This window comes from Paraburkholderia ferrariae NBRC 106233 (genome assembly GCF_000685035.1).
In the GTDB taxonomy this organism is placed as follows: domain Bacteria; phylum Pseudomonadota; class Gammaproteobacteria; order Burkholderiales; family Burkholderiaceae; genus Paraburkholderia; species Paraburkholderia ferrariae.
Map to the genome: position 1 here is coordinate 171,242 of NZ_BAYB01000018.1, position 57,671 is coordinate 228,912.

Here is a 57,671-nt window from a genome sequence, read left to right on the forward strand (position 1 = left end):
GCGGCTACGCGATCCATCCGAACTTCGCGGCGGTGCTCGTCATCGGCCTCGGCTGCGAAACCAACCAGATCGCGCGGCTTGTGGAAAAGCAGCATCTCGACGAGATGGTCGCGGCAGGGCGTCTGAATACGTACAACATCCAGGAGACGGGCGGCACGGTCAAATCCATCGCACGCGGCATCGAACTGGTGGAGGGACTGCTTGCGCAGGCCAACGAGGTGCAGCGTGAGCCGGTGCCGGTTTCGCATCTTGTCGTGGGCCTGCAATGCGGTGGGTCGGACGGCTATTCGGGCATTTCCGCCAATCCCGCACTGGGCGCGGCCGTGGATCTGCTGGTGGCGAACGGCGGCACGGCGATTCTTTCGGAAACGCCCGAAATCTACGGTGCCGAGCATCTTCTTACGCGCCGCGCGCAGCGTCCCGAGGTGGCCGAAAAGCTGGTCGCACGCATTCGCTGGTGGGAAGAATATTGCGCGCGCAACCATGCTTCGATGGACAACAACCCGTCGGCAGGGAACAAGGCGGGCGGTCTCACCACGGTGCTCGAAAAGTCGCTGGGCGGCATCGCGAAGGCGGGGCATACGAATCTTGTCGATGTCTACGAATACGCGCAGCCGGTGGAGGCGAAGGGTCTCGTCTTCATGGATACGCCCGGCTACGACCCGATTTCGGCAACGGGCCAGGTGGCGGGCGGCGCGAACCTCATTTGCTTCACGACGGGGCGCGGCTCCGCTTATGGCTGCGCGCCCACGCCCTCGCTCAAGATCGCAACCAACGAGGCGCTGTGGCAGCGCCAGCAGGACGACATGGACCTGAACTGCGGGCCGATACTCGCGGGCCAGAAGTCGATTGAAGAGACCGGCGCCGAGTTGTTCCAGCTCATGCTGGAGGTGGCGTCCGGCCGGCGCTCGCGTAGCGAGATCCACGGCTATGGGCAAAACGAATTCGTGCCTTGGCAGATCGGCGCGATCACCTGATTCTGGCGCTGCGACCCGGGCGGCAGGTGTGCCGCTCGAGTTTGCAAGCGGGCATGGCATTGATTCAGGAATGCGAAGCATATCGGGACATATCATCGGCGCCCACTACGAACCGAACCTATCATGACGAATCTTCTGAAAACCCCCTATAAGGGCGTGTTCCCCGTCGTACCGACCATCTTCGACGATGGCGGGCAACTCGACCTGGAAGGCCAGAGGCGCTGTGTCGATTTCATGATCGACGCAGGCTCCAACGGTCTGTGCATTCTCGCGAACTTTTCCGAGCAGTTCGCCCTTTCCGATGCCGAGCGCGAAACGCTCATGCACGCCGTGCTCGACCACGTAGCGGGCCGCGTGCCGGTGATCGTGACCACCACGCACTTCAGCTCGCTCGTATGCGCGGCGCGCAGCCGCGCCGCCCAGGACGCGGGTGCGGCGATGGTCATGATCATGCCGCCGTATCACGGCGCGACCATTCGCGTGGGCGAGCGCGGGGTGTCCGAGTTCTTCCGGGAAGTTTCGGACGCGATCGACATTCCCATCATGATCCAGGACGCGCCGGTGGCCGGCACGCCGCTTTCCGCGGCGTTCCTCGCCAGGCTGGCGCGCGAGGTCGAACACGTGTCGTACTTCAAGATCGAGACGGCGCAGGCCGCGGCCAAGCTGCGCGAGTTGATCGAACTGGGCGGCGACGCCGTGGCGGGCCCGTGGGACGGCGAAGAGGCGATCACGCTGATGGCCGACCTCGAAGCGGGCGCGACGGGGGCGATGACGGGCGGCGGCTATCCCGACGGCATCCGCAAGATCCTCGACGCGTGGACGGCAGGCGACGCCGAGCGCGCCGCCCAGCTTTACGAGGCATGGCTGCCGCTCATCAACTACGAGAACCGCCAGTGCGGCCTTGCGGCTTGCAAGGAATTGATGAAGGAGGGCGGCGTGATTCGTTCCGCGGCATTGCGCCGGCCGCTCGCGCCGATTCATCCGGCTATCCGGGAAGGGCTGCTGCGCGTGGCGCGCCGCCTCGATCCGCTCGTGCTGCGCTGGGGGCGTTAAATGCAGATCCTTACTGATTCGATCATCGGGCAGCGCACCGTGCCCGGCACGAACGGCACATTGCGCGCCGTCGATGCGGCGAGCGGAGCCCCGCTCGAGCCGGCGTTCGGCGGTGCGACGCTGGCGGACGTGGACGCGGCATGCGCGCTTGCCGCCCAGGCATTCGACCTGTACCGCGAGACATCGCTCGATGCGCGCGCACGGTTTCTCGAAGCGATTGCGCAAAACATTCTCGACCTGGGCGATGCGCTGATCGAGCGCTGCATGGCCGAGACGGGGCTGCCTCGCGCACGCATTGAAGGCGAGCGCGGCCGCACGGTTGGCCAACTGCGGATGTTTGCCCAGGTGGTGCGCGACGGCGACTGGCTTGGCGTGCGCATCGATCCGGCGCAGCCGGAGCGCAAGCCGTTGCCGCGCGTCGATCTGCGCCTGCGCAATATTGCGCTGGGGCCGGTTGTGGTGTTCGGGGCAAGCAATTTTCCGCTGGCGTTTTCGGTGGCGGGCGGCGATACGGCTTCCGCGCTCGCGGCGGGCTGTCCGGTGATCGTGAAAGCGCATCCGGCGCATCCCGGCACGAGTGCGCTGGTGGGCGCCGCGGTGAAGCGGGCCGTGGCCGAATCGGGCTTGCCTGAAGGCACGTTCTCGCTGCTCTTCGATGCAGGCATCGAGATCGGCCAGGCACTCGTGAAGGATGCGCGCGTCAAGGCGGTCGGATTCACGGGCTCGCGCCGCGGCGGCGTTGCGCTGATGAACCTCGCGGCGGCACGCCTTGAGCCGATTCCGGTCTATGCCGAGATGAGCAGCATCAATCCGGTCCTGTTGTTTCCAGCCGCCGTGAAAGCACGCGCCGAATCGATCGGCGCTGCGTTCGCGGCGTCGCTCACGCTGGGCGCCGGGCAGTTCTGCACCAATCCGGGCCTCGTCCTGGCCGTCGATGGCCCGGATCTGGAGCGCTTCATTACTGCGGCGTCGGGCGCGCTCGCGGGCATTGCGGCGGCGCCGATGCTCACGCCCGGCATTCATGCGGCGTACGAGGCGGGCGTCGAGCGCATGGCTGCGCAAGCCGACGTCGCGACGCTTGCGCGCGGGCTCGCGGTCGAAGGTGCGAACCGCGGCCGGGCTGCACTGTTTTCGACCACGGCCGAAGCGTTCCGCGCCAATCCCGGCTTGCACGACGAAGTGTTCGGCGCGTCGGCGCTTATCGTGCGCTGCCCGGACCTCGAAACGATGCGCGACATCGTCGAGCAACTCGAAGGACAACTGACGGTCTCACTGCACATCGACGAAGCCGACTACGATGCCGCGCGCACCTTTGTGCCGGCGTTCGAGCGCCGCGCCGGACGCGTGCTGGCGAACGGCTTCGGCACCGGCGTGGAGGTCGCGCACGCGATGGTGCACGGCGGTCCGTATCCGGCCACGTCCGATGGCCGCACGACGTCCGTTGGCAGCCTTGCGATTGCGCGTTTCCTGCGGCCCGTCTGCTATCAGGACCTGCCTGAAGCGCTATTGCCGGCCGCGCTGCAGGCGGCCAATCCACTGGGCCTGAACCGCCTCGTGGACGGCAAGCTTCAGTGCGCCCCCTGACGCCGCATCGCGCGACGAGACCACCCAACGAAGCCGCGGGGAAGGTACGCGCCCCGCGGCCGCGCAAGAACGACAAAGACGACAAAAGCGGGCACACCCGCCGGACCACCATGGAGACAGGCTAAATGGAAGCCACGCATGTAGAAGCCGTTCGCATGTCCAGTACGCGATGGAAGATCTTTCTGTTGCTGCTGATGCTCGTATCGCTGAACTATATCGACCGCGCGGCGCTTTCGGTCGCCATGCCCACCATCGCGCAGGAGTTTCAGCTGACGCCCGAGAAGCAGGGGCTCATCCTGAGCGCCTTCTTCTGGACGTATCTGTTCATGCAGGTGCCCTCCGGCATGCTGGCCGATCGCCTGAAGCCGCGCGTGGTGATTGCGGTCGCAACGATAGGGTGGGGCTTCTTTCAGGGCATCGCCGCGGCGAGTACCGGCTGGTTCACGCTGCTGCTCACGCGCTTCGGTTTGGGCGTGAGCGAGGCGCCCATCTATCCGGCGGGCGGCAAGCTCAACGCCATGTGGCTCACGAAGAACGAGCGCACGCGCGGCGCGGCGCTGATCGACGGCGGATCGGCGCTCGGCTCGGGCGTGGGCGCCATTGTCACGGCGCTGCTGATGGGCTGGCTGGGTTCCTGGCGCGCAGCCTTCGCCGTGGCGGGTGTCGGCACGATCCTGTGCGGCATCTGGGCGTGGTGGTATATCCGCAATACGCCGAGCGAGCATCCGCGCATCAATGCGGCCGAGGTGGCGTACATCGAAGAGGCGCTTTCGGCTGAAGACCACGCGGAGCCGAAGGCCGCGGCCGGCACGTCGCTGCTCAGTTTCTTCCGCTACCGCTCGGTGTGGGGCATGTGCATGAGCCACACCTGCACGAACCTGATCTTCTACGGCCTCATGACCTGGCTGCCCACCTACCTCTACAAGGCGCACGGGTTCGACCTCAAGTCGATGGGCAACGCGACCTTCGTGATCTTCTTCATGGGCTTTATCGGCGAGATCTGCGGCGGCTGGATTGCCGACCGCTGGAAGATGGCCGGCGCCGGCGCGAATGTCGTGTACCGTACGATGATGGTGATTGGCGCTGCCGCGGTGGCCGCTTCGATGTGCGTGGTCGCGTATGCGGGTTCGCCGGTCGTGGTCGTGCTGCTGTTGTGCGTGGCGGTGTTCTTCGTGCGCTGGTGCGGCGGCTGCAACTGGGCGACACCGGCCATGCTCGCCACGCGCGGCCGCGCCGGCTCGCTGTGCGGCATCATGAATTTCGTCGGTAATATCGCAGGCATTTTCGTGCCGATCTTTATCGGCTTTATCGTGCAGCGCACCGGCTCGTATTTTCTGGCGCTGATGTTCTTCGTTGCGGTGGCCGCGTTCCAGGTACTCTGCGCGCTGCTGATCGACTACCAGAAGAAGCTGCCGGTGTGAGATTGCAAGGAGAACGTATGAACTCGAATCCCGTTCCAGAACGTATCCGGCGTGTCGGTGTTATCGGCCTGGGGCTGATGGGCGAAGCGATGGCCCACAACATTCTCAAGCGCGGCTTTGCCTTGACGGTGCTCGCGCACCGCAGCCGCGCGAATGTGGAAGCGCTCGTCGCCCAGGGCGCCACGGAGGCCGCGACGGCCGAAGAACTCGCACGCAACGTGGATGTCGTGCTGATCAGCGTGACCGGCACGCCGCAGGTGCGCGACGTGCTGACGCGCGAGCATGGCGTGCTGGCGGGCGCGCATCCCGGCCTCATCGTGATCGACGCGACCACGGCCGACCCCGAGTTCGCCCAGGAGGCGCAGGCGGCGCTTGCCGCTCGCGGCGCGCAGTTTCTCGACGCCCCGGTGAACCGCACGCCGAAGGAGGCGCGCGAAGGGCGCCTGAACGTGCTGGTGGGAGGCGATGCGGAGTGGGTGGACGCGGTGCGGCCGCTCTTCGAAACGTATGCGGAGACGATCCATCATCTGGGCGGTCACGGCTCGGGCTACCGCGCGAAGCTGATTCACAACTTCATCGCGCAGGCGAATGCCGCAGTGCTCGCGGAGGCGTTCGGCACGGCCGCGAAGGCCGGGGTGAATCTGCGCGAATTCGCGGCGCTGTGCCGGCTGAGCGGTGGCCACAGCCGCACGTTCGACCGCATCGTGCCCTACGTGCTGGAAGGCGACGACAGCGGCCAGCAGTTCGCGCTGCGCAACGCGCTCAAGGACATGCGCGCGTATGCGCGGCTTGCGGGCGAATATGCATCGACCGCCATCGTGGCGGAAGCCGCGCGCCAGCTCTATCTGCTCGCAACCAACCTGGGTCACGGCGACGAGTATGTGCCGCATCTGTTCGATGTGGTGGGCGAACTGAACGGCGTGCGCGTGCGCGCGGAGTGAAACCGGCGGGACAGGCGCCGGGCGCAGCGGCCCGGCGCAGCCCGGCTACTGCAGCGTCGTTCCCTGTCCCTGCACCACGGCGCTGTGCCGCCCGTCGATGCCGACCGGCACTTCGCCGCGCACCGTGGCACGCCGCACCACACGGCGCGCGTCGCCGTAGTCGTTGATCGCGTAGTGCTGCGTCGCGCGGTTGTCCCAGATCGCCACGTCGCCCGCCTGCCAGCTCCAGCGCACCGTGTTTTCCAGCCGCGTGATGTGTTCGTGGAAGCTTTGCAGCAGGTGTGCCGAGTCTTGCGTCGAAAGTCCCTTGATACGTTGTACGAAATGACCGAGCACCAGGGTGCGCTCGCCCGTTTCGGGGTGCACGCGCACAACGGGATGCTCGGTTTCGTAGACGGTGGAGGTGAAGATTTCGCGGTAGCGCTTGAGTTGCGCGCTATCGGCATTCACGTGCGAGGAGGCGTAGTCGTACGCGTTCGTGTGCAATGCCCGGAGCGTATCGGCGAGCGCGCGCAGCGGCTCCGGCAGGTTCTGGTACGCGGCCGCCGTGTTGGCCCAGACCGTGTCGCCGCCATAGGGCGGCACGACAACGGCGCGCAAGATCGAGACCTTCGGATAGGCGTCGACGAAAGTCACGTCCGTATGCCACGAGTTCGCGCGTGCGCCGTGCTGCGAATCGAGTTCGAGCAGCCTGCCGCCCTCCACCGAAGGCACGGTGGGGTGGGCCACCGTTTCGCCGAAGCGTCGCGCGAACGCTTCCTGCGCGGCATCGTCGAGATGCTGCTGGCCGCGGAAGAACAGCACCTTGTGGCGCAGCAGCGCGGCGTGGATGGCGTCGAAGGTGGCTTCGTCGATGTCGCCGCTCAGGCGTACGCCGTCGATGCGCGCGCCGATGCGGCCCGCAACGGGATGCAGATCGAGCGTGGCCGGTTCTGCGCCGGTTTGAAGCGTCGCGTTGGCGAAGGTATGGGCGGCGGCGGGGTGGTTCGCGTGAACGTCGGACATCGCAGGTCTCCTCGACTGGACAGGGAACGGCCATTCCAGCAGGCTTGCGCCGCAAGCAGAACTGACGATTTATGGGAAGCTTTGCGCGCGTTCGCGCGCTATGAATAGCAGCGCACGTGCATAGGCGCTGCTGCAGAAAAAGCGCTGCCCAAACGAAAATGACGCATTCCCCGCGAAGGGACTGCGTCATTGCCGATGGTGCTGCAAGGGTACTGCGCGATTTCGTTGGTAGGCTCGATTGGACTCGAACCAACGACCCCCACCATGTCAAGGTGGTGCTCTAACCAGCTGAGCTACGAGCCTGTCGAGGCGCGAATTATAGAGACACTCGTACACCCTTGCAAGCATTTTTCGTCCCGGCCCATTTCAGGGATGCCGGGGATGCTTCAATGAGGCGGCCGGCCCACTTGCTTACTTCAGCAAGGTCATCTGCACGACCTTCACCACCACGAGCGCAACCGCAATCAGCAGATAGCCGCGCAGCACGCCCATCCATACGCGCTTGCTGAGCGTGAGGTTCGGCGGCGGCAGTTCGTCGAGCGGGGGCATGCGCCACGTGTCGCGTGCGCCTGCCTGCCAGGTTTGCGCCGCCTGCTCTTCGCCGCCGCGCTGGCGGCGCGACTTGCGGGCGGCCGCCGTCACGGCGTAGCCGAGCACGGCGAACACCGTGCCGCCCGCGAGGATCTCGATGATCGTTTCGCCCGTCATGTCCGGGTACATCACGGAAGCCGTGAGGACGATCGAGAGCATCACGAGCACCCAGATCACGGCGCCGGTGAAGAGGTTGAGCTTCTTCGAGTTGACCCACGGGCCGAGCACGGCACGGTCGTTGCACAGGAGCAGCAGGAACACGGTGGCGCTCGGCAGGAGCACGCCGGCGAGCGTTTGCACGGCTTCCGTGAGCAGGCCGAGCGGGCTGCCCGGAATCAGCACGATGGCGGCCGCGAGCGCGACGATGCCGAAGTACACCGCATAGAAACCCTTGGCGTCGCTTACGCCGCGATGCAGCGAGTGGCGGATCTTGAACACGTCGCCGACGGCATAGGCCGTGGAGAGCGAGACCGCCGCCGCGCCGATGATGGCCGCGTCGAAGAGGGCGACGGCGAACAGCACGGCCGACGTGTGGCCGGCATACTTCTCGAGGCCGGCGATCACGCCGCCCGCATCCGTGAAGTTGCCGAACTCGGGCTTGCCGGCGAAAAGCTGCGCGCAGAACGCGATCATGGCCACGGCGCCGATCAGCACGAAGGCAATGCCGATCCACAGGTCGGCCTTTTCGTACTTCATGAAGCGCGGCGTGATGCGCTTGTCGACCACGTAGCTTTGCTGGAAGAACAACTGCCACGGCGCCACGGTCGTGCCGACGATGCCGATCACGAGCAGCATCACGTCGGAGAGCTTCGAGTTCGCGGGCCAGTTGGGGATGAAGAAGTCACGCGTCATCTGGCTGACGGGCGGGTGGATCGCCACCAGCACGGGCACGAGCAGGAGGCTCAGGAGGCACAGCACCACGGCGAAACGCTCGAAGCGCCGGAAGTTGCCGGTGCTGACCGCTGCCATGGTGAGCGCCGCGGCAATGCACACCCCCGCGATTTTGGACACGCCGAAAAAGTCGAGCACGAACGTGATGCCGATAAACTCGGTCACGATGGTGAGCGCATTGAGCAAGAAGAGATCGATGACGCTGAAGGCGCCCCAGAACTTGCCGAAGCGCTCGAAGATGAGGCGTGCGTGGCCGACGCCCGTTACGGCGCCCAGACGCAGCACCATTTCCTGGTTGACGAACAGCACGGGCACGAGCAGCAGCATGGTCCACAGCAGCGTCGTGCCGTAGTTTTGCCCGGCCTGCGTGTAGGTGCCGAACGCGCCGGCGTCGTTGTCGCCGACCATGACGATGAGGCCGGGGCCGAGGATCGCGAGCAGCGTGCGAAAGCGGGCCCACCAGCCGGTACGCGGTGCGGTGTCGTGATGGGCGATCGTGCCGAGCGCGCCCTTGATGTCGCCGAGATGCGCTTCGTCTAGTACGGCGCTGCGCTCTAGCGCGACGGGACCTCGCGAGTAGTTAGTTGGCGTGGACATGTTATGAATTCCCTGTTTTCGGATGGGATTGAGGAGTGCAAAGTACACGCGCCAGGCCGCCATACGTAAGCATGTGTGCCGTGTTGCGACGGCCGCGCTTGCGTATGGCGCGAAGCGCGTGGAGGTTTCAGAAGGCGAGTGCTTTCAGCCGCTGCCAGAGTGCGCGAAGGCGAGTCGTGGCCGGGCGCGGCTCGAGCGAAAGGAGGGCGGTGTAGTGGCTGCGCGATACGTCGACTTGCGGCAGGTTTGAAAGAAGGAGTCCGAATTGCATGTGAGTGCTCCGTGCGCCAGGGGCGACGCGTAAAAACGCGGAAAGCCGGCGAAGACGGATCACCCGCGCATCAGGAGCGCGGCAGCCGCCCGCCTGCTTTCCTCAGGTGAATGTGAGGTAAGCGGCATAAGGGATGACTGTCACTGTCGGGCATGGCGGCTCCTTTTCCGGCAAAGCGCGTCGGCAACGCGCGTGTGGATTCACGCGCCCGCTTCCCGAAGGACAAGGCAGGCGCGAGCGAACGCGGCCGCGAGGGTTGCTCGCGGTGCGGTGCCATCGGAAAAGCGCGGTGTACGTGCAAGCACGCGAAACGCATGCGCGAACGGACACAGCGCCGATGGCGCTAGTTCAAAAGGTGCACGGGGATGAAACTGCGGCGCGCACCGTCTGCCTGATGGCGGACGGCGGCGTAAAGAAGGGCGCGGGCGTCTGGCCGGTCAGGCAGTGAAACAGTTCGAAGATCGACTACTGCAAGAGTCCACGGCGTGGGCCCCGGTTGTGAAGATGGGCGGATTCTAGTGACGGAGTTGGCACAAGTCAACACGTTTCCCTAAGCAGAGCCAAGGTATTTTTTTGCAATTGCTTTACACCCCGTGGCAGCGGGATGGAGTCTTTCATGAGGCCGACAATGAAACCCGCGGGTAAGCGTAGCGGGTGCGCGAAATACGAACCGGAGGCATTCGCTGCGGCCTCGGCGGCTACGGCTTGGTGCCGGCCTTTCAGGCTGCTATCGGGCCGATTGACGGGCCGACTGCGGAGCCGACTGCGGAGCCAACTACCGGACCTCGCCAGATACTTCGCACTGCGATTTCATTGATGCGTTTTTTACTTGCAGTTTTGTGGAAGTGGCGAATACAATGCGCCCGTCTCAAAGAAAGGAGTCCCTCGTGGACACATGCTCTAGTAGTGGAAGTCCGATGCCGGCCTGCGCCGGCGCCGTGAACGCGAGATAGCCGCAAAAGGCCGCCTGAGTCACGCTCAAGGGCCGCTCCTTTCGCCGCTAACTCGCTATAAGCCGGGTTAGCGCGCTCCTCCCGCGACAGGCATGAAGCCTGTCCGCCCGTAGCACGCTCCCTCTGTTTCGACTGTTTTTCGCAACGCGCTTGCGAGGGGCCGTCGTGCATTCATTCGTCGCCCGATGCGTTCGGGCTGGACGGGGGTGAGTCATGTTCTTCAAATCTTTTACCGTTGCCTGCCGCGGTGCCCCGCATGCACGTGCAATGGGCTATGTCGCACGCCTGCATGCACTGATCGCGGCACCCGCTGCCGGCGTCGCCGCGCGGGGCCGGAGCGGCCCGCTTGCACGCCGGGTTCGTACTTTCGCGCTTCGTCACGCCACGCGCGCTGCCGCGCTGGCCGTACGCGCCGCCTTGCGCACAGCGTGGACGGGCCGTCCGCTCACGCCTTGCGGCTACGCCATTCTCGGGCTCACGGTGGCCGGCGTCGTACTGGCGCTGCTGATCGCCGTGAGCCCCGCGGGCGACGATCTGGATAGTGCGTTGCCGCTCTCCTGGTGGTTCGCGTAGATCGCGATCGCCTTTACCTCGACGTCACGGTTTTGCAACTCGCTGCGTGCCATATGTAGAGGCACGCAGATTCATTCCCACGATAACTTCATTACTCGAACCGTCATGAAGAAGAATCTGAAAATTCGCGTGCTCGCGACCGGCACGCCGCTCTCGCTCGCCGTTTTGCTCGCCTTCGTCACCGCACCTGCGGCTTTCGCGCAATCGTCCGGCGAAACGCCCGCGACTCCGGCTGCAGCCGATTCATCGGCACAGCAGCCACCCGCTGCGGGTGGCGCCGATGGTTCGCAGCAGAATCCGGCAGCCGCTGCGCCCACCGGCTTTTGGGACCGCTCGAACCTGTTCGGCGACATGGGCGGTCTGCGCTCGTGGATGGGCAACTACGGCGTGACCTTCGGCCTGCAGGAAACGAGCGAGTACATGAACAACCTGTCGGGCGGCACGCATCGCGGCGGCGCTTACGACGGGGTGACGCAGTTCGGTCTCGGCATCGATACGCAAAAGGCGTTCGGGCTGCCCGGCGGCATCTTCAACGTGTCGGCGTTGCAGATTCACGGCACCAATCTGAGCGAACGGAATCTGCAGACCTTGCAGCTCGCGACCGGTGTCGAGGCCGACGCGGGCACGCGCCTGTGGGAGTTGTGGTACCAGCAGTCGCTGCTGGGCGGCAAGGTGGACGTGAAGGTCGGTCAGCAGAGTCTCGACCAGGAGTTCATGGTCAGCCAGTATGCGGGCACGTTCATGAATGCCACCTTCGGCTGGTCCGCGCTGCCCTCGGTGGATCTGCCGGGCGGCGGCCCCGCCTACCCGCTTTCGTCGCTCGGCGTGCGCATGCGCGCCACGCCCACCGACGCGATCACGGTGCTGGGCGGCGTGTTCGACGGCAACCCGGCGCCGGGCACGGGCGATCCGCAAAAGCTCAATGCGAGCGGCACGACCTTCAACCTGCACAACGGTGCGCTGGTGATCGGCGAAGTGCAGTACGCGATCAATCAGCCGTCTTCGAATCCGAACGATCCGAAACCTTCAGGACTCCCGGGTACTTATAAGCTGGGCTTCTGGTACAACAGCAACCGCTTTGCCGATATGGGCTACGACAACACCGGGCTCTCGCTCGCCAGTCCGGCCAGCACGGGGGTGCCGGCTACGCATGGCGGCGACTACAGCATCTACGCCGTGGCGGACCAGATGGTGTGGCGCCCGAGCGCGGACAGCCCGCAGTCGGTGGGCGTGTTCGCACGCGTCATGGGCGCACCGGGCGACCGCAATCTCGTCGATCTGGGCGTGAATGCCGGCGTGACGCTCAAGGCGCCGTTCAAGGGGCGCGACAACGACGTGGTCGGGCTGGCGGTGGGGTATGCGCATATCGGCTCGCATGCGCAGGATCTCGCGAGCGCCCAGGCGAACTACACGCCGGGCTATCTGTCGCGCAGCGCGGAAACGATACTCGAAGCGACCTACCAGTATCAGGTCGCGCCGTGGTGGCAGATTCAGGCGGACTTCCAGTACGCGTTCCGTCCGGCGGGCGGCATTCCGAATCCGGAGAATCCGTCGCAGCGTGTTGGCGACGAGGCTATCGTGGGGCTGAGGACAACGGTGGCGTTTTGAATTCGAAGGCGGTGGCGAGCCGCGGGCGCAGGAAGTGGCGCGGGCGGCTCGCTGCGTTGGCGGCTTGCGTTTGACTTCGTGGCGGTGCGGGATCGACCGCCACGAATACCGCCCACCCCTTTAAACAATCCCGGTCGTGTAATAAACCGCGATCACGAAGAACACCGCGAGCGTCTTGATGATCGTGACCGCGAAGATGTCACGATACGACTCGCGGTGCGTGAGGCCGGTCACTGCAAGCAGCGTAATCACGGCGCCGTTGTGCGGCAGCGTGTCCATGCCGCCGCTCGCCATCGCCACCACGCGGTGCAGCACTTCAAGCGGAATATGCGCGGCTTGCGCGCTCTTGATGAAGATGTCCGACATGGCCGCGAGCGCGATGCTCATGCCGCCCGAAGCCGATCCCGTGATACCCGCAAGCGAGCTGACCGAAACGGCGGCATTGACGAGCGGGTTCGGGATGCTCTTGAGCGCATCGCCCACCACGATGAAGCCGGGCAGCGCGGCGATCACGCCGCCGAAACCGTACTCGGAGGCGGTGTTCATCGAAGCGAGCAGCGCGCCCGCCACGGCCGCCTTCGTGCCGGTTGCGAAGCGTTCCTTCACGCGGCCGAAAGCCGTCAGGATCACGAGCACGATACCGAGCAGCAGCGCGCCTTCCACGGACCAGATCGCCACGACCTGCTTGACGGTGGTGGTAACGGGCGCGTGGATGCCGGGCAGCACGTCGGGCGCGACGGTGAAGCTGTCGCCGTACCACTGCGGGATGAATTTCGTGAGGAAGAAGTTCGCCACGCCCACCAGCACGAGCGGTGCGATCGCGAGCAGCGGATGCGGCAGGTTCGCCGTTTCCACGCGCTCCGGCTCGTTCACGAGCGAGGTGCCGTAGCCTTCGCCCTTTGCCATGGCGCTGCGGCGGCGCCATTCGAGGTACGAAAGGCCCACCACGATGATGAAGAGCGAGCCGATCGTGCCGAGTGCGGGCGCGGCCCACGCCGTGGTCTTGAAGAAGGTGGTGGGGATGATGTTCTGGATCTGCGGGGTGCCGGGCAGCGAGTCCATCGTGAACGAGAACGCGCCGAGCGCGATTGCACCGGGCATCAAGCGCTTCGGAATGTTGCTCTGGCGATAGAGCTCGGCGGCGAACGGATAGACCGCGAACACCACGACGAAGAGCGACACGCCGCCGTAGGTGAGGAGGGCGCACACGGCGACGATCACCGCGTTGGCGCGCGAGCGGCCAATGTAGCGGATGGCGGCGGCCACGATCGCTTCGGAGAAGCCGGAGAGTTCGATCACCTTGCCGAACACGGCGCCTAGCAGAAAGACCGGGAAATAGAGCTTCACGAAGCCCACCATCTTCTCCATGAAGATGCCGGAGAACACCGGCGCGACGGCGGCCGGGTCGGTGAGCAGCACCGCGGCGAGCGCGGCGATGGGGGCGAACAGGATCACGCTGTAGCCGCGGTACGCGGCCAGCATGAGAAACGCCAGGGCGGCAAGGACGATAACGAACGACAATTGAGTCTCCGGCGAATGTAGTTGTGGTGCCGCGCAACCATGGTGCGCTGCGGCGATTCTACAGAAACATCGGCGGTTTGCTCTTCGCGCGGTCCAGACCTATCCTGGTGCATGGGATTGATGCACGAGACTGCGGCGGGCAACGGAGGCGCGGATGATCCAGGTGAGGACCATGTGGGCTGCGGGAAGGCGGAGCAGGCACTGGACGATCGGCGCCGGGCTGGCCGCGGGTCGCGCGCGCGTTGTCGCGCGCTTTGCCCTGGTTGCCTTTGCGTTCCCCGTCCTCCTGCTGGCCGCGGCCCCGGCCGTGCAGGCACAAACCGCGGCCCAGGCTGCCTCCGGCGACACCGCCGCGCCCCGCAAGAACTGGTACAACGACCCGTTCTTCGCCCTTTCGGATGCGGTGGCCGCCTGCCCGTTGCCGCTCGGGCCGTTCATGACCCGGGCCGAAGCCGACGACGACGCCCACTACCGCGTGGAGCGCGGCACGACCTGCTGGCTGGCCCACAAGTGCACGAAGCCGAACTCGTATCTCTACGATGCCGACATTGCCGCTGCGATCCGGCAACAGTTGCAGGGCGCGCCGATGCTGGCCGGCACGAGCCTCTGGATCACGGTGCAGCGGCGTTTTGTCTATGCGGAGGGCTGCGTGGGCGCAGGGTTCGACCGCGAGGCACTCGAGCGGCGCCTCGCCGCGATTCCCGACGTCGAGCAGGTGTTCGTGCGCGTGAGCTCGGACCCGCGCGGCACGCTGCCCTACAAGACGCTGGCGCGGCCCGACTGAGCACTGGCGGACAGCCAGGCGATCGAAGCGGGTCGAGACGGCGTCATGCCGCGCAGCGCTCGCGCGGCATGGCACAATCGCATCGTCGAAAAACTAGAAAACCCGTCGGGGTATGCCATGACACGTCCTGGTTCGTCTTTGTTGTCCGTTCTTCGCAGGCTGCCCCTCGCGGCGGGTGCCTGCACGTTGCTCGCGGCCCTTTCCGCGTGCAGCAGCAGTCCGCCGCTGTTCCTCTCCGATGGCCGTCCGACCATCCAGGTGCAATGCCCGGCCGCCGGCGACCACGATTCCTGCGCCCAGCAGGCCCGCGCGCACTGCGGCGGCGCCTACGACACCGTCAATACGCTGACGGACGCCACCAACTACAACCTCGTCTTCGCCTGCCAGGCGAGGCAGTAGCGGCAACGGCTCGCCGGCGCCCGGCTAGCCGCCTTCGGTGCGCCGCGCCGGCAGATGCAGCAGGAGGCGCAGCAGATCGGGCTGGCGGTGCGTGGCGGTCTTCTGGAACACCGACTGCATCTGCTTGCGCACGGTGTCGTGCTGAACGCCCACGCGCGCGGCGATTTCCTTCTGCGTGAGGCCGATGGCGAGGAGGTGGGCGATGCGGCATTCGGCGGGCGTCAGGTCGAAGGCGGCGGCCAGCACCTGTTCGTCCACGGGCGGCGCCGAGCGGGGGTGATAGAACGTAAGCGCCGCAATGGCGCGCAGATCGTCGGCCGGCGTTTCGCCGGGCGTGAGCACGTTATAGAACGCATAGAGCACTTCGGGGCCGCTCGCCACGGCGAGCACGTCTTCGGACTCGTCCGCCTCCTGCGCGACGATGCGGATGGCGCGGAACCGCGCCGCCGCGGCCCGCGCGCCGCTCGTGCGGGCTCGCAGCCGCGCCTCGCTCACCGCAATGTCTTCCAGCAGCCGCGCCTGATGCGGCGCCGCGAGCGCGAGCCGCCGCGCGCGCACGCGCACGAGCGAGGTGGCGCGCAAGAGGCGCAGCGCCGGCTCGTTGCTGTGCAGGACTTCGCCGGTTGCGTTGACGAGCATCGCGGGCGGGGCGGCCCGGTGCACGAGCGTGGACGCGTTCAGCGCGTAGCGTTGCGACTGCACTTCGGCAACGCGCGCAAGGTGCGCAACGAGGCGTTCGAGCAGGGCGCGCGCGCCGGCGGGCAGCGGACCTTGCCCGGCATCGCGCCGGCAGGCGAGCATGATGGTCAGCGTAGCGTTGTCGATCAGCTTGCAGACCGATACGTGACGATGTCCGGCGGCGAGCGCCTGCGGCTCGAACACGGGTTGCCCTTCGGCCGCGGCGGCGCCTGCGGTGTCGCTGAAATGCAACCATCGCGCACACGGAAAGGTCCGCAGCCATTCGAGGCGCGAATCCTCGTAATAGAGCGGCCGGAGCCATTCCAGCGGCTCGATCTGCGCCATTCGAAATCCCGAGCCATAAGAATAGAGCGTGTGTTGACGATCGAATGCGCAAATATGAACTGCCGCTGCACCGGTGGAATTCTGCAGTAGTCCGCAAAAATCCCTCCACGCATCGGAATGATCGATCGCTTCGTAAATGGCATGCAGCAAGCCGTCATATTGTGATTCGTTCGATTCCACTGCGTTCTCATTGCCAGGTGCTTACACCGCCCGTTTGCCGAAAAATGCGCGGCGCATATTTTTTCCACAATTGAGGAATATACAGGTGTTTTAACTGCCGCTAATCTTCGTGCGGTTCACCGCCATTGTGCCTTCAGGGTGACGCAGGCGCCGCCGGGCTTCTGTACGGCAGGCAACGGAAGCGGCGCGGCTCGAATCTTATTCTGGATGCCGTGATGATTCCACTTGCCGCTTGCGGCGTTATTCAATGGCCGGCGGTATAGGAGAAAAGTGAAATGAATATTGGAAATCTGGCGATAAAGAAAAAATTGCACTGAAATTCAGGTTGACGCCTTTTGAATAAGATCGTTTTTACCGGGGGTAACAGTGAATCACCATCAACTCGAAAAGGATATCGAGCATCTCGAGCATGTGATTGCGAGAATTTCCAGTGAGGATCGCATTCCGCTTTCTTATTGGCGTGGTCGTCTCGAAAGAGTGTCGCGTGCGAATCTGGTGCCGGCCCAGGCGCAACGCGTGAGACGGTTGAACGAAGCGCTTAGCGCACTCGAACATCGCGAGCGGGAAAGCCTGCGCAGCCAGGCTCGGGGATAGCACAAACAAGACGCATATTTCGTAAAAAAAAATTGCAATCCGGCACTCTTTGGCTCCAGAGCAGTCACAATAGCGTTGTTGACTGAACTGGAGAAGATCCTTCATGCCGAGCTACAAACAATTGACCGCACAACTGGAAAAGCTGCACAAGGAAGTTGCCGCGGCTCGCGAAAAAGAAGTTGCGCAGGCTATTGCCGACATCAAGGCGAAAATTGCCGAGTACGAGATTTCAGCGGAAGAGCTTGGCTTCTCCACTCGCGGCGGCGCGAAGAAGAAGCCGCTGCCGGCCCGCTACATGAATCCGAAGACGGGCGAAACGTGGAGCGGCCGTGGCCGTGCGCCGGCCTGGCTGGCGGGCAAGAACCGCGAGCGCTTTCTTATCCAGGAATAAGCGTCAGGAATAAGCGTCGGGAACAACCCACCGTCGCTTCGCTTCCGCCGGTCCCGTAAAGGCTCACCTGGCGCGGCGCGCAAGACGCCGCATTGCGCCCGCGCCGAACCTGCCTCAAACTCGCTTCAAACCTGCTTCAAACCCGCATCAGGCGGGCGCGTATTCCCCCCGGATCCCGCCCCCCCGGCCCTTATGCGCCATGGCGCCATTCGTCAGGACTGGCGTTTCTCCCGCAGATCCCGGCCCCCCGTAAAAGCTCACCGCACCCGCGCGGCAACCGCCCGCCCGGCCCCGCTGCGCAAGGCATGTAGCCGCGCTACCCATACGCGCGTATCGAACTTTTCGTCGCGTGCTGCAATGCCGTGTATCATTCGTCCCCGACGCCGTTTTATACCGGCGTTGCCCCTGAATTCCGGACCGTTCGTGCGATTTGCCGCGACGCCGCGTGCACCTGCGCCCTTGCGCCAGGCGCCGGTGTGATCCGGGTCCCGGGCCCGGCCGGCCGCCCGCGTCGCCGCCCTTGCCGCAACCCCAGGACCTTTCCGGCCCGGTTGCCCGAATTCCCTCTGTGATACCAACCCGATGTCAGTTGCCGAACTCAAACGCCGCCGCACCTTCGCGGTCATCTCTCACCCGGACGCGGGCAAGACCACGCTGACCGAAAAGCTGCTGCTGTTCTCGGGCGCGATCCAGATCGCCGGTACCGTGAAGGGCAAGAAGAGCGGCCGCTTCGCGACCTCCGACTGGATGGAGATCGAAAAGCAGCGCGGCATTTCGGTCGCGAGTTCGGTCATGCAGTTCGAATACGGCGACGCCGTGATCAACCTGCTCGACACCCCGGGCCACGAGGACTTTTCGGAAGACACCTACCGCGTGCTCACGGCGGTCGATGCCGCGGTGATGGTGATCGACGGCGCGAACGGCGTGGAAGCGCAAACGCTCAAGCTGCTCGAAGTCTGCCGCAGCCGCAAGACGCCGATCCTCACGTTCATCAACAAGCTGGACCGCGAAGTGCGCGAGCCGCTCGACCTGCTCGACGAAATCGAGCAGCACCTGGGCGTGGCGGCGGTGCCGTTCACCTGGCCCATCGGCATGGGCAAGGAGTTCCAGGGCGTCTACGACATCCAGCGCGACCAGGTGCGCGTGTTCCGTGCGGGCCAGGAAACGCTGGGCGGCGCGGTGGAAACGCTGCAGGCCATCGGCGACGAAGAGGGCGAGCGCCGCTTCGGCTACCACTGGAAGCGCACCAAGGAAGAAGTCGAGCTCATTACCGGCGCGACGCCCGAGTTCGACCGCGACGCGTTCCTGGCCGGCGAGCAGTCGCCGGTGCTGTTCGGATCGGCGATCAACAACTTCGGCGTGAAGGAAATTCTCGACGCGCTCGTCGATCTCGCGCCGCCGCCGTCGCCGCGCATGACGGTGCAGCGCCCGGTTTCGCCCGACGAACCGAAGTTCACCGGCGTCGTGTTCAAGGTGCAGGCGAACATGGACCTCGCGCACCGCGACCGCGTGGCGTTCATCCGCGTGTGCTCGGGCCGCTTCGAGCGCGGCATGCAGCTGAAGGTCACGCGCAACAACAAGACTTTCCGCGCCAACAACGTGGTGAGCTTCCTTTCGCAGCGCCGCGAGACCGTCGCCGAGGCCTACCCCGGCGATATCATCGGTATTCCTAATCACGGTACGCTGAGCCTCGGCGACACGCTCACCGAAGGCGAGGACCTTCAGTTCACCGGCCTGCCGTTCTTCGCGCCGGAAATCTTCCAGACCATCGAAGTGGTCGATCCCATGCGCGCCAAGCAGCTTGGCGAAGCGCTCAAGCAGCTTGGCGAAGAAGGCGCCATCCAGGTGTTCCGCCCGCTGCACGGCGGCTCGACGATCCTCGGCGCCGTCGGCCAACTGCAGTTCGAAGTGGTTTCGCACCGCCTTTCGGCCGAATACAAGGTCGATGTGCGCATCATGCCCGCACGCTATCGCCTCTCGCGCTGGGTCACCTGCGACGACGCCAACGAACTGCGCCGTTTCACCGACGCTTACGCGGCCCGCATGGCCTACGACGCGTCGAATGCGCCCACCTACCTCGCGTCGCACGTCTCCGAAATCGAGGTCGCGCAGAAGGCCTGGCCGAAGATCGTGTTCAACGAACTGCGCGAGCACTCGGGCGCACCGTTCCGCAAGGCGATGTAAGGCCGCGCTTGCGTTGGGCGGCGGCCCAACGCGCCCTACGCGCCGTCCCTCGGCCCGGCCATGGCCGTTGCATGCCCCTCAGAGGGATGAGCATGATCGGGCGGCTGCTGTGCGAACACCACCGACCCGATGTGAAAACCCAATGCGCGATGGGCTTCCCATTGCACGGTGTCGAAAAACTGGTCGGCGGTCGTTTCCTGCGGAAAGCTTGGCCGCTGATCCATCTGGTATTCCACGAGATCGTAAGGCACGCCGTCGATCAGCCTCGGTTTGAGGGCGAGCAGGTTGCCCTTTTCTCCGCCGGGATACAGCACGGTCAGCTGCACGCCGCAGTGTTGCCCGCTGCTGGCGAACTGTGCAAACGACGTGGCGATGGCCGGGGTTTTCGTCAGCGTGAGGGGCAGGCGCGGTGGCGCGCTGACGCTCGCTTCGACGATGTCGATGCCGAAATCCACACGCACGTGCTCGATCAGGTTCGCCAGGTCGCCGAAGTGATTGTCGAGATCACAGCCATTATCAAGGACAACGATATATTTCAGGCCGCGGCGAATCAGTTCGTAGGCGCCGGTGTTTTCATAATGGCCGCCGTCCGTGAGATACCAGTACCGCGCGCGGGGGCCGTCGAAGCGCCCGAGCAGTTCGTCCAGCAGGCTGGTCTGGGTGCCGAAGATGGGCGCGTGCAGCCGCAAGCCGAGCAGTTGTTCGGGGGGCGCAACCGGAATCGCGTCCGGCGAGGCCACGCCGGCTACGGTGGGCGAGCGCGTGTCCCACCAGTAGCCCAGCCGCACATTGGCGGCACCCAGCAGAATCGAGTACGCCGGATTCGTGGTCTGGCCAAGCCCCGTGCTCACGGCGGCGCCCGAAATGCCCACCCAGTCGCCCAACGTCAGGCTCTCCACGGAGTAGTTGCCCGATGCCCCTGGCCGGGTCACCACCGTCGAGGCATCGTCGCTGCGCGTCCAGTCCCATTCGACGGTTCCGAACTGCTGTCCGATCGTCATGCCAACCGGGCTGATGCCGAAGGGCAGGCCGCGCGCATGGCGCTGCACGAGCGAGGAATCCCAGTCCACCGTCTTGTTGATCGTCGAATTGATGATGTGCACCGGCGCGCAGATCTGGGGCGAGAAGTAGTCCCTCATGGCGATGTTGTCGCCCGGCATCAGTTCGGTCAGGTTGCGGCGATCCGGCTTCTTTTGTCGATAGGGATTGGTCGCGCCGAGAAAAGTCCGGGTCAGTCTCACGCTGTAGAGCCGGTGATAGCTCGACATGTTGAGGAACTGGAAGCAGTAGCCGTCGATGAGCGCGACGGCGAGAAAGAAAATCCAGAGGGCCAGGAAGTAGTACCCATGACCCTCGCTATCGTGCGTGAAATTGAGGAGCGACACGATGACATGAGCCGAGGCGGACCAGAAGATCAGTGTCAGCAGGGTCACGAGGACGGCGGCGACCGATGCGATGACGAACAGCGGCAGGCGAGGCGTGCTGCCCTCCTTGCCGCGCCCGGTCGGCGGGGTGGCCTTCAACGCAAACGACTTGGTCAGGGTGGCCAGCAGGCCGTTCGAGCCCACGAAGGTTGCGATCGAACCCATGGCGGTCAGGCTGAAGCTCGATGCCTTGAACTGCAGGACGAACGACGCGAGCGCGCTGCCCGCCGAATCGACGATGGCGAGGACGAGGGTGAGCAGCATCCATTGCACGAGGCCAAACTGGAAGGGCCGCAGTGCAGCGGTGTAGCCGTTCGCGAGCTGGTTGCGGATCTTTTCGAAGTTCTGCCGCGAGTTCCTTGCCACGTTGCCGCTCGGCAGGGCTTGCCACAGGCCGCTGAGGTTGCGGTTTGCCGCATCGCCTTGCGGCGGCCAGTGGAAGCAGACGCTGTAGTGCACGTATTCATACGCAATCAGCCCGAGCACCGACCCTGCCATGAGCCAGTAGCCGAACAGCAGCAGCAGGGCCTCTTTGTCCCAGTGGGTAATGGTTGCCGCGCGGCAGGCGTAGGCGAGCGAGAGCCCGAGGCAGAACGTGAGCGCCAGCGTGACGAACGGCAGGTTTCTCAAGCCGCTTTCCGCCTGCCGGCCCTTGTTTTGAGTCAGCCAGTACGCGCGGCTCAGTGGCGAGATGGCGAGTGCGGCGATGAGCACGGGAACCAACGCGATCGAACTCAGATGTTGCGGCCACCACGATGCGTGCTTCGCAAGCCACCAGGTGAGGAGCGCAACGAGAAGCAACACCCCCACGAGCGCAGTCCCGATTACGTATTGGAGTGCGAACCAGTTGCGCACGGTAAAGGCCAGCGACTGCAGCAGGTCGGTGGTGCCGTTGGGCGTCAGGTAATCGCAGTTGTCGCGCAGATATTCGAGCGGTGCCGCGGCGTTTGCGTCGTCATGCCGGTGGGCCTGGATCGTCGATGCGAGCTTCGCTTGGGCGATCTTCGCCATCGCTGCGTCGTTCATGGCGTCGCGCACGGCGGGGTCGTCCTTGCGGGCGGCTTCGCTCACGAAGAGGCTGCCGTAGAACGCCCCGATGTAGCTGCCGCCCGAAACGGTGGAAAGGTAGTCGAAGCGGCGCAGTGCGTCTTTGCTCGCCAGGGCCTGGAGCACGCCCAGCGCGAAGATCGCGCTGCGGATGCCGCCGCCGGAGATGGCGAGTCCCAGCGTTTCGTCGGTGCGTGTTGCGGGTTTGCCGGTTTCGACGGCCTTGCGGTAGCGATTGACCTGGTCGAGTTCTTTGGCCAGGAAGTCGGCGGGCACACGCCAGCCGCTGCTGGGCGGCGTGTCGTCCCGGTGCGTGTCGGTGTGGATGGGGGTTCTCATTTTCCGGCTCCACTTTCTACAACGCCAATCTGGACGGGCTCGACCTGCTTGCCCGCGGCTGCCGGCGCCGACTCGCACCGGGCCATCGTCGTCTGCACCGCTTTGCGCGCGGTCACGCCCGCGAGCGTTTCGAGCACCGACGCAATCGTTTCGTTGTTCAGCGCCGCGGGCCCGATGCTGCGGATCGCGGCGCCCACGCCGGCCGTGACCACGGATTCCGCGGCGTTGCCGACCATATTGGTGCGCTGCCAGTCGGTGGTTTCTGCCGATGCCTGCGCGAAGCACTGGCTCGGCTTGCCGGGCGTGTCGTCGTCGATGAAGAGTTTCGCGTTGTTCACGGTCTGGCAGGCCGTCGCTGTTGGCGCACCGGCGGGGTGCGGGCCGTTGGCGTCGGCGATGGCTTCCACGAGTACCCGCACCATGTCCGGCCCGAACTGGCTCACTTCGGGACGCGACACCGAAGGTTTCCACACCGGGCGATTGGGCTGGCCGTTGAAGTTCACCTGCACCGCGCCGAACTGGGTCGTGTCGCCGAACAGCGATACGAAACCGGTCGAGCTGACCGAGCCGAGCGACAGGCATGCCTTTGCATTGCTGCTGCATGCCTTGGTCAGCGCCGCGCGCAATGCGGCTTCGTCGGGCAGCGTGCCGCCCGCGGCGGTTTTCAGTTCGTCGATTGCGCCGTTGACGAAGGCCGTTTGAGTGACGGTGATGCTGAGGAACTCGCCGTTTCTGAAATAGGCGTCGAAGTAGGTCGCAAGGAAATCGGCGATGTTGAACAGGCGAACCTCGGCAACGAGCTTCGCGAAGGCTGCCTGGTCGGTCAACGGGCTCGGGGTTGGGTGGTCGAGGTCGGCCATGATCCGGTAGGCCGCAAGCAGTGTCAGGACGTGAAACGGCTCGAGGCCGGACAGCTTTTGCCAGGCGCGCTGCAAATCCGTGTGATCGCCTATTGAAAAGCGGGTGCCCGTTTGTATCGTTGCTGGCGCGTTGCCTGTCACCGCTCCGGATGCTGCTGCGGGTTCCACTGCCGGTTCCGCTGCTGCCGGCTGCGAGGCAGCGGCGTCCGAGGCGGAGGCGACTAGCGCGGCGTGCTTGCCGCGAACGAGAGAGACGAGTTTCAGCGAAGCCTTCGCCGTTTCACTGGAATTCGAATCGGCGAGCGCCTGCGGATAACCGCTTAGCCAGGGGATGCGCCGCGACAGCTCTTCTTGCACGGTAGTGGGAGCGGCAGCAACAGCGGGAGCCGCTGCCACAGGAGCCTTGCTCTGAAGTGTGGACAAGGTGCCGCTCATCGCGAGCATGACGGGTTTCTCCTCCACCTTCTCGCCGACCAGTTCCGAGACGGTCATCGAGCCGAGCTTCGGCTCGTCGGGGATCGCCCCGGTTCGCGCAATCTGGAAGGCCCTCTGCAGCGCGGCGAGCGCGGAGGGCGAGGCCGCGAAGGTGTAGGTCGGAATCGTGCAGTGAGCGGGGACATCGGCGTGAACGTCCGCATGCACGTCGGAGAGTTTAGGCACGACGCAGCCGCAGAGTGGGAGTGCCAAAAGCATGGTTGCGGCCGCAGCAGTTTTCGTGTGAGTAATTGTTGTGCAAAACATGGCCCTCTCCTTCGCCTGGAAATACGATAAGGACACCTATTGGAAACGACGACAGTCTGGAAACCATGGAGCGTGCACCTTTCACGGTAGAAAGGCGCCCCTCACGCTCGGGATCGGGCACAGGAAGTAAGCAATCGAATCAGGCTTTTTACAGGAGTATTGTCTTTATGGTTGTTCTGAATATAGGCAATTCCTCAGACCCTCACAGGATGGTTAACCCGATCCTGAAGCGTGCGGATTTTTGGTGAAAGCAAAAAGAACCGGTAATGCCGGAATCAATACCCGCTCATATTCTGACAGTGCAATGTCGCGCCGCCTTGAGCGAAATCCACGCGCCCTTTCTCCGCTTGCCCTATTCTGACGCCGTACCGTGGCGGCTCCGCCGCCGCCTTTATCTGACCAGTCAGGAGCCAGCGTGACAGTCCGTAATCTCGACGCGATATTCCAGCCTAAATCGGTCGCCGTAATCGGCGCCTCCCGGCGCGAGGGCAGTATCGGCGAAATGGTGTGGCGGCGTGTGGTGGAAGGCGGCTTTGCCGGGCCGCTCTGGGCCGTCAATCCGCACCACGCGGGCGAGGCGGAAGGCTTCGACGGGCGCCCGGTGCTGGCGGACGCGGGCGACCTGCCGGAGGCGCCCACGGTGGCCGTGATCTGCACGCGTCCCGCCACCTGGCCGGCGCTCGTGCATCGGCTGGGCGGCATGGGCACGCGCGCGGCGATCCTGATTGGCGAAGTGCGCGACGAGGAGGCCCGCACGGACCTGCGTCACGCGCTTGCCGCGGCCCGCCCGCATCTCCTGCGCATCGTCGGCCCGGGCAGCGTGGGCGTGCTCACGCCCGCGCTCAATGCGCAACTCGGCGCCGCTTCCTCGCCCGCGCGGCCCGGCGGCGTGGCGTGGGTTTCGCAATCGAACGCGCTCACCAACGCGGTGCTGCACTGGGCCGGGGCGCGCGGCCTGGGCTTTTCGCACGTGATTGCGTTAGGCGACGAAGCCGATGTCGATGCGGGCGACGTGCTCGACTATCTCGCGAGCGACCCCACCACGCGCGCGATCCTGCTGGAACTCGACACCGTGCGCGCGGCGCGCAAGTTCATGTCCGCGGCGCGCGCGGCGGCGCGCAACAAGCCGGTGCTGGCACTGCGCAGCGGCCGTGGCGATCCGGCCGACGCGCTCTACACGGCGGCATTCCGCCGCGCGGGCATGGTGCGCGTGGACACGCTCGACGACCTGCTCGACGAAATCGAAACGCTCGGCGTGGGACGCGTGGCCGCGAGCGACACGGCCACGCTCATCACGAGCGACCGCGGCGTGGCGACGCTCGCGCGCGACGATTTCAACGAGGCGGGCGACGCGCTCGCGGCGTGGACCGATGAAGCGCGCGCGGCGATACAGACAGCGCTGCCGAACGTGCAGGCAGGCAATCCGCTCGTGCTGGGCGAAACGGCGAAGCCGGAGCACTTCGCGCTCGCGCTGCAGGCGCTTGGCCCCCATCCGAAGACGGGGACGGTCTTCGTCGTGCATGCGCCCACGCACAGCGCGCCGGTGGAGGCCGTGGCGCGCACGCTCATCGAGAATCAGCGCGTGGCGTATCGCGGCATGCTGGCGTGCTTCTTCGGCGGCGTGAGCAACGCGACGCGCGACGCGCTGCACGCGCACGGCATTCCCGTGCACACCACGCCGCGGCGCCTGGCGCGCGCGTTTGCGCGTCTCGTCGATTACCGGCTGGGCCGCGAGTTGCTGATGCAGACGCCCGAGGGCACTCCCGCGCAGCAGGCGGGGGCGATCGAGGCTGCGCAGGACCAGGCGCGCGCGGCGCTGGCGGCGGGGCAGAACGTGCTGGAAGGCGAGGCGGCGGCGCAACTGCTGGGCCGCTTCGGCTTGCGAACGTGGGCACCGCCGGCAGCCGGGAGCGAGGACGTGCCGGCCGTGGTGGAAGTGACGGTGGAATTCCGCGACGACGAGAACTTCGGCCCGGTCTTCTACTTCGTCGCCCCGTCGCCGGACGGCATTGCGCCGCCCATGCGCGTGTACGGGCTGCCGCCGCTCAATCCGATGCTCGCGCGCGACATCGTCACGCAGTCGCCCTACGTGCCGCGCGCGGATCCCGCACCCGCGCTCGCTGTGCTGATTACGCTCTCGCAGATCGTCTGCGACGTGCGCGAGATCGTCGGCATGCATGTGACGCTGCGCGTGCTGCCCGACCAGACGCTGCTCGCCGCGCCGCGTCTCACGCTGGCGGACAAGCGCAGCCGCTTCGCGATCATGCCGTATCCGCGGCGGCTGGAGGAAACGCTGGACTGGCACGGCGAGCGCCTGACCATCCGCCCGATCCGTCCCGAGGACGAGGCGCAGCACCGCGCGTTCATCGAATCGATGACGCCCGACGACCTGCGTCTGCGGTTCTTTTCGGCGGTGCGCAGCTTCGATCACACGCAGCTCGCGCGCATGACCCAGGTCGATTACGACCGCGAGATGGCGCTCATCGCGACGGTGGACGACGAGCACGGCAATCCGCGCACGCTGGGGGTGGCGCGCGCCGTGGCGGACCCGGACAACGAGACGGCCGAGTTCGCCGTGGCGGTGATGTCGAACCTCAAGGGGAAGGGGCTGGGGCGCCTGCTGCTCCAGCGCATCATTGCCTACGCGCGCTCGCGCGGCACGCACTGGATGCTGGGCGAGGCGCTGCGCGAGAACGCGCCGATGATCGGCCTCGCGCGCGCCTGCGGCTTCACGGTCACGCCCACCGAAGATCCCGGCGTGGTGGGCTTCCGGATGGCGCTGGACTGAAACGTAAAGCGGCAAGAAGGCGACGGGAAAGCGGCGCAGAAAACGAAGCGCGCCGCGGGGCGCCGTCCCGCTTCAGGCCGCGAGTTTCGCGCCGGCGTCGTCCACCTGGCCGCGCGTGAGCGAGAGCTCTTCGAGCCACGCCTGCGCGTATTGCGCGCCGGTTTCCTTTTCGAGGCGCGCGATGGTCGCGGCGCAGCGCGCGGCGTCCTTCGGCGTGGCGATGAAGGTCTTGACCGACTGACCGCCCTGGAAGGCTTCGAAGAGCGGCACGCGAATCTCTTCGGGCAGCGCGCGGGTCCACTGGTGGGTCTTGCCGTTGAACGTCAGCGAGGGCGGCAGCACCCGCTCCTTCTTGGTGGCCGGAATCAGGCCGTAATTGCGCGCGGCTTCGGCGATCTGCTCGGACGAGAACAACTCGTCGGGCGTGATCTCGAACTGGGTAATGGCCGTTTCGACGGTGTGCATCGCATCGGCGCGGTCGTCGCGCTTTTTCTGCGCGCGGGCGACGATGTCGCGCAGTTCGTCCGCCTCTTCGGCCGTGATCGTGAAGCTTGCCTGCTTCTGCTGAAGCTCGGAAAAACGCTGGAATTCTTGATCGGTCAGGAGTTTCGCCATGGGGTGTGATCGGACGGCCGCCGCGTGCCGCGTCGGACCGGAGGTTGAGCAGGAGTTTGCATGGGACCGGAGCGGGCGCGCGAACGCCCGCTCCGGCCAACAGAGGGCCGCCATTCTAACCGGTTTGCCGCCGATGCAACATCTCGCCCGGTGCTGGCTCCGGCATGGCGCGCCTGCTTTCTCAAGCTTTCACGCTTCCTCTTCGCGCATCATCGACAAGGCCTGCACCGTCGTGCGCAGCATCTGCGTCGCTTCTTCGAGCGATGGCGCGACGTACTCGTCGATCCGCTTGAGGAACGGGCAGGTGAGCGCCGCGATGGCCTGGCCCGAGGGCCCCAGCACGGGGAAGGTCACGTCGGTCACGCCGAAGATCTGCTGGCTGTCCTTGCGCGAGAACCCGGCCTCGCGAATCTGCTCGCAGGCCGTTTCGAGCGCCGCGTGGTCGATCGTCACCTCGCCCTTCACCTTCGTGTGCTCCGCGAGCATGTGCTCGCGCTGCTCCGGCGTTTGCCACGCGAGAATCGTGCGGCCCGAACTCGTATCCACGAGCCCCACGCGCGAACCGAGCCGCACGGCGATCCCCCACGTGCCGGGGCCGTCCACCTGCGCGATCACGAGCAGGTTGCCGCGGTCGTACATGGCGAGGTGGCACGACTGCTCGGCTTCGGTGGCGAAGCGCTGCATAAGCGGCAGCGCCTGAACGATCAGCCGCTCCGTGGGCGGATGGCGGTGCGCCAGCGCAAAGAGCTTCAGGCTCAGCGCATAGCGGTCGCCGGCCTCGGAGCGCGCCACGTACTGGCGCGCCACCAGCCGCTCCAGCATCCGGTAGATCTCGCTCGCATTGCGCCCGAGCGCCTTGGTGATTTCGGCGCGCGTGAGGCCGCCGCGCTGCTCCGCGAGCAGTTCGAGGATGTCGAGACCTTTGTCGAGCGCGGGCGCGCGATAGCGGTCGCCGTCGTCTTTCTCGTCCCTTTCTTCCCTGTCGTCCGGTTCCGGGTTCTTCTGCTGGGTCACCATCCGGCCCTCTTCATGTTGTCGTCATTCGATTATCCGGGTCTGCGCGGGCTGTGCAGGAGAGTCCCCAGGGAAAGCACGGGGTCTTGCTGCACTGCACATTCCTTGACCTCAATGCATTCGTATATGAATAATACGTTCACTGGTGAATTTGTATGTCGCAGCCAGGCCGGATTCACAACGACAGAAATAGGAGACAGACATGGTGTTCGCATCCGGGCCCGTGAAGGGCCGCCGTTTCATGGAATCCCGCCGGGCCGGCGCGCTCACGCGCGCTGCCGCGAGGGCGTTGCGCATGGCCGCTGCCTGCGGCGCGGCGCTCGCCGTCACCGCCGCCTTCGGCCCCGCCCAGGCCGCCGACACGGGCAAGGTCGGCCTCGACCTGCCGCTTCTCACCTCGCCGTTCTGGCAGTCGTACAACAACTACCTGACCGTGTACGCGAAGCAGATGGGCATCGACATCCTCGCGCCCGTCAACTCGAACAACGACCCGGCGCAGCAGATCACCGACATGAACAACATGGTGAATCTGGGGGCGAAGGGCATCGTGGTCGGGCCGATCGATTCGGCCGCGATCAGCCGCGCGCTCGTCAACGCCGCGCAGAAGGGCGTGCAGGTGGTGGCCGTGGACGTGGCGCCCACCCAGGGCAAGGTCGCGATGGTGGTGCGCGCCGACAATCACGCCTATGGCGCGAAGGCCTGCGAGTACATCGGCCAGCACGTGAAGGCGGGCAAGGTCGTGCAGATCATGGGCGATCTGGCTTCGGTGAACGGGCGCGACCGCTCGGAAGCGTTCCGCGCGTGCCTGAAGCAGTACCCCAATCTCTCGCTGCTCGAAATTCCGGCCGCCTGGAAGGGCGACGTGGCGGCGAGCGCGCTGGACAGCCTGCTCACCGCGAACCCGGACGTGAAGGCGATCTACATGCAGGCGGGCGGCGTGTACCTCTCGCCGACGCTCCAGACCCTGCGCCGCAAGCAGATGCTGTTTCCCGCGGGCGACCCGAAGCACATCGTGATCGTGTCGAATGACGGCATTCCGCAGGAATACGAAGCAATCCGCAAGGGCGAAATCGACGCCACCATTTCGCAGCCGGCCGATCTCTACGCGAAGTACGGCCTCTACTACATTCAGGCCGCGCTCGCGGGCAAGACCTTCAAGCCGGGCAAGACCGATCACGACAGCACGATAGTCCAGCTGCAATCGGGCATGCTCGAAGACCAGTTGCCGGCGCCGCTCGTGACGAAGCAGAACGTGGACGACAAGAGCCTGTGGGGCAACACGGTCAAATGAGCGGCCCTATGAGCGGTCAAGCGGACGATGCAGCGGGCGGCGCGATGAATGCGCAACCGGTTGGCGGGGTGCCTGTTGTCGAAGCGGTGGGCGTGACGAAGCGCTACGGCTCGACACCGGCGCTCGCCGGCGTGAGCCTGCGCGTGATGCCGGGCGAGTCGCACGCGCTGGTGGGCCGCAACGGCGCGGGCAAATCGACGCTCGTTGCCATTCTCACGGGGCTGCGCAAGCCCGACGAGGGCGTGGTGCGCTTTGCCGGCGAGAACGCGCCCGCCCTCGCCGACCGCGATGCGTGGCGCGAGCGCGTGGCCTGCGTCTATCAGCATTCGACGATCATCCGCGAGCTCACGGTTGCCGAGAACCTCTTCATCAACCGTCAGCCTCTGAGGCGCGGCGCGATCGACTGGCGGGCCATGCGGCGCGACGCGCGCGCATTGCTCGACCACTGGCGCATCGACGTGCGCGAGGACGCGCGTGCCGGCGACCTGAGCGTGGAGGCGCGGCAACTCGTGGAGATCGCGCGGGCGCTCTCGTACGGCGCGCGCTTCATCATCCTCGACGAACCCACGGCGCAGCTCGACGGCGAGGAGATCAAGCGGCTCTTTCGCCGCATCGACGAATTGCAGCGCGACGGCGTGACGTTCCTCTTCATCTCGCACCATCTGCAGGAGGTGTACGAGATTTGCCAGGCGGTCACGGTGCTGCGCGATGCGCGCCATATCGTCAGCGCGCCGGTGGCCGCGTTGCCGCGCGAGCGCCTGATCGAGGCGATGACGGGCGAGCGCGGCGGCCTCGATGTGGCCGATGCGGCCAGGCGCGCGCCGCTCGCGGCCGGCGTGCAGGTCGCGCTCGAAGTGAGCGGCATTGCGGGCCGCGACTACCGCGACGTGTCGTTCGCGGTGAAGTGCGGCGAAGTGGTGGGCCTGACCGGCGCGACGAGCAGCGGGCGCACCGGTGTGGGCGAGGCGATTGCGGGGCTCGCCGCGCAGCACGCGGGCGAGATCCGCGTGAAGGGCGCGGCGCTCAAGCCCGGCGACGTGCCCGCGGCGCTCGCGCGCGGCGTGGCCTGCGTGCCGAAGGACCGGCACCACGAGGGGCTCGTGCTTACGCAGTCCATTGCCGAAAACGCTTCGATGACCATTGCGGGGCTGCTGGGCCGCTTCGGCATCGCGCCGCCCGCGAAGAAGCGCGCCGTGGGCCAGCGAGCAATCGAGACGCTCGGCATCGTATCGCAAGGACCGGAGCACATCGTTTCGGGGCTCTCGGGCGGCAATCAGCAGAAGGTCGTGATGGCGCGCGCGCTCGCGAGCGACCCGGACGTGCTCGTGCTGATCGACCCCACCGCGGGCGTGGACGTGAAGTCCAAAGAGGCGCTGCTTTCGGTGGTCGATCGCGTGCGCGACGAAGGGAAGGCGGTGCTGGTGGTATCGAGCGAACTCGACGACCTGCGCACCTGCGACCGCGTGCTCGTGATGTTCCGCGGCGAAATCGTCGCCGAGTTTGCAGCCGGTTGGAAGGACCACGAAATGATTGCATCGATCGAAGGAGTCAGTCTTCATGAAGCCTAGTGTTTCGACGCCCGCATTCGCGGCATCAAGCGGGGAAACGGGGGGTGTCCCCTCTGCCACGAAGCGCGCGAAGCCGCGCATCGAACTGGCGCGGCTGCGCGACTTCGCGTTGCTGCCGGCGCTGCTGCTGCTCGTCGCGATTGGCGGCTTCGTCAGCCCGAGCTTTCTCACGAAGGCCAATCTCATCAGCGTGCTTGGCGCTTCGGCCGCACTGGCGCTCGTCGTGCTCGCCGAATCGCTCATCGTGCTGACCGGCAAGTTCGATCTCTCGCTCGAATCGACCGTCGGCATCGCGCCCGCGGTCGGGGCCATGCTCGTCATGCCGGCCGCCTCGGCGGGCTTCGGGCTCGAATGGCCGGCCTTTGTGGGGCTGATTGCGATTCTCGCGGTGGGCGCGCTGATCGGCTTCATCAACGGTTTTCTCGTCGTGCGGCTGCGCCTGAACGCCTTCATCGTCACGCTCGCCATGCTGATCGTGCTGCGCGGCATGCTGGTGGGCGCAACCAAGGGCGGCACGCTGTTCGACATGCCGCCTTCGTTCTTCGCGCTCGCCACCACCATCGTGCTCGGGCTGCCGCTTTCGGTGTGGCTCGCCGCGGTCGCCTTCGCGGTGGCCGCGTTCATGCTGCGCTATCACCGCGTGGGCCGCGCGCTCTATGCGATCGGCGGCAACCCGGATGCGGCGCGTGCCGCGGGCATTCGCGTCGAGCGCATCACGTGGGGGGTGTTCGTGCTCGGCAGCATCCTGGCAGCGGCGGGCGGCCTCATCGTCACGGGCTATGTGGGCGCCATCAACGCGAACCAGGGCAACGGCATGATCTTCACCGTGTTCGCGGCGGCCGTGATCGGCGGCATCTCGCTGGACGGCGGCAAGGGGACCATGCTCGGGGCGCTCCTCGGCGTGCTGCTGCTCGGCGTGGTACAGAACCTGCTCACGCTCGCCCAGGTGCCTTCGTTCTGGGTCCAGGCGATCTATGGCGCGATCATCCTCGGCTCGCTGATGGTGGCGCGGCTGGCGGGCGGCGAAGCGCAGAACTGAACGGCAACGCGGAGAACGAATATGACGAGCGGCTCACTGCATACCGACGCGCGCCTCATCCTGCTGGCCCCCGAGGACAACTGCCTGATCGCGGCGGCACGGCTCGAAGCGGGCGCCACGGTCGAAATCGAAGGGGAGCGCGTGACGCTTGCGAAGACGATCGACCTGGGCCACAAGGTCGCGCGGCGCGCGCTCGCGCAGGACGAGAAGGTGCTGCGCTACGGCGCGCCCATCGGCCATGTGACCGGGCCCGTGGCGCGCGGCGAGCATCTGCACACGCACAACCTCGAAAGCGATTATCTGCCCACCTATACGCACGATGCGGGCCACGCGTTCGTGTCCCACTGATTCGTGCGTCAAAGAAAAGCGGCACTGCCGCCCGCAGGACACTCCGTCATGACCGACACCGAAGTCACTCCGCATCTCGAAGGCTGGCTGCGCAGCGATGGCCGCAAAGGCATCCGCAACGTGGTTGCGGTGGCCTATCTCGTCGAATGCGCGCATCACGTGGCGCGCGAGATCGTCGCGCAGTTTCGCGCACCGCTCGACGCGTTCGACGGCGATGCGCCGTTCGACCACCCGCACGAGCCGCCCGTGCATCTGATCGGCTTTCCGGGCTGCTATCCCAACAGCTATGCCGAGAAGATGGTGCAGCGGCTCACCACCCACCCGAACGTGGGTGCGGTGCTGTTCGTCTCGCTCGGCTGCGAGAGCATGAACAAGCACTACCTCGCGGAGCAGGTGCGGGCGAGCGGCAGACCCGTAGAAGTCCTGACGATTCAGGAAAAAGGCGGCACGCGCAGCACGATCCAGTACGGCATGGACTGGGTGCGCGAAGCTCGCCAAACGCTTGCTGCGCAGAAAAAAGTGCCCATGCGGATCGACGAACTCGTGGTGGGGACGATCTGCGGCGGCTCGGACGGCACGAGCGGCATTACGGCGAATCCGGCCGTGGGGCGCGCGTTCGACCATCTGATCGAAGCGGGCGCAAGCTGCATTTTCGAGGAAACCGGCGAGCTGGTGGGCTGCGAATACCACATGAAAAACCGGGCCGCGCGGCCCGAACTGGGCGACGCCATCGTGGCGTGCGTGGCGAAGGCCGCGCGCTACTACTCGATACTTGGCCACGGTTCGTTTGCCGTGGGCAACGCCGATGGCGGCCTCACCACGCAGGAAGAAAAGTCGCTCGGCGCCTACGCGAAGAGCGGCGCTTCGCCTATCGTCGGCATCGTGAAGCCCGGCGACGTGCCGCCCACGGGCGGCCTCTATCTGCTCGACGTGGTGCCGGACGGCGAGCCGCGCTTCGGCTTTCCCAACATCAGCGACAACGCCGAAATTGCCGAGCTGATTGCCTGCGGCGCGCACGTGATCCTCTTCACCACGGGGCGCGGGTCGGTGGTGGGCTCGGCGCTTGCACCCGTCATCAAGGTGTGCGCGAATCCGCTCACGTACCGCAATCTGGCCGGCGATATGGACATCGATGCGGGACGCATTCTGGAAGGCCGCGCGACGCTCGACGAAGTGGGCCGCGAAGTGTTCGACACGACGCTTGCCGTGGCGGCGGGCGCACGCTCGAAGTCGGAGGCGCTCGGGCACCAGGAATTCATCCTCACGTACAAGACGTTCGAGCCGGTGGGTCCGGCGTGCCTGCCCGCGGGCGCGCGTGCGCGGGTGGTCGAGATTGCCCCGCATTGACGGGCGCGGCGCGAGGCGTAATCTTTCACTACTGCTTTTTCGGGAGGCATGAGGCATGGCGCAGGAATTGCATCCGCAGGTGGGAACGAGGCGCCGCATCGGACGCAGCGCGCTCGAAGCCAGCGCACTGAGCCTCGGTACGGCGCCGCTGGGCGGTCTCTACCGCGATCTCACCGAGGAAGAGGCGCAGGCCACGGTCGATGCCGCGTGGCAAGCCGGCATCCGCTTCTTCGACACGGCGCCGCACTACGGCCACACCAAGGCCGAGCATCGGCTGGGCGCGGCGCTGCGGCGCTATCCGCGCAGCGAATACGTGCTTTCGACCAAGGTGGGGCGCCGCTTCGTGCCGCGCACGCACGTCGATGACGGCAGCGAAGGCTGGCAGAACCCGTTGCCCTTCGAAGCGATTTACGACTACACGTATGGCGGCATTCTGCGTTCGTTCGAGGACAGCCAGCAGCGCATGGGCATCGTCGATATCGATATCCTGCTCGTGCACGACATTGGCCGCTATACGCATGGCGACCGGCATCCGCATTACTGGCAGCAACTCACCGAAGGCGGCGGCTTCCGGGCGCTCGACGAATTGCGCGCGGCAGGCACGGTGAAGGCCGTGGGCTTCGGCGTGAACGAGCGCGAAGTGATACTCGAAGCGATGAGCGAGTTCGAGATCGACTGTGCGCTGCTCGCGGGCCGCTATACGCTGCTGGAGCAGGCGCCGCTGGACGATCTGCTGCCCGCGTGCCTCGAGCGCGGGGTGAGCATCCTGCTGGGCGGCGCGTTCAATTCGGGCATACTCGCGCGGGGCCTGAGCGGCGAGCGCAAATTCAATTACGGCGATGCGCCGCCCGACGTGATCGATCGCGTCGCGCGGCTCGATGCGATATGTCACAGCTTCGGGGTGCCGCTCGCCGCCGCCGCGCTGCAGTTTCCGTATGCGCATCCTGCCGTGGCCACCGTGCTCAACGGCGCGCGCAGCGCCGCCGAAGTGCGCGAGAACGCCGCGTCGTTCTCGCGGCCCATTCCCGCCGACCTGTGGCTCGCGCTGCGCGACGAAGGACTCGTCGATCCGCGCGCACCGTTGCCGGCGGCCTGACATGACGACACCCGCCGAATCCGCGCAGGTCGATGCCCACCAGCACTACTGGGATCCCTCGCGCGGCGACTATGGATGGCTCACGCCCGCGCTTTCCACACTCTATCGCCCCTTCGGCCCGCACGATCTCGCGCCGCTGCGCACGCGGTGCGGCGTGACGCGCACGGTGGTCGTGCAGGCCGCGCCAACGGTGGAGGAAACGCGCTATCTGCTGGCCCTTGCGCGCGACGACGATTCGATCGCGGGCGTGGTGGGCTGGGTGCCGCTCGACGATCCGTTGGCGGCGGACATGATCGCGGCACTCGCGCGCGAGCCGAAATTCCTCGGTGTGCGGCCCATGCTGCAAGACCTGCCCGACGACGAGTGGATCGCCCGGGCCGATACCGCGCGCGCTGTCGATGCGCTGATCGCCCACGACCTCGCCTTCGATGCGCTGATTTTCACGCGTCATGCACCTGCGCTCGAAACGTTTATCGCGCGGCATCCGGGGTTGCGCGTGGTGATCGACCACGGCGCGAAACCGCCTGTACGGGACGACGCGCGAGACGACACGCATGACAGCACGCACGGCGGCCCGGCGATCTCCCCCGCATGGGCCGAGGCCATCGCGCGGCTCGCACGCTTTCCGCAGGTGTTTTGCAAGCTCTCGGGTCTCGCCACCGAAGCCGCGCCGCGCTGGAACGACGCGACGCTCGAACCGTATGTGGCGCATCTGCTCGCTACGTTCGGCCCGCAGCGGCTCATGTGGGGCAGCGACTGGCCGGTGCTCAACCTCAATGGCGACTACGCGGGCTGGCACGCCTGCGCGACGCGTTTGCTCGAGGGCTTGAGCGCAACGCAGCGCGCGGCGGTGTTCGGTGTGAACGCGGTCGCGTTTTATCGGCTATGAGGCGAGCGCGCGAAATCGGCGTGAAATCGGCACTAAATGAGCACGAACCTTCATCCCTGAAAGCGGCAGCCTGCCTGCGATGCGCGAAACGCACGCAAGGCCTGCGCCGCGAATCCAACTGGAGTGGCAGATGGCACAACGACTGGCCGGCAAGACGGCTCTGATTACCGCGGCGGGGCAGGGCATCGGCCTCGCGACCGCCGAACTGTTCGCGCGCGAAGGCGCGCGCGTGATCGCCACCGATATCCGCCCCGACGCGCTCGCGGCACTGCCGGTGGAGGCGCGCCGCCTCGACGTGCTGGACCCCAAAGCCATCGAAGCGCTCGCGCGCGAACTGGGCGCCATCGACGTGCTCTTCAACTGCGCGGGTTTCGTGCACGCGGGCTCGGTGCTCGAAGCGAGCGAGGCGGACTGGGACTTCGCATTCGACCTGAACGTGAAGGCCATGTACCGCATGATCCGCGCCTTCCTGCCGGCCATGCTCGACGCGGGGCGCGGCTCGATCATCAACATGTCGTCGGCGGCGTCGAGCGTGAAGGGCGTGCCCAACCGCTGCGCCTACAGCGCGTCGAAGGCGGCTGTGATAGGGTTGACGAAGTCGGTCGCCGCCGATTTCGTGACGCGCGGCATTCGCTGCAACGCCATCTGTCCGGGCACGGTGGCTTCGCCCTCGCTCGAACAGCGCATCGCCACGCAGGCGGGCGCGCAGGGCACGACGGTCGATGCGGCGCGCGCGGCGTTCGTCGCGCGTCAGCCGCTCGGGCGCGTCGGCACGCCCGAGGAGATTGCCGCGCTTGCGCTGTATCTCGCCTCGGACGAGTCGTCGTTCACGACCGGCCAGGCACATGTGATCGACGGAGGCTGGGCGCTTTGAGCGCGAGGCGCTCCCCATATCGACCGCCATGATCCAGAGGAAACTGAGACGATGAAACTGCTTCGCTATGGGCCGAAAGGCCATGAGAAACCGGGCCTCCTCGACGCAGAAGGCCGTATCCGTTCGCTGTCGGGCGCAGTGGCCGACATTGCCGGCGACGTGCTCTCCGACGCGGGCCTCGCGCAACTGCGCTCGATCGACCCGGAAACGCTGCCGGTCGTCGAGGGCAATCCGCGCCTCGGCGCGTGCGTGGGCCATATCGGCAAGATGGTGTGCATCGGCCTGAACTACGCCGACCACGCCGCCGAATCCGGCATGCCCGTGCCGCCCGAGCCCGTGGTGTTCAACAAGTGGACGAGCGCGATCGTCGGCCCGAACGACGACATCGAGATTCCGCGCGGCTCGAAGAAGACCGACTGGGAAGTGGAACTGGGCGTGGTGATCGGCAAGCACGCGAAGTACGTGGACGAGGCGCATGCGCTCGACTACGTGGCCGGTTATTGCATCGTCAACGACGTTTCGGAGCGCGAATGGCAGATCGAGCGCGCCGGCCAGTGGGACAAGGGCAAGGGCTTCGACACCTTCGGCCCGACCGGCCCGTGGCTCGTCACGCGCGACGAGGTGCCCGATCCGCAGAACCTGAACCTGTGGCTGGAGGTGGACGGCCACCGCTATCAGAACGGCAACACGCGCACGATGATCTTCCCGGTGGCGAAGCTCGTTTCGTATCTTTCGCAGTGCATGAGCCTGCAACCGGGCGACGTGATCTCCACCGGCACGCCGCCGGGCGTGGGCATGGGCATCAAGCCGACGCCGGTGTTCCTGAAGGCCGGGCAGACGGTGCGGCTGGGCATCCAGGGGCTGGGCGAGCAGGCGCAAAAGACGCGCGCCGCCGAGTGATTTTCCGGAGGCGGCTCCTGGGGCGATTCCAGGGGCGGGCTTTCAAAAGACGTTTCGTTGCTTTGACTGCGGGGCTGCGTGCCCCGTAGTCCCCCGCGTTTCGAGCGGTTCTGGTTTCAAGCGGGCGTCAGTCAATCGGTCGTGAATCGACCATCAATCGGTCGTGAATCGCCCATCAATCGACCATCAATCGGCCGGCTCGGGCTCCCCGCGCCCGGACGCCTCCCCAAGGCGGCTCACCGTACCCTGCGCGAGCGCCACGAGGCGCTCGTCGCCGTCTTCCATCACGAACACGCTGCACTGGCAGGTCGCCTGGTGGCGTCCCGCATGCACGACCCTCGCGCGCGCCATGAGCGTGCCGTTGAGCGCCGGCCTCAGATAATTGATCTTGTATTCGCCGGTCACCACGCGCGGCCCGAGGGCGAGCGCGCCCGCGAAAGTCAGCGCGTTATCGGCCAGGTAGCTGATCACGCCGCCGTGCACGAAGCCGTGCTGCTGCCGCAGTTCGTCGCGAACCGGCAGCCTGAGCGTCAGCTCGCCCGCGCCGACGTGCATCAGTTCCGTGCCGAGCAGCACGCTGAACGGCTGCGCGTGGAGGGCACCGCGCGCGCGATCTACGAGATCAGTCATCGTTGGGTTCCCCGGGGCCAGCCCGCATGGTTTCCTAACCACTCTAGGAAGCGGGTCGCGGCGGCGCAAGGTGAATTGCAGGAAAGCGGGACTAAATTGTTGCGAAAAATGCGCGGAATCCGGCGAGCATTATTTCGAGCCTGCATGCGCGGTGCATTTTGCGCAGTTTTTTCGCGGTTTAAGGCTCAAAAAAACGTTTGCGCGGCCGTAAACGCAGATTGGGCGCGAGCGACCCCATGCTGCGCGCCGCACTTTCCTCAGCCACCCCATCCCAGGTGTTCAAGATGTTCAGCAAGATCAAGGTCGCTTCCGGCCTGTTGTGTGTGCTCGTTGCGTTCTGCGTGCTGCAGCTCGTGACGGAAGGGCTCGGTTTCTGGGCGCTCACGCGCACCCACGACGACGTGGACGACCTCTCCCGCGTGGCGCTGCGCCAGACCAACGCCGCCAACGAAACCACCCAGCATTTGATGGACGCGCGCATCAACCTCTCGCGCGCGGGCACGCGCATGGTGCGCGGCGGCACGGAACCCACCGATATCGTCGATCACGCGCGCGAGCAGCTTGCCGAGGCGGACCGCTCGTTCGCCGCGCTGGTGGACGTGCCGCCCGTGGACGAGGACGACCGCGCGCACGTGGAAGCGCTCGCGCAGCGCTACCAGGTGTTCCGCAAGGCGCTGGGCGAGCTGGCCCAGGATCTGGACGCGAACAACATCCAGGCGTTCCTCGACCAGCCCACGCAGTCCTACCAGGACGCCTACCTCGCCGAACTGCACAGCTTCGCGCAATACAGCGCGGCGGCGAGCCGCGACTCGCTCGATTCGATCGACTCGCGCATGGCGCTCTTTCGCGCCGTCGGCCTGGCGATCCTCGTTGGCCTGATCGCGCTGGTGGCGGGCGTGTACGCCGGGCTGCGGCGCGGCGTGGTCGCGCCGCTCGAAGAAGCGGGCCGCCATTTCGACCGCATCGCGCGCGGGCGTCTGGACGAGCGCGTGATCGCGCGCGGCGACAACGAGATCGGCCGGCTCTTCAGCGGCCTCGCGACCATGCAGGCGAGCCTCGCGCGCACGGTGCACACGGTGCGAGAGACGGCGAGCTCGATTCACGTGGGCGCGAACGAGATCGCGACCGGCAACGCCGATCTGTCCGCCCGCACGGAGTCGCAGGCCGCTTCGCTCGAAGAAACGGCCGCGAGCATGGAGGAACTCACGGGCACCGTGCGCAACACGGCCGACAACGCCCGCGAGGCGAGCACGCTGGCCGACGCGGCGCTCAACGCCACGGCGCGCGGCACCTCGGTCGTGAACGAGGTGGTCGAGCGCATGCAGGGCATTGCGGACAGCTCGGACAAGATCGCCGAGATCATCGGCGTGATCGACGGCATCGCGTTCCAGACCAACATCCTCGCGCTGAACGCGGCGGTGGAGGCGGCGCGCGCGGGCGAGCAGGGACGCGGCTTCGCCGTGGTGGCGGGCGAGGTGCGCGGCCTCGCGCAGCGCAGCGCCCAGTCGGCCAAGGAGATCAAGACGCTCATCAGCGAGTCGGTGGCGCAGATCCGCGGCGGCTCCGAACTGGTGGCGCGGGCGGGCGACGCGATGGAGGAAGTCTCGACTTCGATCTCGCGCGCCACGCAGATGATGGCGGGCATCAGCGCCTCGTCGCTCGAACAGAGTTCGGGCATCGAGCAGGTCAATCAGGCCGTGGCCCAGATGGATCAGATGACGCAGCAGAACGCGGCGCTCGTGGAAGAGGCGGCCGCCGCCGCTTCGTCGCTGCACGAGCAGACGCGACAACTGGCCAATGCCGTCGCGGCCTTCGAGATTTCGCCGGCCGTGCTGGCCGAAGGGCGGGCGCTGGCTTCGGGTTCGGACCTGCGCAGCGAGCCCGGTGCGCGGATGGCGCTGGGCTGATCCCGGCCCCGGGCGCCCGGGCTGCGGGCGCCCTCTTTGCCTTTATTGGCCGCGCGGCAGCGCAGTATAGGCCGTGAGCAGGTGATAAGGCGTGGTGGACGGCATGTCCGCGCGGGCCACGTCGCCCGCGGCGCTGCGGCATTCCACCCAGCCCTGCGGCGTGAGGAAGCGCGCCGCAAACCGCTCGATCTGCCCCGGCAGCGTGGCGCCCACCGCGGCATCGCCGTGCGTCGCGATCGCGCGCAGGTATTCCGTTTGCGCCCAGATGCGCTGGGTTGCGTCGATCACCCGTCCTGCTTCGTCGAGCGCGGCCGCCACGGCGCCCGTCTCCGGGTCCACCCCATGGCGCACGGCGAACGGGAACGCGCGCGCGAGCGCCTCGTCGAGCCCCGAAGCGCCGAGGCGCCCCGCCGCGCACGACACCAGCCAGAACCATTCGAACTGATGCCCCGGCTCCAGCCGGTTGCCGGCCGCGCCGACGGGCAGTTCGGCAATGCAGCCCGTGGGCGCGTGCAGGAAGGTCCGCGAGATCGCTTCGACGAGCTGTGTGATCGCGCTATCGAAGGCGGCGTCGCCGGTGGCCTCGCGGGCGGCGAGCCAGGCTTCGGTGAGGTGCATCAGCGGATTCTGGATGGGCGTGCCCGCGACCTGGGCGAACGAGGCATCCAGCGCCGCGTTGAAGAGCCCGCTACCGGCGGCAAAGCGATCGACGATCAGCGCCGAGGTGCTGCGCGCGAGGTCCAGTGCCGCGCTCACGCCGAAGCGCGCACCATACGCCGAACACGCGAACACCACGAAGGCGTGGGTATAGAGGTCCTTGGTGGTGTCGAGCGGCGCGCCCTGCGGATCGACGCTGAAGAACCAACCGCCGCGCGCGCCGTCCCGAAAGTAGTGCTGCAGCGTTTCGAACAGCGTGTGGGCATGCGCCGCGTCGCCGGCCCGGGAGAAAACGAATAGCTGGCGGGCGCAGGCCATCGCGCGATAGCGCACGGCCGGCAGGGGCGCGGCGCCGCCGGCTTCCATCGCCTCATAGGGCAGGCGCAGGGCGGCGTTGAAGCCCGGGCCGCGCCACAGCGGCAGTACGATGCGGTCGAAGTGGTCGCGCAGTCCTGCGCTGGCGAGTGCTGGCATGATGGAGCGCGCCGCGCCGGGCGGCATGAAAGGTAGGCGAAGACGGCGATTGTACGCCGCGCTGCCAGTCTGGAGGAGGCGCCGCATCGGCGCAGGACGGCGCCGCGAATGGGCGCGGACCGCGCCTGGGCCGGCCTTGGCCGGGACCGGCGCATGCGGGCACGGATATCGACAGGGCGGCTCTGAACGGGCGCAGGCCGTCCATACCAAAAAAGGAGCGTCACCCCCCATGATCACCAATCTCGAACTCATCTCGCGGCTGGTTCTGGCCGCCGCGCTCGGCAGTGTGATCGGCTTCGAGCGCGAACGGCTCTCGTGGGCCGCCGGCCTGCGCACCCACATGCTCGTCTGCGTGGGCTCCACGCTCATCATGATCGTTTCGGCGTTCGGGTTTGCCGACGTGCTCTCGAACGACCACGTCGTACTCGACCCCTCGCGGATGGCCGCGCAGGTCGTCTCGGGCATCGGCTTTCTCGGCGCCGGCTCGATCCTGCTGCGCGGCGAGATCGTGCGCGGCCTCACCACGGCCGCGAGCCTGTGGTCGGTGGCGGCCGTCGGCCTTGCCGTGGGCGGCGGCATGTACACGGCGGCCATTGCGGCGACCATCATCATTCTCATCATTCTCGCGGGCATCAAGCCGCTGGAGCGCCGCTTCATCACCTTCCGGCAGCGCCGGCAGCTTTCGCTGACCGTCGAGCGCGGCGCCCTCACGTTCCATTCGCTGCACGATGCGCTCGGCACGTCGAGCGCGCGCGTGAAGCAGTTCGTCGTCCAGCAGAGCGACGATTCGGCCGAACTCGACGTCGTGATGATCACGCTGAGCCGCGTCTCCACGATGGAGTACGAGGCGATCTGCTCGGCGCTGCGGCAACTGCCGGCCGTGAGGGAGTTTCGCGAGGAAGGCGCGCCGGGCTGAGGCACGCGGGCGCGGCGCCCGAGCGTTGAATTCGGCCCGAAAGTGGCCGGTGTTCGGCCCCGGTGGGTTCGCACCCCCATGCGACAATGCAGACTCGAATCCATCGCACGAAGACGCCGCGCCGCGGCTGGACCCGCCGCGCGCGGCGCAGGACGCCTCGATCCTCATGGCAGGTATAAGCACACATGGCTGATATCGCAGACAACGCAGACCCCACCTTCCCCAGCACTGCGCGTGTAGCGCGCGGTGCACCACCGAAGCGACGGGCTTCCGCCGCTGCCGCCATTCCCACCGATACCGAAAACACGCGTGCGCAGGCGGCGGAGCCGCCGGGCGCGCAACCGGCCGAGCCGACGCGCGACGAGAGCACCTTCGACCTGTTCGGCGACGACCCCGCTTATACGGCCACTCCGCTGGTCCGGGCGCCCGATGCCCGGCGGGCTCGGGAAGCGCTGAGTGCGGTTCCGGCTCAACAGCCGGTGGTGGCGCCTGCCGAGGCTGAGCCGGCTCAGCCGTTAGTGGCAACTGCCGCACCGGACGCCGAGGTCGCGACAGAGGTCCGGCCAGCGCCGACGGCGGTTGCGCCGCGCCGTAGCACGCGGACGAAAGCGGCAACGCTGGCGGCGGCATTGGGAGAACCCGCGCTGCAAGCACCGGAGAGCACGGCGGCGAACGACATCAAGCCAGACGACGGTCCGGGCGCGCCGCCTGCCGCCGCGGCTGAAATCGCCGATACCGGGCCGCAGATCGCGCCTGCGCTGCCTCCCGAACCCGAAAGCGCCCGCACGCATGCGCTGGCCCAGGCCGTGGACGCGCTGCACGGCAGGATCGCGGATCAGGGCCGGGCGGCGGCCGAACTGTCGCGCCGCATGAAGTGGACCCTCGCGGCAGCGGCGGGCGCACTGCTGGTAACGGTGGCGACCGGCATTGTCCAGACGGTCGCGCTGGTGCGACTGGCGTCTGAGACGAGGGCCCAGCAGCAGCACCTCGCGCAGATGATGCAGGACCAGCAGGCGGCGCTTGCCGGCGCACTGGCGCGGCTTGCTGCGCAGCCGGTGGCGGCGCCCCCGCCTGCACCCGCTTTGCAGGCCGCGGCCGTTCGCGCGGCGCCTGCGCATCCTGCCCGGCATGCCGCCGCGCACGCCCACCACGCGCGGCCTGCCAGCCAGGCCCGGGGTCACTGAGCCCGTTTTGTCCCTGTATCAAAACCGGCGATGCGTTGCTTTGATGCAACGCATCATCGACATGTATCCCGATGTGACGGGGTGCCGCAGTTTTTTTGCTGCGCCGCACTAGTCATCGACTAGGGAAAACCCTATAATGCACTTGTCCTAGGGAAAACCCTGATCATCCAACTAACCGGGAGTCGCCATGAGCTTTATCCTTGCACTGATTCAAAAGGCGAACGATCTCTTCGCGTCGCCGTATCTGCCGATGGATGCCGATTACTCGTACAAGGCACGTCATCGCGAAGCGGAACGCGTGCGCCGCTCGCACTACATGCCGTTCGGCCTGCCGCGCGACTAAGCAGCGCGCGTAGCGCGAGGCGGCATGCGCCGCCCGCCGCGCTATCCCGCGCGTCGTGCCTGGTAGTGCCTGATATGCCAGCCAGACAAGGCCGGCTCCCCAACGGGAGCCGGCCTTGTTGCATTGGGATCTGGCCGACAAAGGCCACAAGGGCAGGCCTCGTGCTGCACAAATCGCCCGGCGCAGTAAAAAGCCGTTGTGCATCAGCGCCTTGGGCGGGATGTGCGCAGCTTGTCCACAACTCTCTCAACACAATCTGTGGACAAATCGGGCCCGGCGGCCACCTCGGCAAACCGCCGGCGGCCGTGTCATAGTGCTAGCCCCTTCCCGCAGCTTGCCCCAAGCAAAGTTTCGTCATGCCGAGCACTTATTTCTACGATCCCGCCACCGGCCACGGCCTGCCGCACGATCCGTTCAAGGCGATCGTCGCGCCGCGCCTGATCGGCTGGATCTCCACCCGGGCCGCCGACGGCTGCCTGAATCTCGCGCCCTACAGCTTCTTCGGCGCATTCGCCTCCTTCCCGCCGATCATCGGTTTCTGCAGCGAGGGCCGCAAGGACAGCATCGCCAACATCGAGGCGACCGGCGAGTTCGTCTGGAATCTCGCCTCGAAGCCGCTCGCGCAGCAGATGAACCGCACGTCGGCGCCCGTTGCCGCCGATGTCGATGAATTCGCGCTCGCGGGGCTCACGCCGGCGCCGGGCCGCAACGTGAACGTGCCGCACGTGGGCGAGTCGCCTGCCGCGCTCGAATGCCGCCTGTTGCAGGTGGTGCGGCTTGCCACGCTCGACGGCACGCCGATGGACAACTGGCTCGCGCTCGGCCAGGTGGTGGGCGTGCATATCGACGAGGCGTTCCTCAAGGACGGCCTGTTCGACACGCACGCTGCGCAGCCCGTCATGCGCGCGGGCTACCGTGCCGATTACGCGCAGATCGGCGAGATGTTCCAGATGATCCGGCCGCCGGCCTGAGCCGCGGCGCGGCCGCCTCCGCGAGGTTGCCTGACGAGGTTGCCCAGTGACGTTGCTCGCAAGGTTGCTTCGCCAGGCGCCGCGCGCCGATAATGGCCCGACTTCGCGCGAGGCGCATCGGGAGACGACGCACATGCAATTTCCAGCGGGATCGGTAGTGGCGCTCAGTTCGGCCGCCGCGACGATGTTTTCGATGGGCATGCTCTTTCTCGGCTACTGGGGGCTGCACGAGCCCTCGCCCTGGCGCTTCGGCGAGCGTGTCGTCGTAGTGGTCGCGCTGGCGGGTTTCGCGTGCCTCGCCAGCGTGCCGTTTCTCGCCACGTCGCCCATGACCACCCCCGAAGACGAATCGCGCATGCGCCTCGCGCGCCGCATCTTTCTGTGCGGCGCGTGCGCGGTGTGGTGCGCGATCGTCCTTTCCCTCGTCGTCTGACGCGGCGCGCGCGGTCCGCTGCGGCCCCGCGCGCCATGCAAGCCGACGCCGCTTCCCTAGAGCCGCTTTCCTAGAAGCGCGCGCGCATGCCCACCGTGCTCACGACCTGGTTCGCCGTCGTCGAAGCACCGCCCGCCGTGTTGATGAACGCCACGTAGTTGTGCCCGCTCGCGTGCTGGTACATCGCTTCGGCATAGAGGTCGGTGCGCTTCGAGAGCCGGTACACCGCCTGCACGTCCACCTGCTGCCACTTCGGATCGGCGCCATAGGTCGTGCTTTCGCCGACGTGGCCGTCCGTGTACGTGTACGCGAGGCCGAGAATCCAGGCCGGCGTGAGCTGGTACTTGCCGTTCACTTCGTAGTTGTTGAAGCTCACGTCGCCGCCGTGGGAGCCGAAGGCCGTCGATCCCGCGTATTCGCTGCGCGTGAACACGAAGCCCGCCGTGGCCGGGCCGAACGTGTAGTTCAGGCCGCCGCCGAACGAGCGCAGGCGATCGGCGCCCAGTGCGAAGCCGCCCTTGCCGTTCGCTGTCGATTCCGCGAGATCGACGGCGCCCGGGCTGCTCGCAGTCGCGCCTTGCGTGTTGTTCAGTTGCAGATAGCCGGCGGCCAGGGCGAGCGGGCCGGTGTTGTAGCTCGCACCGAAGCTGTAGGCGCGGTTCGTGCCGAAGTCCGTCTGGTTCGAGAACGCGTACATGGCGCCGAATTTCAGGCCGCTATAGGCGTTGCTCGTGTACTTGAGCGCGTTGTTGATGCGCAGCGAGTGGTTGAGGTTGTCGTTGTCGAACGGATGCGCGAAGCCGGTGTCGCCGAAGGTGCCGGCCGTGGCCGAGAGCGGCGAGACGAAATCGACGAGATCGTCGTACTGGCGGCCGAGCGTGAGTGAGCCGAACTGGTCCTGCGCGAGCCCGACATAGGCCTGGCGGCCGAACATTCGGCTGTCCTGACCGAGCTTGCCGTTCTGCACGTTGAAGCCGTTCTCCAGCACGAAGACCGCATGCAGGCCGCCGCCCAGGTCTTCGCTGCCGCGCATGCCGAAGCGGCTGCCGTTGACCTCGCCGCTCGTGGCCTGCCAGAGCGCGCCGCCCGACTTGCCGCTCGCCACGTTGTTCGTGTACGAGATGCCGGCGTCGATCAGGCCATACAGCGTGACCGAGCTTTGAGCGTGAGCGGCGGGCGCGAAGGCGGCGAGGGATGCGACGGTGGTAAAAGCCGCCATGGCCGTCGTGGCGGACCTTGGGGTGGACGAATTCTTGTTCTTCACGAATGGACTCCTGAGTGATGCCGTAGCGGTTGAAAACAGCGTCAGGAGTGTAAGAATTAAGCGCCGCCGGAAAAGCCGGGCTGACTGGACAAGATCCTTCCTGAATCTGGAAGAAACATTTCATCGTGGTGTCATATTCGACGGTGAGAACGGCCCTTCGAGCGTGCCGTGAACCACTGCGCCGCGGCAGTTATTGCGGAGCGCAGAATAATCGTGGCGCGCAGGCAAGTACCGGCGCGCAGGGCGATTTTTGATACGATGCACGCTTTTCCAGCCCATCCTTTGCCCGCGTGAAGCGTTACGTGTCGTTCGTCCGCGATCAGTTCGCCAAATGGTCCGCTCGCCTGAAGCCCGGCTTCCAGGCCGGCATGGCCCGTCTCCAGCCTCTCTTCGCGGCAGCCCGCGCGAGGCTTGCCCCGCTTGCCGCGAAGGCGCTCCACCATCTGCGGCATCCCACGCGGCGCGGCGTGCTCTATGCCGTCGCGGCCGTGCCGGCGCTCTTCGTGCTCTACGTGCTGGTGCTGATCCCGTTCACGCCGAGCATCGGCGACATCCGCAAGGCGCGCGTGGACGAGCCCGCGCAGATCCTCTCGGCCGACGGCAAGCTGCTCGCCGAGTTCAAGCCCTCGAACCGCGAATGGGTGCCGCTCAACGAAGTGTCGCCGCACATGGTCGATGCGCTCATTTCGACCGAGGACCACCGTTTCTACGAGCATCACGGCATCGACTTCAAGCGCACCGCGGGCGCCGCGCTGCACACCTTTTCGGGCGACCGCCAGGGCGGCTCGACCATCACGCAGCAACTTGCGCGCAATCTCTATCCCGACGAGATCGGCCGCGCGCCCACGCTCACGCGCAAGCTCAAGGAAGCGATCACGGCGCTCAAGATCGAATCTGTCTACAGCAAGCAGCAGATTCTCGAAACCTATCTGAACACGGTGCCGTTCCTGTACAACGCGTATGGCATCGAGATGGCGGCGCGCACCTACTTCGGCGTATCGGCCGATCAGCTCGACGTGCTGCAGAGCGCCACGCTCACGGGCATGCTCAAGGGCAACGCCTACTACAACCCCGTGATCAATCCGGAGCGCGCGCTCGCCCGGCGCAATACCGTGCTCTCGCAGATGGTGAAGTACGGCAAGCTCACACCGGCGCAGTACGCGGTGCTTTCGAAGAAGCCGCTGCGTCTCGACTTCGCGCGCCAGACCGAGCCGCCGGGCCCCGCGCCGCACTTCGCGCAGCAGTTGCGCAAGTGGCTGATCGCGTGGGCGGACCGCAACGACTACAACATCTATTCGGATGGCCTGATCGTTCGCACTACGATCGATTCGCGCCTGCAGGCCATGGCGACCGCCGCGCTCGCGCAGCACGCGAACCAGTTGCAGGCCATCGCGAACGGCGCGTGGAACGGCAAGGGCTGCACGCCGGCCAACGATCTTTTCCGCACCTTCATGCGCGAAACGCCGGACTACAAGAGCGCGCGCGACGCGGGCGCGAGCGACGACGACGCGCTCAAGCAGCTCGCCTCGGACCGCACCTTCATGCGCGCGCTGTGCAAGAACAAGACGGAAGTCCAGGCGGGCTTCCTCGCGATCGACCCGCGCAACGGGCAGATCAAGGCGTGGGTGGGCAGCCGCGATTTCGCGGACGAGCCGTACGACCACGTTCAGCAGGCCCGTCGCCAGCCGGGCTCGACGTTCAAGCCCTTCGTGTACGGCGCGGCCTTTGCCGCCGGCGCGAAACCGACCGACACCTTTATCGACCAGCCCGTGGAAATCCCGCTGGCGGGCGGCGAAATCTGGCGCCCGGACGACGACGTGCCGCCCAGCAACAAGCCGATGACGCTGCGCGACGCGATTGCCTACTCGCGCAACCGCATTACGGCGCAACTGATGGAACAGGTCGGCCCGGACAAGGTGGCGCGTCTTGCGCGTGCGATGGGCGTGCGCGACAGCGAGCTCGACCCGGTGCCTTCGCTCGCGCTCGGCACGAGCCCGGTGACGCTCAAGGAAATGGTCTCGGCGTACAGCACGATCGCCAACGACGGCGAGTACCTGGAGCCGCGCATGGTCACGCGCATCGAGGACAGCAAGGGCGACGTGCTCGCGGCGTTCCCGAGCGCCTCGCCCGAGCGCGCGCTTTCCGAATCCGCCGACCGCACGTTGATCGACGTGATGCGCGACGTGGTGAATCGCGGCACGGGTTCGAGCATCCGCACGCGCTTCGGCATCCGCGCCGACGTGGCCGGCAAGACCGGCACCACGCAGGGCAATACGGACGGCTGGTTCATCCTCATGGACCCGCAACTCGTTGCGGGCGCATGGGTCGGCTTCGACGATGGCCGCGTGACGCTCGACGACTACTGGGGGCAGGGCGCACGCAGTGCGTTGCCGATCGTCGGCGACTTCTTCCAGCGTGCGCTGCGGGCACGCATCGTGGATCCGCGCGCGCGCTTCGATACCGAGGTTACGCCGGGTGCGTTCGAAACCTTCCGCGAGAAGCTGCGTGCGTGGATCGAGACGCTCTTCGGGACGCAGCCGAAGGTCGAGACGCCTGCCGCGCCGGTCCGGCGCGCGCCGGCGCCGCGTGCGGTGCCGAAGCCGGCTTCCGAAGCGGCGGCGTCCGGGGCATCCGCTGCGGCGGCGGGTTCGGGTGTTTCGGCGGCGTCGGCAGCATCGGTACCGCCGGCGGCTTCGCAGCCGCGCGAACTGGGCGTGCCGCCGATCATCGGCCCGGCGAGCGAGCCTGCTGCCACGTCGCCGTTCCCGGCTCAGGAGCCGGCGCTCGCGCCGACGCCGACGCCCGACGACAGCGGCCCCGAGTCGGGCGGCCCGGGCGCACAGTACACGCCGCCGCTGCAGCAGCAAGGGCAATGAGGCGGCGGCGCGCTTTCTGCGGGTAGCAGGGGCGCGCCGTGCTGCGTGGGGTGCGAGGGCTCGCCGCTATCGGAGTGCGAAGGCAGTGCGCAGGCATCCTGTGCATTTGCTCGGCACTGCTCAGCAATGTGGCCGCGTGCGGGGCCATGCGGTGTGCCAAACGTCGGCCCGCCCGGATTTCATAGTTATCCCCACTTTTCGTGGAAAGCCTTGTGGGCAACTTTGGGACAGCGAAGCTAAGTCCTTGACGCGAAAAGCAAGTCGTCCTGATGCATCGGATGCCGCAACGATTAGGCAACGCTTGAGCAGCGGCCGGGCAGGCTTATCCCCAGATTTAGTGGAAAGCCTTGTGGGCAACCTTGGGACAGCGAAGCTAAGTCCTTGACGCAAAAAACAAGTCGTCCTGAAGCATCGCAAGCGGCAGCGAACCGGCACCGCGCGGCCGTTTTATCCCCAGTTTTTGTTCACAGGCCTGTGGGCAACCTTGGGACATCGAAGCTAAGTGTTTGAAGCACAAGGAAAGCCCCACAGACGATGCACATGAGGCATTGCCGGGGCGGCCGGCGTGCTTCAGTTCACTTGCCGCGCCAGGTGCGCAGGAGCAGGGCGTTCGTGACCACGCTCACGCTGGAGAACGCCATGGCGGCGCCCGCGAGCATCGGGTTGAGCAAACCGAAGGCCGCGAGCGGAATCCCGATCAGGTTGTAGAAGAACGCCCAGAACAGGTTCTGCTGGATCTTGCGCCACGTGCGCCGCGAAATGTCGATGGCGGCCGCGACGAGCAGCGGGTCGCCGCGCATGAGCGTGATGCCGGCGGCGTGCATGGCGACGTCGGTGCCGGTGGCCATGGCGATGCCGATGTCGGCGGCGGCGAGCGCGGGGGCGTCGTTGATGCCGTCGCCCGTCATCGCCACGATGCCGCCCGTGCGGATCTTGAGGTCGCGGATCGTCGCGGCCTTGTCGTCGGGGAGCACGTGCGCGTGGACTTCGTCGATGCCGAGCTGCGCCGCGACCGCCGCCGCGCTGCCGGCGTTGTCGCCCGTCACGAGCACGCTGCGCACGCCCATGGCCTTCAGGCGGTCGATGGCGGCGCGCGCGGTGGGCTTGAGCGTGTCGCCGAAGGCGAGCAGCGCGAGCACGGCTTCGGGCGCGGCGCCCTGCGGCGCGGCGGTAAGCCAGGAGAGGGTATTGCCGGCCTGCTCCAGCGCCCTCGCGCGCGCCGCGAGGGCGGGCGGCACGTCGAGCCCGAGTTCGTCGAGCCAGCGGCCGCTGCCGATCGCGTAGCGCCGGCCGTTCACTTCGGCCTCCACGCCGCGCCCAGGCACAGCGCGCGCATGTTCGGCGCGAGGCACGAGTGCGCCGTTGGCCTCGGCTTCGAAGGCTTCGATCACCGCCTTCGCGAGCGGATGGTCGCTGTGCTGCTGCACGGCGGCGGCGAGCGAGAGGGCTTGCGCGCGCGCGATGCCGCCCGCGGCTTCGTCCGTTGTCTCGTCCACCGTTTCGAACGCCGTGAGCGAAGGCTTGCCGAGCGTGAGCGTGCCGGTCTTGTCGAAGGCCACGACGCTCACGCTGTGCGCGGTCTCGAGTGCTTCGGCGTCCTTGATGAGCACCCCCTGGCGCGCGGCGGCGCCCGTGCCCGCCATGATGGCGGCCGGGGTCGCGAGGCCGAGCGCGCAAGGGCAGGCGATCACGAGCACGGCCACGGCGTTGAGGATGGCCGTTTCGGCAGACGCGCCCGAGAGCAGCCAGCCGCCGAGCGTCATGGCCGCGATCACGAGGATGGCGGGCACGAACACGGCGCTCACGCGGTCCACGAGGCGCTGGATCGGCGCCTTCTCGGCCTGCGCGCTTTCGACGAGGCGAATGATGCGCGCGAGCGTGGTCTCCGCGCCGATGGCCGTGGTGCGCACGGCCAGTGCGCCTTCGCCGTTGATCGAGCCGGCCGTCACCGGGTCGCCGGGCGCTTTCGGCACCGGCAGGCTCTCGCCCGTGATGAGCGATTCGTCGATATGGCTGCGGCCTTCCAGCACCACGCCGTCCACCGGCAGGCGCTCGCCCGGCCGCACGGCTACGATGCTCGCCACGCGCACGGCGGAAAGCGGCACCTCGCGCTCGACGCCGTGCTCGCGCAGGCGCGCGCGATCGGGGCGCAAGGCATTGAGGGCGCGGATGGCGTCGGTGGTCTGGCGCTTCGCGCGCGCTTCGAGCCACTTGCCGAAGCGCACGAGCGTAATGACGACCGCCGAGGCTTCGAAGTACAGGTGCGCGGCGTCGCCGGGATGCGCGAGCATCGCGTAGACGCTCACGCCCCAGGCCGCCGAGGTGCCCAGCGCGACGAGCAGGTCCATGTTGCCGGCGCCGGCGCGGACGGCTTTCCAGGCGGCGCGGTAGAAGCGCGCACCGAAGACGAACTGGACCACCGATGCGAGCGCGAGTTGCGCGACGGCGGGCAGCATCCAGGGGATGCCGGCGGCGTGACCGAGCATGGGCAGCACGAGGGGCGCCGCGAGCACCGCCGAGATCAGGACGGCGTGCCATTCGCGGCGCGCGGTGCGGGCGGCGGCAGCCTCCCGGCTCGACGGTCCGGCGGCTGCGGGCGTGCCGCCACCCTCGCCCGACGCGGCGGTATCGAGCGCGTAGCCCGAGGGTTCGTCGCCCGCGAGCGGCGTGGCTTCGTAGCCCGCCTTCGTCACGGCGGCCACGATCTGGTCGGAGAGGTCGCCCGTGAGCGGCGCGCGCAAGTTGACCGTGGCTTGCTCCGTGGCGAGATTGACCGTGGCGCCGGCCACGCCGGGCACGCGCGCGAGGGCTTTCTCGACGCGATTCGCACACGACGCGCAGGTCATCCCGCCGATGGCGAACGACGCGGTTTGCGTGGCCACCGGCACGGCTTCATAGCCGGCCTTTTCGACGGCGCCGACGAGTACCTCGGGCGCAACGCCGCTGCCCGTCTCGACGGTGGCCTTTTCCGTGGCCAGGTTGACGCTGGCGCGCGCCACGCCCGGCACCCGGGCGAGCGCTTTTTCGACGCGCGTCGCGCAGGCGGCGCAGGTCATGCCGTGGATTTCGAATTCGGCGACACGGGTGTCGCTGCGTTCGTCGAGAAGGGGTTCGTTCATGGTGGCCGGCACGCAAAACAGATTCGATGTCAGGCAGTATCTACGTTCCCATGATGGGAAGGTCAAGGTCGATATTCTGGAGCGATGCCTCCAGCCGTCGCGCATCGGCCCGCCCCTGGAACACAGAATTCCGTTCATACCGCTTTTCACGCCATGGCGCGAGCGATACGATACGATCCGCCGGCATTGTCAGCACGCAGCGCGAATTCCACGGCCCGGGGGGGCCGCGCGCAGCGTCGGGCGCCGGTCGCGACGCTACTTTCCGGACCGCCCGCTTCGCCTACAAGATCTAACAAATGACAAAAAAACGTCGAGAGTACCCGTATTCCCGCACCGGCCTGGCGCTTGCCGGGCTCGCTTTTCTCGCCGCCTGCGCGTCTCCGCCGGGCGCCGCGCCGAAGAGCGCCGGCTCCGGCTGGGTGAAGGACGAAGTTTCCGATTCCTATGTCTTCGGCTTTCCGCTCGTTCTGATGGACGTTTCGCGCGAAGCCGCCACCGGCAGCGCGCCCGGCCAGTCGCAGCCCAATACGCTGCGCAATGCGCAGTCGCTGCCGCCCGTGGGCGCGTCCAGTCCGTCCGAACCGAACCTCGACACGCTCGGCTCGTCGGGCTGGCTCGACCTCTCCAGCGAGCCGGTGCTCGTGAGCCTGCCCGACTCGCACGGCCGCTATCTGGATGCGCGCGCGCTCGACATGTGGACGAACGTGGTCTGGTCCACGAGCGCGCAGTCCGGCGCGGACACGGTCGCCAGGCCCGGTACGAAGGCCGCTGCACACGCGGGCGGCGTCAAGGCGCAAACGATTGCGTTCGTGCCCGCCGGTTGGAAGGGCACCCTGCCTGCGCACGTGCAGCGCGTGGACGTGTCCACGCGCTATGTCTGGTTCCTCGCGCGCATCGAAACGCGCGGCGGCGATCTCGCGGCCGTGCGCAAGCTCCAGCGCGGGATTCGCGTTGCGACGCTCTCGACCTGGGCCGACCAGGGCGGTCACGGCAGCGACGCGTCCTCGGCAGGGGCGAGCCAGAGCGGCGATCCGGTCGCACCCGGCACGCCGGCCCAGCAGGTGGCCGCGCTCGACGCGAACGGCTTCTTCGGCCGGCTCTCGCAGGCGCTGGAAGACAACCCGCCGGTCCCCGACGATCCCCACGCCCTGAAGATCCTCGCCGATATCGGCGTGCACCCGGGCGACGCCGTGGAGCTTCCGGCCAACGCGACGGACGGGATTGCGGCGGGCTACGCCGACGGCCGTGCGCGGGTGGCCGCGCCGCCCCCGAACCTGCTGGCCGGCAACGGCTGGCTCTGGGTGGGCGACGACGCGGGCAACTACGGCCCCGACTATGCGCTGCGCGCATACACGGCCTATACGCAGCCCGGCCTCGCAACGGCTTCGGACGAAGTGCGCGCCCGCGTGACCCAGGACAGCGACGGCCACGCGCTCAACGGCGCGAACCGTTACGTGATCCACTTTGCCGCGCAGCAACTGCCGCCGGTGCGCGGCTTCTGGTCGATCACGGCCTATACGCGCGATGGCGCGCTCGACGATGGCGGCCCCGTGCGCGTGGCGTTCGGCGACCGCACCGGCGCGCGGCGCAATCGCGACGGCTCGCTCGACGTGCACGTTTCGGCCGACCGTCCGCGCGGCGGCACGAACTGGGTGCCGGCGCCGCAGGGCGACTTCCGCCTCGTGCTGCGGCTCTACGCGCCGAAGCCGGCCGCCGTGGACGGCAGCTGGCAGCCGCCGGCGGTCGAGCGGCAGTAGTCGGACAGTAGTCGCGCAGTAGTCCGGACAAGTAGTCGGGCATGACCCGGGCGGCGTGCCCGCGCCTCCGTTCATCTTGCGTTCTCCACCGCCGCCGGCGCTCGCCCGGCGGCGTTTTACCGCCGTGCTCTCCGCCATCGGGCCTATACTTCCCGCTGTCGGGAACGACGACCGTCATCCCAGTCCCACTACCCGCGGCTGGCAGTCGCCGCGTCATTTGCTAGCGAGCATGGCAAGCCTCAACAAAGCGTCGCTGAATTCTTCCCTGCAATCGGTTCGCGCCGTGGCGCGCGCGCCCCGCACCCGGCACATCCTGGCCGGTGTGCTGATCTTCCTCGTCGTATTCGGGCTGCTCGGCTTCTTCGCCGCGCCGCCTCTTATCCGCTACTTCGCCGCCCAGCAACTGAGCAAGCAGCTCGAGCGTCCCGTCACGATCGGCCGCATCGGGCTCAACCCGTACACGCTGCGGCTCGAGGCCGACCGCGTGCATATCGGCGAGCGCGGCGGCAACGGCGACTTCTTCGACGTAGAGCGCCTCGTCGTGCAGCCTTCGTGGTCGTCGATCTTCCGCTTCGCTCCCATCGTCGATGAAGTGCGGCTCGATTCGCCGCGCATCACCATCGTGCGGCTCGATGCGCAGCGCTTCAACTTCTCCGACCTCATCGAAAAGTTCTCGAAGCCCTCGCAGCCCGGCAGCAAACCCACGCCGTTCTCGATCTCGAACATCCGCGTCGAGAACGGGCAGATCACGTTCGACGATCGCCTGCTCAACGAAAAGCACGTGATCGACCGCTGGACGCTCGGCATCCCGTTCATCGCCACGCTGCCTTCGAAGACCGACATCTTCGTCCAGCCGCTGCTGCGCGCGCGCATCGACGGCACGAGCACGATCGCCATCGACGGCAAGACCAAGCCGTTCGCGGCGTCGCGCGAATCCGAAGTGGCGCTCAAGCTCGACGCGCTCGACGTGCCGCGCCTGCTGACCTACGCGCCCACGAAGCTGCCGGTGCAGGTGAAGAGCGGCAAGCTTTCGACGGACCTCAAGCTCGACTTCGTGATGTCGGGCGACAAGCCCGAACTGCGCGTGTCGGGCACCGCCGACCTGAACGACATCGACACCGCCGATGCGGCCAATGCGCCGCTCTTCGGCGCGCGCAGCCTGCACGTGGCGGCGGCCTCGCTCGAACCGTTCAGCAATGCGTATCACTTCGACGAGATCCGGCTCGACGCACCCGAGGTCTGGGTGTCGCGCGACAAGAGCGGCGTGCTGAGCGTCGAAAAGCTGGCGGGCACGCAACAGCCGGCAACGGCGGGTCAGGGCGCCGCAAACGCCGCGAACGCCGCGAGTGGTGCGAGCGGTGCGGCGGTAGCGGCGGTAGCGGCGCCTCCCGCAGCCTCCGGCGGCGAAGCGCAGGCCGCGGCCGAGGCAAAGCCCGCGCCGCTCGACCTCTCGATTCGCCAGTTCGCGATCAACGGCGGCACCGTGCACGTGCACGACGAAACGCCGCCGCGCCCCGTGGACATGGTGCTCGGCGACATCGGCACCACGCTCGCGAACTTCTCGACGACGGCGAAATCGCCGGCCCAATACACCTTCGGCATGACCGCGAACAGCGGCGGCACGGTCAAGGCCTCGGGCTCGTTCGGCATGGTCGCGAAAACCGCCGACGCGAAAGTCCAGCTTCAGAACGTGGCGCTCGTGCCGCTGCAGCCGTATCTCGACAACCTGAGCGCCGCGCAGGTCGTGGACGGCAAGGTGGGCCTCGATGCGCAGCTCAGCGCCGACTGGGGCAAGTCGCCGGCCGCGGTGCGGGTGGGCGCGACCACGCTGAATCTCGACACGCTCAAGGTGGCGGCGCGCGGCGCGAAGGCGCCGGTCGTCACGCTCGCGCACGGCGTGGTCAAGGTGAACCAGGTCGATCTCGCGGCGCGCACGGCGCAGATCGCGTCGGTCGATCTCACGGGGCTCGCCGTGGACGCCGAGCGCCGCAAGGACGGCAGCATCGACCTCGTGCAGCTCGCGGGCAAGCACGAGGCCGCGCAGGAGCGCACGGCCATTCACGCGGCGCAGAAGTCGGTTCAGGAGGGGCCGGCCTGGCACTACAAGATCGACGCATTCAACGTGAACGGCGGAACGATCAACTTCACCGACAGCAGCACGCCGCACCCCGTGAAGCTCGCGATCGCGCCGCTCGACCTCAAGGTGCAGCAGATCAGCGACGACCTGGGCCACGCGCTGCCGATCGACCTGAAGGCGACGCTCAACCGCAAGGGCACGCTCGCGCTGAACGGCGACGTGAACCCCACGCCGCTGAAAGCAAGGCTTACGATCGACGCGAACCGGCTGGACGCCGCCGCTTTCGAGCCGTACTTCGGCAGCCAGCTAAACGCGGTGATCGCGAGCGCGCTGCTCAACATGAAGGGCCAGCTCGCGCTCGAGCAGGGCAAGGCGCTGAAGGCGAGCTATCGCGGCGATGCGGCCGTGGTGGACGTGCGCATGCTCGACAAGGCCACGTCCGACCCGTTCGCGGGCTGGCGCTCGCTGGCCCTCACGAACCTGCACGCGAGCTACGACGAGGCGCACGGCACCGACGTCGATGCGAGCCGCGTGACCTTCGCCGGCTTCTACGGGCGCGTGCTGCTCGACGCGCAGGGCAAGCTGAACCTCAAGGACGTGGTGGCGCACCAGACGGGCGAAGCCCAGTCGCTCACGCGCGACACTGGCGCCGAGGCGCGCGGCGGCCGCGAGCCGGTGCCGCTTTCTCCGCAGTCCGCGAGCGAGGCGATGGCAAGTTCGGCAACTGAGGCGGCAACTGCGGCGTCAAGTTCGGCAACTTCGGCGTCAACTTCGGCCACGCCAACCGCCTCGGCGGCCGCACGCGCATCGGCGCCTGCCACGGTCACGGCGGCGCAGCCGCCGAAGAGCCCGGTGCGGCTGCACTTCGGCCAGCTCGTGCTGCAGGGCGGCCGCGTGAACTACACGGACAACTTCATCAAGCCGAACTACACGGCCGACCTCGTGCAGATCGAGGGCACGGTGGGTGCGTTCGGCACGCAATCGACCACGCCCGCGCCGGTGGACGTGTCGGCGAACCTGTCGGGCAATGGCCCGATCTCGATCAAGGGCACGGTGAATCCGCTCATCGAAAAACCCTCGCTCGACCTCACCGCTTCGGCGCACGGCATCGAGCTCACGAACCTCACGCCGTACTCCACGAAGTACGCGGGCTATCCGATCACGAAGGGCAAGCTCAACGTCGATCTGCACTACCAGCTCGCCAACGACCAGCTCAGCGCGAACAACCACATCTTCATCGACCAGCTCACCTTCGGCGATCACGTGGACAACGACACGGCGACGAAACTGCCGGTACGCCTCGCGATTTCGCTGCTCAAGAACCGGCGCGGCGAGATCGACG

General features: G+C 66.9%; 44 protein-coding genes and 1 tRNA gene (2 of these 45 running past the window's edge). 31 read left to right on the forward strand and 14 right to left on the reverse strand.

Going from position 1 to position 57,671, the window contains the following annotated elements; translation table 11 throughout:
• The 5 genes from BFE01S_RS20080 to BFE01S_RS20100 all read left to right on the forward strand — a co-directional run.
• Positions 1-977 carry the 3' portion of a UxaA family hydrolase gene (locus BFE01S_RS20080; protein WP_042338020.1) on the forward strand. 601 nt of this gene lie to the left of the window's left edge, so only the last 977 of its 1,578 coding nucleotides appear in the window; the start codon falls outside the window, past its left edge; it ends in the stop codon at positions 975-977.
• A gap of 123 nt (positions 978-1,100) precedes the next feature.
• Positions 1,101-2,030, forward strand: coding sequence for a dihydrodipicolinate synthase family protein (locus tag BFE01S_RS20085; RefSeq protein ID WP_028227040.1), 930 nt, complete (start codon positions 1,101-1,103; stop codon positions 2,028-2,030).
• Positions 2,031-3,614 carry an aldehyde dehydrogenase (NADP(+)) gene (locus BFE01S_RS20090; protein ID WP_028227041.1) on the forward strand — a complete coding sequence of 528 codons (1,584 nt, stop codon included), beginning with the start codon at positions 2,031-2,033 and terminating at the stop codon, positions 3,612-3,614. It abuts the gene before it with no gap.
• Positions 3,615-3,769: 155 nt separating this feature from the next.
• Positions 3,770-5,035, forward strand: coding sequence for an MFS transporter (locus BFE01S_RS20095; protein WP_245621149.1), 1,266 nt, complete (start codon positions 3,770-3,772; stop codon positions 5,033-5,035).
• A gap of 17 nt (positions 5,036-5,052) precedes the next feature.
• Positions 5,053-5,976 carry an NAD(P)-dependent oxidoreductase gene (locus tag BFE01S_RS20100; RefSeq protein WP_042338021.1) on the forward strand — a complete coding sequence of 308 codons (924 nt, stop codon included), beginning with the start codon at positions 5,053-5,055 and terminating at the stop codon, positions 5,974-5,976.
• A gap of 45 nt (positions 5,977-6,021) precedes the next feature.
• Here the strand turns inward: BFE01S_RS20100 and BFE01S_RS20105 are convergent, their stop codons facing one another.
• The 3 genes from BFE01S_RS20105 to BFE01S_RS20115 form a co-directional block, all read right to left on the reverse strand.
• Complete coding sequence (locus BFE01S_RS20105) at positions 6,022-6,981, reverse strand: TauD/TfdA dioxygenase family protein (RefSeq protein ID WP_028227044.1); 960 nt, start codon at positions 6,979-6,981, stop codon at positions 6,022-6,024.
• A 226-nt stretch (positions 6,982-7,207) separates the two neighbouring features.
• Positions 7,208-7,284, reverse strand: a tRNA-Val gene (locus BFE01S_RS20110).
• A 108-nt stretch (positions 7,285-7,392) separates the two neighbouring features.
• A complete protein-coding gene (locus BFE01S_RS20115) occupies positions 7,393-9,060 on the reverse strand; it encodes an Nramp family divalent metal transporter (protein ID WP_028227045.1) in 1,668 nt (555 codons plus the stop codon).
• Positions 9,061-10,497: 1,437 nt separating this feature from the next.
• Here BFE01S_RS20115 and BFE01S_RS20130 point away from each other — a divergent pair.
• Together BFE01S_RS20130 and BFE01S_RS20135 are read left to right on the forward strand one after the other, a co-directional pair.
• The gene (locus BFE01S_RS20130; protein WP_156967084.1) at positions 10,498-10,857 is read left to right on the forward strand and encodes a hypothetical protein; all 360 of its coding nucleotides are present in this window, start codon (positions 10,498-10,500) and stop codon (positions 10,855-10,857) included.
• Positions 10,858-10,962: 105 nt separating this feature from the next.
• Entirely contained in the window at positions 10,963-12,465 is a 1,503-nt protein-coding gene (locus BFE01S_RS20135) for a carbohydrate porin (protein ID WP_028227048.1), read from the forward strand.
• 120 nt (positions 12,466-12,585) lie between these two features.
• Here the strand turns inward: BFE01S_RS20135 and BFE01S_RS20140 are convergent, their stop codons facing one another.
• Entirely contained in the window at positions 12,586-13,986 is a 1,401-nt protein-coding gene (locus tag BFE01S_RS20140) for a GntP family permease (protein ID WP_028227049.1), read from the reverse strand.
• Between the two features lie 154 nt (positions 13,987-14,140).
• Here BFE01S_RS20140 and BFE01S_RS20145 point away from each other — a divergent pair, with 154 nt between their 5' ends.
• Together BFE01S_RS20145 and BFE01S_RS20150 are read left to right on the forward strand one after the other, a co-directional pair.
• Positions 14,141-14,770, forward strand: a complete 630-nt coding sequence (locus BFE01S_RS20145; RefSeq protein ID WP_245621150.1) for a BON domain-containing protein — start codon at positions 14,141-14,143, stop codon at positions 14,768-14,770.
• A gap of 45 nt (positions 14,771-14,815) precedes the next feature.
• On the forward strand, positions 14,816-15,169 hold the full coding sequence (locus BFE01S_RS20150) for a hypothetical protein (protein WP_245621151.1): 354 nt from the start codon (positions 14,816-14,818) through the stop codon (positions 15,167-15,169).
• Positions 15,170-15,193: 24 nt separating this feature from the next.
• Here BFE01S_RS20150 and BFE01S_RS20155 read toward each other — a convergent pair whose 3' ends face one another.
• Entirely contained in the window at positions 15,194-16,192 is a 999-nt protein-coding gene (locus BFE01S_RS20155) for a helix-turn-helix transcriptional regulator (RefSeq protein ID WP_156967085.1), read from the reverse strand.
• A 296-nt stretch (positions 16,193-16,488) separates the two neighbouring features.
• Entirely contained in the window at positions 16,489-16,686 is a 198-nt protein-coding gene (locus tag BFE01S_RS44445) for a hypothetical protein (RefSeq protein ID WP_156967086.1), read from the reverse strand.
• A gap of 52 nt (positions 16,687-16,738) precedes the next feature.
• Here BFE01S_RS44445 and BFE01S_RS43230 point away from each other — a divergent pair, with 52 nt between their 5' ends.
• The 3 genes from BFE01S_RS43230 (at position 16,739) to BFE01S_RS20170 (ending at position 19,541) form a co-directional block, all read left to right on the forward strand.
• Positions 16,739-16,966 carry a glycosyl transferase family 90 gene (locus BFE01S_RS43230; RefSeq protein ID WP_084170064.1) on the forward strand — a complete coding sequence of 76 codons (228 nt, stop codon included), beginning with the start codon at positions 16,739-16,741 and terminating at the stop codon, positions 16,964-16,966.
• Positions 16,967-17,069: 103 nt separating this feature from the next.
• On the forward strand, positions 17,070-17,357 hold the full coding sequence (locus tag BFE01S_RS20165) for an H-NS histone family protein (protein WP_028227054.1): 288 nt from the start codon (positions 17,070-17,072) through the stop codon (positions 17,355-17,357).
• A 582-nt stretch (positions 17,358-17,939) separates the two neighbouring features.
• Positions 17,940-19,541 (forward strand): peptide chain release factor 3, encoded by a 1,602-nt coding sequence (locus BFE01S_RS20170; protein WP_028227055.1) that lies wholly within the window; start codon positions 17,940-17,942, stop codon positions 19,539-19,541.
• A 35-nt stretch (positions 19,542-19,576) separates the two neighbouring features.
• On the opposite strand, the gene BFE01S_RS20175 is transcribed toward BFE01S_RS20170, so the two are convergent.
• Both BFE01S_RS20175 and BFE01S_RS45090 read right to left on the reverse strand, forming a co-directional pair.
• The gene (locus BFE01S_RS20175) at positions 19,577-22,351 is read right to left on the reverse strand and encodes a patatin-like phospholipase family protein (RefSeq protein WP_028227056.1); all 2,775 of its coding nucleotides are present in this window, start codon (positions 22,349-22,351) and stop codon (positions 19,577-19,579) included.
• On the reverse strand, positions 22,348-23,871 hold the full coding sequence (locus BFE01S_RS45090) for a hypothetical protein (RefSeq protein ID WP_169742650.1): 1,524 nt from the start codon (positions 23,869-23,871) through the stop codon (positions 22,348-22,350). The genes BFE01S_RS20175 and BFE01S_RS45090 overlap by 4 nt, the downstream gene beginning before the upstream one ends.
• A gap of 496 nt (positions 23,872-24,367) precedes the next feature.
• On the opposite strand from BFE01S_RS45090, the gene BFE01S_RS20185 reads away from it, so the two are divergent.
• Positions 24,368-26,740: a bifunctional acetate--CoA ligase family protein/GNAT family N-acetyltransferase gene (locus BFE01S_RS20185; protein WP_028227058.1), complete on the forward strand. Its 2,373-nt coding sequence runs from the start codon at positions 24,368-24,370 to the stop codon at positions 26,738-26,740.
• A 72-nt stretch (positions 26,741-26,812) separates the two neighbouring features.
• Here the strand turns inward: BFE01S_RS20185 and BFE01S_RS20190 are convergent, their stop codons facing one another.
• Together BFE01S_RS20190 and BFE01S_RS20195 are read right to left on the reverse strand one after the other, a co-directional pair.
• The gene (locus tag BFE01S_RS20190; protein ID WP_028227059.1) at positions 26,813-27,355 is read right to left on the reverse strand and encodes a hypothetical protein; all 543 of its coding nucleotides are present in this window, start codon (positions 27,353-27,355) and stop codon (positions 26,813-26,815) included.
• 189 nt (positions 27,356-27,544) lie between these two features.
• Positions 27,545-28,372, reverse strand: a complete 828-nt coding sequence (locus tag BFE01S_RS20195; RefSeq protein WP_028227060.1) for an IclR family transcriptional regulator — start codon at positions 28,370-28,372, stop codon at positions 27,545-27,547.
• 292 nt (positions 28,373-28,664) lie between these two features.
• On the opposite strand from BFE01S_RS20195, the gene BFE01S_RS20200 reads away from it, so the two are divergent.
• The 9 genes from BFE01S_RS20200 (at position 28,665) to BFE01S_RS20240 (ending at position 37,721) form a co-directional block, all read left to right on the forward strand.
• Entirely contained in the window at positions 28,665-29,660 is a 996-nt protein-coding gene (locus BFE01S_RS20200; protein ID WP_245621155.1) for a sugar ABC transporter substrate-binding protein, read from the forward strand.
• Positions 29,661-29,704: 44 nt separating this feature from the next.
• Positions 29,705-31,228: a sugar ABC transporter ATP-binding protein gene (locus BFE01S_RS20205; protein WP_028227062.1), complete on the forward strand. Its 1,524-nt coding sequence runs from the start codon at positions 29,705-29,707 to the stop codon at positions 31,226-31,228.
• Entirely contained in the window at positions 31,218-32,267 is a 1,050-nt protein-coding gene (locus tag BFE01S_RS20210) for an ABC transporter permease (RefSeq protein WP_028227063.1), read from the forward strand. Before BFE01S_RS20205 ends, BFE01S_RS20210 begins: the two co-directional genes overlap by 11 nt.
• A gap of 21 nt (positions 32,268-32,288) precedes the next feature.
• Positions 32,289-32,615 carry a UxaA family hydrolase gene (locus tag BFE01S_RS20215; protein ID WP_028227064.1) on the forward strand — a complete coding sequence of 109 codons (327 nt, stop codon included), beginning with the start codon at positions 32,289-32,291 and terminating at the stop codon, positions 32,613-32,615.
• Positions 32,616-32,663: 48 nt separating this feature from the next.
• Positions 32,664-33,962 carry a UxaA family hydrolase gene (locus BFE01S_RS20220; protein ID WP_028227065.1) on the forward strand — a complete coding sequence of 433 codons (1,299 nt, stop codon included), beginning with the start codon at positions 32,664-32,666 and terminating at the stop codon, positions 33,960-33,962.
• Between the two features lie 55 nt (positions 33,963-34,017).
• Entirely contained in the window at positions 34,018-35,058 is a 1,041-nt protein-coding gene (locus BFE01S_RS20225) for an aldo/keto reductase (RefSeq protein ID WP_028227066.1), read from the forward strand.
• A gap of 1 nt (position 35,059) precedes the next feature.
• Positions 35,060-35,947, forward strand: a complete 888-nt coding sequence (locus BFE01S_RS20230; protein ID WP_028227067.1) for an amidohydrolase family protein — start codon at positions 35,060-35,062, stop codon at positions 35,945-35,947.
• A gap of 130 nt (positions 35,948-36,077) precedes the next feature.
• The gene (locus tag BFE01S_RS20235; protein WP_028227068.1) at positions 36,078-36,821 is read left to right on the forward strand and encodes an SDR family oxidoreductase; all 744 of its coding nucleotides are present in this window, start codon (positions 36,078-36,080) and stop codon (positions 36,819-36,821) included.
• Positions 36,822-36,872: 51 nt separating this feature from the next.
• Positions 36,873-37,721, forward strand: a complete 849-nt coding sequence (locus BFE01S_RS20240; protein WP_028227069.1) for an ureidoglycolate lyase — start codon at positions 36,873-36,875, stop codon at positions 37,719-37,721.
• A 186-nt stretch (positions 37,722-37,907) separates the two neighbouring features.
• On the opposite strand, the gene BFE01S_RS20245 is transcribed toward BFE01S_RS20240, so the two are convergent.
• Positions 37,908-38,351 (reverse strand): PaaI family thioesterase, encoded by a 444-nt coding sequence (locus tag BFE01S_RS20245; RefSeq protein ID WP_028227070.1) that lies wholly within the window; start codon positions 38,349-38,351, stop codon positions 37,908-37,910.
• Positions 38,352-38,635: 284 nt separating this feature from the next.
• Between BFE01S_RS20245 and BFE01S_RS39430 the strand changes: the two genes are divergently transcribed.
• On the forward strand, positions 38,636-40,258 hold the full coding sequence (locus tag BFE01S_RS39430) for a methyl-accepting chemotaxis protein (RefSeq protein ID WP_042338070.1): 1,623 nt from the start codon (positions 38,636-38,638) through the stop codon (positions 40,256-40,258).
• A gap of 42 nt (positions 40,259-40,300) precedes the next feature.
• Here the strand turns inward: BFE01S_RS39430 and BFE01S_RS20255 are convergent, their stop codons facing one another.
• The gene (locus BFE01S_RS20255; RefSeq protein ID WP_042338025.1) at positions 40,301-41,416 is read right to left on the reverse strand and encodes an AGE family epimerase/isomerase; all 1,116 of its coding nucleotides are present in this window, start codon (positions 41,414-41,416) and stop codon (positions 40,301-40,303) included.
• A 202-nt stretch (positions 41,417-41,618) separates the two neighbouring features.
• Between BFE01S_RS20255 and BFE01S_RS20260 the strand changes: the two genes are divergently transcribed.
• The 5 genes from BFE01S_RS20260 to BFE01S_RS20285 all read left to right on the forward strand — a co-directional run bounded on the left by BFE01S_RS20260 (position 41,619) and on the right by BFE01S_RS20285 (position 45,236).
• The gene (locus BFE01S_RS20260) at positions 41,619-42,305 is read left to right on the forward strand and encodes an MgtC/SapB family protein (RefSeq protein ID WP_028227072.1); all 687 of its coding nucleotides are present in this window, start codon (positions 41,619-41,621) and stop codon (positions 42,303-42,305) included.
• Positions 42,306-42,490: 185 nt separating this feature from the next.
• Entirely contained in the window at positions 42,491-43,489 is a 999-nt protein-coding gene (locus BFE01S_RS41985) for a hypothetical protein (protein ID WP_052420941.1), read from the forward strand.
• Between the two features lie 187 nt (positions 43,490-43,676).
• On the forward strand, positions 43,677-43,832 hold the full coding sequence (locus BFE01S_RS45095; RefSeq protein WP_169742653.1) for a hypothetical protein: 156 nt from the start codon (positions 43,677-43,679) through the stop codon (positions 43,830-43,832).
• A gap of 356 nt (positions 43,833-44,188) precedes the next feature.
• Complete coding sequence (locus tag BFE01S_RS20280) at positions 44,189-44,803, forward strand: flavin reductase family protein (RefSeq protein WP_028227074.1); 615 nt, start codon at positions 44,189-44,191, stop codon at positions 44,801-44,803.
• A 133-nt stretch (positions 44,804-44,936) separates the two neighbouring features.
• A complete protein-coding gene (locus BFE01S_RS20285) occupies positions 44,937-45,236 on the forward strand; it encodes a hypothetical protein (RefSeq protein ID WP_028227075.1) in 300 nt (99 codons plus the stop codon).
• 70 nt (positions 45,237-45,306) lie between these two features.
• Here the strand turns inward: BFE01S_RS20285 and BFE01S_RS20290 are convergent, their stop codons facing one another.
• Positions 45,307-46,455, reverse strand: coding sequence for a porin (locus BFE01S_RS20290; RefSeq protein ID WP_028227076.1), 1,149 nt, complete (start codon positions 46,453-46,455; stop codon positions 45,307-45,309).
• 413 nt (positions 46,456-46,868) lie between these two features.
• Between BFE01S_RS20290 and BFE01S_RS39435 the strand changes: the two genes are divergently transcribed.
• A complete protein-coding gene (locus BFE01S_RS39435) occupies positions 46,869-49,376 on the forward strand; it encodes a penicillin-binding protein 1A (protein WP_084170069.1) in 2,508 nt (835 codons plus the stop codon).
• 575 nt (positions 49,377-49,951) lie between these two features.
• Here the strand turns inward: BFE01S_RS39435 and BFE01S_RS20305 are convergent.
• A complete protein-coding gene (locus BFE01S_RS20305) occupies positions 49,952-52,495 on the reverse strand; it encodes a heavy metal translocating P-type ATPase (RefSeq protein WP_028227078.1) in 2,544 nt (847 codons plus the stop codon).
• Between the two features lie 296 nt (positions 52,496-52,791).
• On the opposite strand from BFE01S_RS20305, the gene BFE01S_RS20310 reads away from it, so the two are divergent.
• On the forward strand, positions 52,792-54,252 hold the full coding sequence (locus BFE01S_RS20310; RefSeq protein WP_028227079.1) for a DUF1254 domain-containing protein: 1,461 nt from the start codon (positions 52,792-52,794) through the stop codon (positions 54,250-54,252).
• A 229-nt stretch (positions 54,253-54,481) separates the two neighbouring features.
• Positions 54,482-57,671, forward strand: the 5' portion of a protein-coding gene (locus BFE01S_RS20315) for a DUF748 domain-containing protein (RefSeq protein WP_028227080.1). 698 nt of this gene lie beyond the right edge of the window; only the first 3,190 of its 3,888 coding nucleotides appear in the window; the start codon lies at positions 54,482-54,484; its stop codon lies beyond the right edge, outside the window.

Coding starts and splice junctions, on each gene's coding strand:
- BFE01S_RS20085 (WP_028227040.1), top strand. CDS start 1,101: ATGACGAATCTTCTGAAAACCCCCTATAAGGGCGTGTTCCCCGTCGTA.
- BFE01S_RS20090 (WP_028227041.1), top strand. CDS start 2,031: ATGCAGATCCTTACTGATTCGATCATCGGGCAGCGCACCGTGCCCGGC.
- BFE01S_RS20095 (WP_245621149.1), top strand. CDS start 3,770: ATGTCCAGTACGCGATGGAAGATCTTTCTGTTGCTGCTGATGCTCGTA.
- BFE01S_RS20100 (WP_042338021.1), top strand. CDS start 5,053: ATGAACTCGAATCCCGTTCCAGAACGTATCCGGCGTGTCGGTGTTATC.
- BFE01S_RS20105 (WP_028227044.1), bottom strand. CDS start 6,981: ATGTCCGACGTTCACGCGAACCACCCCGCCGCCGCCCATACCTTCGCC.
- BFE01S_RS20115 (WP_028227045.1), bottom strand. CDS start 9,060: ATGTCCACGCCAACTAACTACTCGCGAGGTCCCGTCGCGCTAGAGCGC.
- BFE01S_RS20130 (WP_156967084.1), top strand. CDS start 10,498: ATGTTCTTCAAATCTTTTACCGTTGCCTGCCGCGGTGCCCCGCATGCA.
- BFE01S_RS20135 (WP_028227048.1), top strand. CDS start 10,963: ATGAAGAAGAATCTGAAAATTCGCGTGCTCGCGACCGGCACGCCGCTC.
- BFE01S_RS20145 (WP_245621150.1), top strand. CDS start 14,141: ATGATCCAGGTGAGGACCATGTGGGCTGCGGGAAGGCGGAGCAGGCAC.
- BFE01S_RS20150 (WP_245621151.1), top strand. CDS start 14,816: ATGCCGCGCAGCGCTCGCGCGGCATGGCACAATCGCATCGTCGAAAAA.
- BFE01S_RS20155 (WP_156967085.1), bottom strand. CDS start 16,192: ATGGCGCAGATCGAGCCGCTGGAATGGCTCCGGCCGCTCTATTACGAG.
- BFE01S_RS20165 (WP_028227054.1), top strand. CDS start 17,070: ATGCCGAGCTACAAACAATTGACCGCACAACTGGAAAAGCTGCACAAG.
- BFE01S_RS20170 (WP_028227055.1), top strand. CDS start 17,940: ATGTCAGTTGCCGAACTCAAACGCCGCCGCACCTTCGCGGTCATCTCT.
- BFE01S_RS20175 (WP_028227056.1), bottom strand. CDS start 22,351: ATGAGAACCCCCATCCACACCGACACGCACCGGGACGACACGCCGCCC.
- BFE01S_RS20190 (WP_028227059.1), bottom strand. CDS start 27,355: ATGGCGAAACTCCTGACCGATCAAGAATTCCAGCGTTTTTCCGAGCTT.
- BFE01S_RS20195 (WP_028227060.1), bottom strand. CDS start 28,372: ATGGTGACCCAGCAGAAGAACCCGGAACCGGACGACAGGGAAGAAAGG.
- BFE01S_RS20200 (WP_245621155.1), top strand. CDS start 28,665: ATGGCCGCTGCCTGCGGCGCGGCGCTCGCCGTCACCGCCGCCTTCGGC.
- BFE01S_RS20205 (WP_028227062.1), top strand. CDS start 29,705: ATGAATGCGCAACCGGTTGGCGGGGTGCCTGTTGTCGAAGCGGTGGGC.
- BFE01S_RS20210 (WP_028227063.1), top strand. CDS start 31,218: ATGAAGCCTAGTGTTTCGACGCCCGCATTCGCGGCATCAAGCGGGGAA.
- BFE01S_RS20215 (WP_028227064.1), top strand. CDS start 32,289: ATGACGAGCGGCTCACTGCATACCGACGCGCGCCTCATCCTGCTGGCC.
- BFE01S_RS20220 (WP_028227065.1), top strand. CDS start 32,664: ATGACCGACACCGAAGTCACTCCGCATCTCGAAGGCTGGCTGCGCAGC.
- BFE01S_RS20225 (WP_028227066.1), top strand. CDS start 34,018: ATGGCGCAGGAATTGCATCCGCAGGTGGGAACGAGGCGCCGCATCGGA.
- BFE01S_RS20230 (WP_028227067.1), top strand. CDS start 35,060: ATGACGACACCCGCCGAATCCGCGCAGGTCGATGCCCACCAGCACTAC.
- BFE01S_RS20235 (WP_028227068.1), top strand. CDS start 36,078: ATGGCACAACGACTGGCCGGCAAGACGGCTCTGATTACCGCGGCGGGG.
- BFE01S_RS20240 (WP_028227069.1), top strand. CDS start 36,873: ATGAAACTGCTTCGCTATGGGCCGAAAGGCCATGAGAAACCGGGCCTC.
- BFE01S_RS20245 (WP_028227070.1), bottom strand. CDS start 38,351: ATGACTGATCTCGTAGATCGCGCGCGCGGTGCCCTCCACGCGCAGCCG.
- BFE01S_RS39430 (WP_042338070.1), top strand. CDS start 38,636: ATGTTCAGCAAGATCAAGGTCGCTTCCGGCCTGTTGTGTGTGCTCGTT.
- BFE01S_RS20255 (WP_042338025.1), bottom strand. CDS start 41,416: ATGCCGCCCGGCGCGGCGCGCTCCATCATGCCAGCACTCGCCAGCGCA.
- BFE01S_RS20260 (WP_028227072.1), top strand. CDS start 41,619: ATGATCACCAATCTCGAACTCATCTCGCGGCTGGTTCTGGCCGCCGCG.
- BFE01S_RS41985 (WP_052420941.1), top strand. CDS start 42,491: ATGGCTGATATCGCAGACAACGCAGACCCCACCTTCCCCAGCACTGCG.
- BFE01S_RS45095 (WP_169742653.1), top strand. CDS start 43,677: ATGAGCTTTATCCTTGCACTGATTCAAAAGGCGAACGATCTCTTCGCG.
- BFE01S_RS20280 (WP_028227074.1), top strand. CDS start 44,189: ATGCCGAGCACTTATTTCTACGATCCCGCCACCGGCCACGGCCTGCCG.
- BFE01S_RS20285 (WP_028227075.1), top strand. CDS start 44,937: ATGCAATTTCCAGCGGGATCGGTAGTGGCGCTCAGTTCGGCCGCCGCG.
- BFE01S_RS20290 (WP_028227076.1), bottom strand. CDS start 46,455: ATGGCGGCTTTTACCACCGTCGCATCCCTCGCCGCCTTCGCGCCCGCC.
- BFE01S_RS39435 (WP_084170069.1), top strand. CDS start 46,869: ATGGCCCGTCTCCAGCCTCTCTTCGCGGCAGCCCGCGCGAGGCTTGCC.
- BFE01S_RS20305 (WP_028227078.1), bottom strand. CDS start 52,495: ATGAACGAACCCCTTCTCGACGAACGCAGCGACACCCGTGTCGCCGAA.
- BFE01S_RS20310 (WP_028227079.1), top strand. CDS start 52,792: ATGACAAAAAAACGTCGAGAGTACCCGTATTCCCGCACCGGCCTGGCG.